We start from the raw sequence: 57671 nt of genomic DNA, 5'->3' as shown, positions 1-57671 counted from the left end.
CGAGACTGGCGTCAAGGAAGTCGTTGCGACGATGTGGTTCGACGACGGCGCCGAGACCCCGTTTGAATCCGCGTGGCTGGGCCTGCAGACGTTTGTCGAATACGCGTATCACGAAACGGTGAGCGACGCGGATCTGGCGCGCCAGTTCAAGCTGATGCAAGGCGAGGACATGGCCAGCTACATGCTGTTGGATGAGTTTGACCACATCGAGCCCAATCCGGACAACCTCAGCGCGGAGAACCCAAGCAAGATCGTTTTATATGAAGACTTGTTCCTGCAGCGCTACCAGGTGAACCTCAAGCCGTTTGATCTGGTGGGCCATTACAGCAAGCTCGCCCTGGCGCTGGCCACCACGCCAACGTCGCCAGCCAGCCAACCGCTTTTTGCCTACTTCAAGGCCTTGGCCACCGCCGATGCGGCGAAGGCCCGGGCGCTGCAAGCCGTCGCCAGCCTGGATCTTGCAGGTGAAAATCGTGACGCGGATCCCGCCATCGCGGCGATCGCCGGCTTCAAGCAGGCGCTGGACATGCTTCAGCCGCTCGCCCGCATTGTCTGGCACAATGAGCGCCGCGGCCAAGGCTACGAGATCCTGGACATCCGCCTCGGCGGCCAGGCCTCCCGCGCGGACACGGTCATCTGGCGCCTGCAGCAGTGGGAACTTGGTCAAGATGACCTGGCGGAGCTCGCCGAGCCAAAACTGCCGATGGACAAGTGGACGAGCGGCCCGATCGGACATGGACTGTACAAGCAGATCGTCAGTGCGGATATGATCTCGTTTTAGTCTGTTGTGACCGTGTTTCCTGAGGACGTGCAATTGCCGCGCTGCGAATCGGTTTCTGACTGAACGCAAAAAGGTCTGGACAAAAATTCTTGTCCAGGCCTTTTTGGTGGTTCTCGATGATTTAACAGCTTGTGCACAGGTGCCACCGTTTCGAGGGCACAGCAAACAGGCCGAAGTCTCCTCCGACCTGCCAAATTTTAGGTTGGATCCCTTTCCCTCTTCATTTTCGAGATTCCTCCCGTCGGTGTTAGGGAACTTATTCAGTTAGAAATGCGGTGGTACATTTTTCCGGTGCCTTTCAGCACTGGGTCCGTTTAGCCCTTTGGGTTACCCCCTTACTGCAGGTAACCGTCATTGCGTCGCTCGGGGTGGGTCGCGGGTTGTCTCCCGCCGGACTGACCGACGCTGGGAGAGAACTCGTGGCCAGCTCCTCCACGCCTCTCAGTGTCGAGATTATAATAACCCCGGTAAGCGGATACGTCAATCGGATTTTAAAGGGAATTTCTGTCAACATTCGTAAGAATTATTTGAAATTCCGATCTCGACGGTTGACGTTTATACATGATTTGTTCAGTATTTTTGCGATAATGAACAGTTTTCCTGATTTTGACCATTAACCCGTCGTGAAATGAATTTTCCACCATCGCATTTGGCTAAATAAAAACAAAATATACATGGTGGGACAGGATGCGGCTGTTGGCGGCACGCTGCCTCGAAATTGGCACCGGCCATTTTTGTGCGCGACGCGTGACGCCTTGCAACGCGGGAATCTGTCTCTCAGGCTTTGGACCGATTTGGCGGGGTCGCCGCATTTTTTTCGCTCGGGGACTTGAAAGGCTGTGCTACACTGGAAAGGCAAATCGAAATAAAGGATGGTGCCGCTCGTGATCGGGAAGGCCTCACAAAATATTTTTATTAAAGTCTATGTCCTGCTGATGCTCAGCTTCTTCTTCTGGGTCTTCACCTTGTGCGGGGTGGTCGTGCTCGGCATCGGGCCGGCGTATCGCACGATCGCAGAGGTGTTCGACCAGAACCAGTGGGAATACCGGCAATATCATTTCAAAGATGTCTGGGCCGTTTATAAAAAAGTGTTCAAGCAAGCCAACTTGGAATTCTGGGGTTTTGCGGCGGTCAGCGCGATTTTGGGGTATAACCTCTATCTCGCCTTGCAACTTAAAGTGATCTGGATGCTGGTCATTACCTTCATTCTCATTTTCGCACTGCTTCTGGTGGCCAGTCTCTGGCTGTTCCTGAACGGGGTGCACAGTCATTATGATGTAAGCTTTAAACCGGCGCTGCGTCTGGCAGCGGGCCAATTTTTCGCCAGTTTCCCGCGGCTCTTGCTGTTTTGGGCAGGGCTGATCATCATCATTGTGGTCAGTGCCAAATGGCCGGGCCTGATTCTGTTTCTCAGTGTGCCAGGCGTATTGGTCTGGACCTCGTACATGTCGACCAAGTGGTACAAGTTTGTCGATAAACAAGTCAAGTAAGTCACCGAAACGGGCCGCGATGCCCGTTTTTTTGTTGCCCGAATGCGGCTGCCGAAGCCCTGTGTTTCCGGGTTGCGACACTTTTGAAACTTCCGAGACTTTAATTTGGACACTAATCTCTTAAATATGTATATTGGCATCGGAACAACCGTTTTCTACAATGTAACCGTTATCAGTTAAGTAAGGGGGAGGGTCAACGTGGAAAATAGTGCCGCTATTGAACAAGCACCGGTACGGACCAAGAAAAAGAAGAAGAACTTTTTCCAAAAGGTCAACGAAAACAAGACCTATCTGTTGTTCGTTTTGCCTGGGACATTGTTCCTGATCATCTTTTTCTACATTCCAGTGTTTGCCAACGTCGTCGCATTCCAGAACTTCCAATATTCGGAAAAAGGGTTCCTCTGGAGCCTGCTCACCAGTCCGTTTGTCGGGTTCAAGAACTTTGAATTTTTCTTCAAGTCAGCGGATTTCATGCTGGTCTTGCGTAACACCGTCGGGTACAGTCTGACATTCCTGCTATTAAATTTCTTCTTCGCGATCTTCTTTGGGATCGTCATGAGTCAGTTGCGTAACCACCGGGCGCTGCGCGTTTATCAAACATCGATGCTGTTCCCGTACTTCTTGTCTTGGGCCATCCTGGCATACTTCGTTTATGCCTTCCTGAGCACGGACAAAGGGATCATCAACCACTGGATCACTGGTGGCGGTGGGACCGCGATCGACTTCTACAACGCGCCGCAGTTCTGGCCTTTCATTATCATCTTTATGGGTGTTTGGAAGGGCATCGGCTACAACAGTATTCTCTACTTCGCCACTGCCAGCGGGATCGACCCGTCATACTATGACGCCGCGATGATCGATGGTGCCAACAAGTGGCAACAGATCCGCAATGTCACACTGCCACATATCATGCCAGTTGCGACATTGATGCTGATCTTGAACATCGGCGGGATCTTCCGTTCCGACTTCGGGCTGTTCTACTTGCTACCACGAACATCCGGGACGCTGATCAACGTCACGCAGACGTTTGATACTTACATCTATCGTGCGTTGACCACCACCAATGATATCGGCATGTCGACCGCCGCAGGGCTGGTTCAGTCCGTTGTCGGGGCCGCGCTGATCATCATCACCAACTTGATCGTTCGCAAGCGTCAGCCAGACGCCGCATTGTTCTAGAGGGGAGGGACACGTTTTGCGGAAAAAAAGGCACATTACTTCAGAAGAGATTCGCAAATTTAGCTACGGAACCAACGTGTTCTTCAACATTTTCTTAGCCCTCTTTGCGATCAGCTGTGTGGCACCATTCCTGTTCATCGTTGTTTTGTCACTGACCAAGGAAAGCGACATCACCTTGTATGGCTACCAATTCTGGCCAAAACACTGGTCGTTTGGCGCTTATGAATACCTCGGCAGCATGGGCGGTCAGCTCATGACGTCCCTGGGTGTCACCTTGTTTGTCACCATCGTCGGGACCATCATCAACTCCACGTTCGTTTCGACCTACGCGTATGCGATCTCCCGGCCGAACTTCCACTTTGCTCGGTTCTTTACCGTTTTTGCCCTGATCTCCATGCTGTTCACACCTGGCATGGTGCCGACTTACTTGGTTGTCACCAAGATGTTGAACCTGTCAGATAATATCTGGGCCTTGATCTTGCCGATGAGCTTCTCAGTCTGGAACGTTTTGATCATGCGGACGTTCTTCAAGACCAGCGTTCCTGAGGCGATCATCGAAAGTGCCCGGATGGATGGGGCATCCGAGTTCCGCACCTTCCGCAGCATTGTTGTGCCGCTTGCGGTACCTGGCATCGCGACCATTTCCTTGTTCACGACGCTCAGCTACTGGAACGATTGGTTCAACGCCCTGTTGTATACGAGTTCCAGCAACATCATTCCGTTGCAGTACTTGCTGGTCAAAATTCAAAACAACATTCAGATCTTGTCGCAGCAAGCCGCTCAGGGCGGCGCTGCCCAGATCGCATCCCAGCTCCCAACGGAATCCATGCAGTTCGCGGTCGTAGTTGTGGCGACCTTGCCAATTGCATTGACCTACCCATTCTTCCAGAAGTACTTCGTCAAGGGTATGACCATTGGCGGGGTCAAGGGCTGATCCGTTTTACCTAATCTTGTGTTCCAGGCGTTATGAAAAGTTTGTCCAGTTTTAAATAAATCCACGGAGGGGTTCATTCATGCATTATTCTAAGCGTGTTTTGATGATCGCCGCCGCTTCGGCCAGTGCCATTTTGCTGGCAGCTTGCGGTAGCAACGGTAGCAGTAGCAGCAACGGGGGAAGCAGCAGCAAGACCGTTGTGACGATGATCCAACCAGGCAGTGGCATTCAGAACGAAACAAAGCTGATGGCCGCCGCGAACAAGGAACTTCAAAAGAAGTATCCGAACATCGAACTGAAGATCAAGCAGATCGACTGGGGCGATTATGGCCAGAAGTTCAACGTTATGGTCACTTCTGGTGAGTCCTATGACTTGGCCTTTTCTCAGGACTACGCAGCCAATGCGTCCAAAGGTGTTTTCCAGGACTTGACCTCATTGATCAAGGACAACGCCAAGGAAGCTTATGACGCGATCGATCCTGCGTACTGGCAAGGTGTCAAAGTCGATGGCAAGATCTATGGTTTCCCAACCAACGCCAACGTCTTTTCTCAGCAGGCTTTCGTCTTTAACCCGACCTTCACCAAGAAGTACGGCATCGACGTCTCCAAAGTTGATTCGTATCAGTCACTCGAGCCAGTTTTGAAGGAATTCCACGAAAAGAACCCGAACGTCGTGGCCTTCCCACTGGTCAAGGGTGCACGTATCTCCCTGAAGGCAATGTCTTATCCGCTGGGGAACAACTTCCCATTTGCGATCGACGCTTCGGGCAAGTCCACCAAGGTCGTCAACCAGTATGACACCAAGGAAATGATGGACGACATGAAGACGCTGCACAAGTATTACCAAGCCGGCTACCTGCCAAAGGATGCCGCGACCTCATCCACCACATACAATGCGGCGGATGACACTTGGTTCGTTCAGAACCAGACGGTCGGCCCATTCGACTATGGTAACAATGCGTTGAAGACGGCGGCGAATGGCAAGGACATCATTGTCAACAAGTTCACCGATGCCTACAAGCAGACTTCTGATGCACAGATGGCCGTTTATGTCATGAGCAAGACTTCCAACCACAAGAAGGAAGCCATGCAGGTCATGAACGCGATCAACACTGATAAGAAGCTTGAAAACATCCTGGTATGGGGTGTTGAAGGCCAGCAGTGGAAGTTCACGAACAAGGACAACGGCCAGATCGAAACGCTTAAAGGCTACGATGCAACCAAGGCGCTTGGCGCATGGCTGACTGGTAACAACCGTCTGCTTTACACCAAGTCCAACATCACACCTGACGATATTGCGACCCGCGACAGCTCCATCAAGTCTGCCAAGGACTCCGCAACGCTGGGCTTCAACCCGACAACGGATGATGTGAAGACCGAGCTGACCAACGTTTCGAACGTCATGAGCAAGTACGCTGACATTCTGAACACCGGGACTGCCGATCCGACAACGACCGTTAAACAGATGGACAAGGAACTCAAGGCTGCCGGCTGGGATAAAGTGCAAAAGTCCCTGCAAAAGCAGTATGACGCCTTCCTTGCAAGCAAGTAACTAAGTGCCTCCCTAATCAAAAGGTATCGATGGCTGACATCGGTGCCTTTTTTTGAGGGTGCGGAGCCGAGCGCTTAGGTCTGAGCGGCTAGTCTGGCGTGGGCGCTTGAGGCGCACTTCGCCTCGAGTGCCCACGCCAGCTAGACGTCTCAGACCTGCTCGGCGGAGCCCGACTAAGAAAAGGGTGCGGAGGCTCGCGGGATGGTCGGTCGGCTAGACGATCCGGCCCTGAAACCGTCCCGCATACCGCACTTTCCAAACCTATAACCACTACCCACACATCACACACATCTCAATTTTCCATATTCCTGGAGGCAATGTATGAACGAAGCGAGTTTTAAACGAATCTCCCGCATCGCGGAAGCGTTGAAGGACAACATTCAGCGCGCACATTATCCTTTTTCCAAGGCAACGGTTGGCGGCGATATGCCCACCCGCGACTATCATGCCGGGGACTATTTTGGCAAGGCCGATGGTAATTACGATATGACCGCCACGGTGCCGCTGCCCGATTACGATGCAAGCCGCCATTATGCGCTGTCGATCGCGACGCGCGGGTACAACGATGACAATAGTCGTAATCCGCAGATGAAATTATTTATCGGCGATGAGTTGGTCCAAGGCTTGGACGTCAATCACCGCACCACGCGCGTTGAGCCGAGCTGGGTGGTCAACGATCAGATCAACCTGCGCCTGCAGATCTATGCTGGGCGCGACGACAAGCAGTTCCCCGTCGACATCGAGGCGTTTTGGCTGGATGAACAGAGCTGGACGACCTATTTTGACTTCATGACGTATCTGGGCTGCTGGCAAAATGTCGACAGCGACGATAATTTGGACAATCGCTACCACCGCGCGCTGGAGGCGGCGGCCAATCTTGTCGACCTGCGCGCGCCGTATTCGGATGACTACGAGCAGAGCTTGCGCCAGGCGTCTGACCTCCTGCACAGCCAACTCGACGAGGCGCCGGATGCGAAAAACGGGACGATCTACGCCATCGGGCACACGCATATCGATATGGCGTGGCTGTGGCCGATTCGCCAGACCGTTGAAAAGGCCAACCGCAGCTGGGCGACCGTGCTGAATCTGATGAAGCAGTATCCCGATTTTCAGTTCATGCACAGCTCACCGCAGCTCTACAAGTGGATCAAGGAAAAATACCCCGAGGAGTATGCCCAGATCAAGCAGGCGGTCAAGGACGGCCGCTGGGAGCCAGAGGGGGCCATGTGGGTCGAGCCTGACACCAACCTGCCATCCGGGGAGTCGCTGGTCCGCCAGATCTTGTACGGCAAGCGGTTCTTCAAGAAGGAATTTGACCTCGACTCGCGCGTGCTCTGGCTGCCGGATGCGTTTGGCTATACCGGCGCCTTGCCGCAGATCATGAAAAAGGCCGGCGTGGATTATTTCATGACCACCAAGCTCGCCTGGAACGATACGAATATCTGGCCGGACACCAGTTTTTACTGGCAAGGCATCGATGGATCCAAAGTCGTTGCCCACATCATCAACACCATCTCCGAATTCTGGAGCCTCAACGAGTGGTACTCCACCTATTCCGGCCTCGTCACCCCGAACGTCCTCAAGAAGACCTGGGACAAGTACCGGCAAAAAGACGTCTCCGACTCCGTTTTGGTCGCATACGGCTGGGGCGATGGCGGGGGTGGCCCGACTGCCGAGATGATGGAATACCTCAAGCGGTTCAAGCAGGGCATTGCCGGCATGCCGCGCATCAAAAACGCCGGCGCGGCCGAATACTTTGACCACCTGGCCGCGCAGCTCGCCGAACATCCCGGCGAAGTGCCGACCTGGATGGGGGAAATGTATTTCGAGTTCCACCGCGGCGTCTTCACAAGCCTTGCGAAAAATAAACACAACAACCGGGCCATTGAGGCGCTTTTGTCCGCCACCGAGAAGCTGTTGGCCACGGTGCCGGGAGCGGCCGCCCATCACGAAACGCTCGATGACATTTGGGAGCGCACCATGATGAACCAGTTCCACGACGTTTTGCCTGGCAGTTCGATCAAAGAAGTCTACGATCAAACGGACAAGGATTACGCCAAGGGCTTTGCTGAGCTGGACAAGATCCTGGCCGCTGTTGCGACGGATCACCTGACCGCCCAGACGGATGCCATCACGCTGTACAACCCACTGGGCGAGACGCGCGACATGGATGTGGTCTTACCGCTGAGCCTGACGCAAACGGCCAGCGTGGCGGGCAAGCCGCTGCCGGTGCAGCATCTGGCCGACGCAAGGGCGCTGGTGCGGGTACCAGCCGCCGCCCCATTTTCCATGACGACGATCACGACTGGCACTGAAGCGGCCGCGGCCCTGCCAGCAGAAGAGCCTCTTGGGACGTCGTTTGAGACCGCGGATCTAGCGGTCACGTTCGATGCGAATTTTGCCATCACCAGCCTGATCGACAAACACGCCGGGCGCGAGGTCGTGCCGGCGGGCGGCAAGCTCAATGAACTCGTCGTCTACCAGGATCTGCCGACGGAATACGACGCCTGGAATATCGACAGCACGTATCACGCGAAGTCCTGGCCGGTCAGCGAGGTCGTCAGCGCAACGATCGAAAGCCGCGGCCCGCTGGAGGATATCCTGCACATCGTTCGTCGCTTCGGCCAGTCGCTGATCGACCAGCGCTGGCACTTCACGCATGGCACCACGCAGATTGCGGTTGAAACGGACCTCGACTGGCACGACGACCACATGCTGTTGCGCAGCGAAAATGCGGTGGATGTGAACGCCGACAATGCGACGTATGACATTCAGTTCGGGACCCTCAAACGGCCGGTCAACAAGAATACATCCTGGGAACAGGCCAAATTCGAGGTACCGGCCCAGCTGTGGGCGGATCTCTCCGATCGCGGCTATGGCCTGAGTATTTTGACCGACGCGAAGTACGGCTATGATGCCGCCTATCAGCATCTCGGCCTGTCGCTGCACCGCTGCCCGACGATGCCGGATCCGGAAGCCGACACAGGCGCGGATCATTTCACCTACACCTTGATGCCGCATGCCGGCGACTGGGTCCAAGCGGGCACGATGCAGGCTGCGCTGGCGCTGAACAACCAGCCGATCGTTTGGCCTGGCTATGCGGCCAGCGAGACCGCACCGTTTGTCACCTGCGACAAGGATGACGTCCTGATCGATACCATCAAAGTCGCCGAGGACAGCGATGCCACCATCCTGCGCGGCTATGAGTTCGCAGACGCCGCAAGCCAGGCGACCTGGACCTTTGCCAAACCGCTGGCCAGCGCCGCCATCTGCGACCTGCTGGAAAATGAGCAGACCCCACTGACCATCAGCGAAGACGGTCGGTCGGTGACCGTGCCGTTTAAGCCATTTGAAATACAGACAGTCAAAGTTACTTTCAAGTAAGGATGCGGAGGCCCGCGGGATGGTGGGGCGGGTAACTTGGCTCGAGGGTCAGATGGCGTACTCAGCCATCTGGCACACGAGACAGCTAGGTGCCTCACCCCTGCGCTGCATCCCAATTTAAATAGAAGAAACACGTTTTGACTGCACGCTCAAAAGACGGGCTCCGCCGCGAAATCTCGCGGCGAGGCTCGTCTTTTGGTGTGGTAAACTGAGGGGACAGGAGGCGACCGAGATGAAACTCAATTTTCGACGATTGATGCAGATCTATACCGTGGTGCTGCTCGTTTTGGGCTTAGGCATCACCGGCGTTGGCATCGTCAGCTCGGTCAGCAGCTACCAATCGTCGCTGGAACAAGCGGAAAACATGGCGACCCAGCGCGCGACCGAAACGGTGACCCGCTACCAAACGATCGCCGATGACTACGCCGCAAATATCACCTCAGATGGCCGCCGGTTGACGAATATCGCGCAGTATTTTGCCCTTTCGCCGGCCGCCTACGCGCAATACGCGATCACCCAGAGTCAAGGCGAGGGCCAGTATTACAATTGGTCCAACGAATCCTCGACGTTCATGATGCAGCATCCCGAGGTCAAGCGGCTGACGCTGACGCTGAATGTGACGAAGGCCAAAGCGGGTCAGGTGTTTGTGGCCACCCAGAAGAAAAAAGAGGGCCAGCTGCTCACGAACCAGAATATCAGTCCCGATTTTTCCACGAGCCTGATCAATCCGACCGACGCGACGATCGATGGGACCCTGGGCATCGATTATGATCGGAGCACGCTGGATCAGCAGCTCGCCGCGATCGACGCCCGGGCGCATTTGCAGGTGCTGGTCCTCAATAATAGCGGCGTGTTGGTCAACCATTTTAGCGACAGCTCAGTGGACAAAAATGAGCGCGCGCTGGCGACCAAGGCCGCCAAACTTGACGACTTCAGCAAGCTCCACGACTTCACCGTCGAGAAAAAGGAGCTGCCCAATGAGTTTACCTTGATCTTCGTTGTCAGCCGCAGTGGCATGCGCGCCCTCATGTTCTGGCGGGTCGCGTCGGTCGCTTTGCTCGGGCTGTTCGTGCTGGCGCTGCTCAGTGCGCTGTTGTGGGTCACGTTTGGCCGGTATCGGGTCCAGCTCAACACGATCTTGGCCACGGTAAAAACGGTGGGCAATGGCGATCTCAAGGCGCGGGTGCCGGTCACGGTGGATCAATCCGACCTCAGCGAGCTCGGGGATGGCATCAACCGGATGCTCGGCGATATCGATCAATATATTTATACGATCTACCAGTTGCGCATCGCCCAGCAAGAGGCCAACATCAAGGCGCTACAGGCGCAGATCAATCCGCATTTCATGTCCAACACCTTGGAATACATCCGCATGGCCGCGCTGGATGCCGATCAGCCGGAGCTGGCCAATGTCGTGTATAATTTTGCCGCCCTGCTGCGGAACAACACCGATTTTTCGCCGCTGACGACGATTCAGCACGAATTGGATTTCATCGACAAGTATGTGTTCCTGTATCAGGTGCGTTTTCCAGACCGCTTGGCCTACCAGATCACGGTGGACCCGACGATCGCGGCGCTGAGCATCCCGAAGTTCAGCTTCCAGCCGTTAGTTGAAAATTACTTCGTGCATGGCGTCGACTTCTCGCGCGGCGACAACGTGATTCGCATCAAGTCCTGGCGAGAAGGTGACCTGATCACCATCAGCATCGCCAATAACGGCAAACCGCTCGCGCTGGATGAGGTCCAGACCCTGAACAAACGGATGAAGGAGCCGCTGGCCGGGGACCAGAGCACGTCGATCGGTATTCAAAATGTTTATTCACGACTCGCCGATTATTTCGGTGATAGCTTTAATATGTTTATGACCAGCGACGGGTTGAGCGGGGTCCAGACCACGATTCAATTCCGCGACCCCGCTGCCGACAAAGGAGACCACGATGAAAAAAGTAATGATCGTTGATGACGAATACATGTTATTGCGCGGTCTGCCGAAATTGATCGACTGGGCGCGCCTCGGCCTGACCATCGTGAAGACCGAGCAAAATCCGCTCAAGGCGCTCGACTGGTTGGCTGAGAATCCGGTGGATATCTTGCTGTCAGACATGAACATGCCTGAGCTGGACGGTCCGACCTTTGTGGCCAAGGCAAAAAAATTGCAGCCGGACATGGAACTGATCGTGATCTCCGGTTACGCCGACTTTGATTACGTGCGCGCGGGCCTGCAGCAGCACGCGGTCAATTACCTCAGCAAGCCCGTCGACACCGAGGAATTGGTGACGGCGCTCGAGGCGGCACTCAAGCGCATCGACGAGCGGCAGGCCAGCGATCACAACGCAACGCTGGCGGCTCAGGCCGAAATGCGCGCGCTGGTGGCCGGCACCGACCCCGGCAGTGCGCACGACCTGTTGAAAAGACTTGAGATCGTCTTCACCAATCCCGCGGCGCCGGTGCGCTTGATCGCGGTCCTGAATCCACTGCCGCCGACGGACCTGGTAGATTTTTTGCAGGAACAGGCGGCGGTCCCTGGCTTTTTCCGTGAGGGCCAGGACTTCATCATCCTGTTTCAAGGGGATGACAATCAGCTCAATGCCTTCATCAATGAAGCGCCGCAGCCGATCTCCTCGACGCGCCGGCCGGAATTGATCGGGCCAACGGTGTCGAATATGACCACCTTGACCGAGGCCTATCACACCATGCGCGGGGAGATCGCCCGGCAGTATTTCTTCGAGACCAATGCGGGCCTGCGCCGGCTGCCGAGGCCCGAGGAAACCGAGACGATGCCGACACTGCCCGGTTTTTCCGAGCTGCGCGAAACGCTTGGCCCGCTGGATCCGGTGGCCTTCAAGAAATGGCTCGTTGAGCAGCTCGAAACACTCAAGGAACTCAACGCCACCGTAGCCTTCACCCGCCAATTCGCGATGATCGTCCTGCTGGTGATCAGCGAAAAAGGCACAGCCAGCGAGCGCAAACCCGCGGCGATCAACGCCATCAACCAGGCGCAGACGGTGACCAAGCTGACCGAGATTCTGGCCGACATCGCCCAGCGCGCCGCTCAGGAAAGCGATCGCCGTTACTCGCGCAATGTGCTGGCCATGCGCCGGCTGATCCAGGAACGCTACGGCGAACCGCTGACCTTGGCGGAGGTCGCGGATGAGCTCCATTTGAACGCGGTTTACCTAGGCCAATTGTTCAAACAGGAGGTCGGCCGTAGCTTTTCTCAGTATCTGAATGACTGGCGGATGAGCATCGCCATCGACCTATTGCGCAACTCGGGCGAGGACGTCAATCAGATCGCAGAACGCGTCGGCTACCAGACGCCAAGCTATTTCTACAAACTTTTCAAACAACAGACCGGCATGTCGCCTCGCGAATATCGGGCGGCCGCAGACAACGGCACAGCCGACTGACACCCCGAATATGAGAAACAAAGCAGTGTATACCAATGTATACGCTGTTTTTTAATTACAGATTTATTCGTTAATGGTTAAGGGCTTATGAAAATTAGGCCACGATGTGAAAATGGTGAAGAATGTGGCCGGTTCGTGGCGTTTCGAGTCCAATCACTTGACGAAACCGCTTTCATGGCGCATATTAATAATTGTTTGGAGGGTCTACACCAAATTTGTTTTTTAGGGGGAAATTGTTATGAGTATGTGGCGTAAAGGTTTGGCTTTGAGTGCGGCGGCTGTCTGTGCCGTCACACTGGCAGCATGCGGCAACAACAGTTCTTCAGGCAGCGGGTCTTCGTCCAAGAAGGTCGTTGTCACGATGTATCGTCCTGGCGATCCGCTGACGAACTCCACCGAAATGATGAAGATCGTCAACAAGGAGATTCAAAAGCAATATCCGAATGTCGAATTACAGATCAAGCCGATCTCTTGGGGGGATTATGGCCAAAAGTTCTCAGTAATGCTGACATCCGGTGATGGTTTTGACCTTGCGTTTGCGAACAGCTACTCCGCAAATGCGCAAAAAGGCGGCTTTGCCGATATGACTGAATTGATCAAGAAATATGCGTCCAAGGCATATGACGAGATCGACCCGGCGTATTGGAAAGGCGTGACCCTGGACGGCAAGATCTATGGTTTCCCGACCAACGCCAACGTCTTTTCACAGGAGAAGTTGGTCTTCAACGGCACGTTCACGGATAAGTACAACATCAACGTGGACAATGTTGACTCGCTGCAGACCGCGACCGACGCAATGGCCGCGTTCAAGAAGGCTGATCCAAGCATCAACCCGATGGCGATCGTGAAGGGCTACCACGCACCGACACCAGGCTGGTCCTACCCACTTTCCAACGGCTATCCATTCGTCGTTGACCAAAGCGGCAAGGACACCAAGGTTCAAAATCCTTACAACCTGGATATCATGCGCAAGAACCTGGCGACCCTGCACGAATGGTACCAAAAGGGCTATGTCCCACGGGATGCCGCAACATCGACCACACAGTACTCGCTGGCTGACGACACCTGGTTCGGCCGCATCGAGACCACCGGCCCATTCGATTATGGCGATACGGCGATCTTGAACGCCCGCGGTGGCAAGCCAGTTGTCACCAAGCAGATCTCCCAGCCGTACAAGAGCACGGCTGACGCACAAATGGCGCTGTACGTGATCTCCAAGTCTTCCAAGCACAAGAAGGAAGCGGTCGAGGTCCTCAACGCGATCAACACCAACAAGAAGATCATCAACACGATGGTCTGGGGCATTGAAGGCAAGCAGTGGGAGTTCACTGACAAGGCCAAGGGCAAGATCAAGACCCTGCCTGGCTACAAGCAAAACACCTACTACGGCGCTTGGATGACCGGTAACAACCGCAACCTCTACACGCTTGACAGTGTCACTGACAAGCAGATCGAGGAACGCGATCAAAGCATCAAGGATACCTCAGAAGCCGCTGACTTGGGCTTCATGCCGAACCTTGATAAGTACAAGACGGAACTGACCAACATCGCGAACGTCATGAGCAAGTACTCGGATATCATCAACACCGGTACCGCGGATCCTGTTCCGACGATCAACAAGATGAACGCTGAGCTGAAGACAGCTGGCTGGGATACCGTTGCCAAGGAATTGCAGAGCCAATACGACAAATTCCTCGCAGCCAAATAATCGCTGACTGGTAACAGCGAAACGAGCACGCCTCTGGATGGACCCCCAAGAGGCGTGCTTTTTGTTGCAGGATGCGGAGCGGGGCGGGAGGGGTGGGCAGCCAACTTGGCTCGGGCGCTTGAGGCGGTTTTCGCCTCGAGTGCACGAGACAGTTGGATGTTCCACCCCTGCGCGGCGAAGCTCAACTAAGCAGGATGCGGAGCGGGGCGTTCAGGTCTGAGTGGGTAGCTTGGACAGACGAGACATCCGCAAAAATCGTCGCCAGCTGTGCCAAATTTTTCTATTTCACTTTGACTGAGCGGCAGATCCGTGCAAAATAGAAGCGCAAGACGATTCGTAACTCGTTCTTAGACAGTGATGGCAAAGAAAGGAAATCGACTCATGCAGACACATTTTTTCCTATTAGCGGATACGCATCTGACAACGGATCCGGCCAATCAGGCGGCGCTGCGACGCGGCCTGGAGACGATCAGCAAGCAAGCGGACCGGCCGCTGGTGGTGATCAACGGGGATCTGACGAACACCGGGGACCCAGCGGAGTATCAGGCGTTTGCGGAGGTGCTCGGCGATTTTTCCGACCGGCTGGATTTCGCGCTGACCCTGGGCAACCATGATGTGCGCGGCCCGCGCAATTTCGAGTGGACGAACATGCAAGAGGAGGATCCGCAGCATTTTCATCAAGTAGCGGCCCCATTTTTCCTGCGGTTTCTGGCGAATGCGCCCATCCGCGAGCGGCAGGGCCTGTCATACACGCTGCGCGCCGGGTCCGCGCGACTGATCTTCCTGAATACGGAAAAAGGGTTGAAGGATGCCGTTTACTTGCCCGCGACCACTCTCAATTGGCTGGACCGGCAGCTGACAGAAGACGCCGGCCCGCACCTCGTGTTTTTGCATGAACCGCTGAATGATACGCATCGCCTGTCGGATCTATACGGTGGGACGGGCCAGCAGGATGCCCTGCTCAAGGACGTGTTGCGGCGGCACCCGGACACGTTTTTCCTCAGCGGGCACATCCACAATGCGTTTGGCGTGGCCGAGGCCATTCCGCGCGCCTATGCGACGTGCATCGACACGCCGGCGTACGGTCGCGCCAAGGCCGGCCTGCACAGCGCGGGGTGCGGCTACGAGGTGACGCTCGATGACGCGCACTTGACGCTTGCCGCCTGGGATCTTGCCAACGACCAGCGGCTGCCGGAATTCGATGTGGCCCTGCCGGCGCGGACGTTGGGCAGTGTGTGGGCCGATGCGCTGAGCCAAAAAATGCCGGATACCGCCTGGCTCGACCGCGCACTGCCGCTTTTGACAGCGACGTATTCGCAAAGTGCGCAGGACGTGGATGCCGACGAGGAGGCGCTCGAGGCGCCGCTATTTGGCGCAGCCGCCCAGACGACGATGCGCGAACTGATCGAAACGGCGCCAGGCGGAAAGCGCGAGACGCCGGCGCCGTGGTCAGCCGCCCATGATGGGGTCGTATTTGCGACACGCGATTTGTATCTCGATCAGCTGATCGAAGCGGGGAAAAAAGTGACCGCGCTGACCCCGCACACGCCGGCCGCCAAAACCGCCCGTTTTGAGGCGCTCGACCGACTCGCGCGGATGCGGGGCCAACTTGCGCGGTACAGTGATGCGGCGCTCCAGGAGGCTCTGGACGCGCTGGCGTGGGTGCTATCGACCAGTTATCCGATCGATCAGCGGCCCCAGCTTCAGCAGACCGTCAGCCAGGCTCAGACGCTCACACAAACACCGCAACTGACGCGCGCGTTGATGCCGGCCCGCCTGGCTCTTGCGGATGCGACCACCACGCCGGGGCAATTGGCGACGGTACTGAAAGACTTACTGGCAGCGATGGGGCACTAATGCGCTTTGATACGAAAGGAGCCTGTACGTGAAATTAGCGCTGCGTTTCCTGCAATTTGGCTTTGGCCTCGCCGCAGAATTTTTGATCGCGGCCAACCTGCTGGCTGCTGTCACGGAAGCCTCATATGTCGGCGCAACCGGGAAACTGACGATCGAGATCGTGCTGTTGGTCCTGTTGATGCTCAGTATCGCTGGGGGCGCCGCGCTCGCGTTTGGCCGTTACGGACACACGTTACTCATCATGGCCAGACTGGTGCTGGTCGCGGCGCTGGTGCTTTGGCTTGTATGGCCGGCGAGCACTGCACTTGCTTTATGCTGTGTCGTGGTTGCTGGCTTGATCGGGGCTGAGGGCTGGCTAGCGCGCTCCGGGAGGGCTATCTGAGACACATTGGTCATACAAAAGCCAAATTGGGCTGGCGATTCGCCAATAAATTGAACGATTGACCAAACTGGGACGCGTGACCGTCTGTAGGCGGCCTGGAACCGCGTTATGGCGCGGTTCTTGTGGCGCTTGCAATTTTGAGGCAAGCGGTTCAGATTGTTGACAAGAAACCGCTTACTATCTAAAATAAAGTAGAATTCTCGATTGCAGGTGTAGGCCTTGCTAACCTACTGCTCTCCTGTACAATTTTTCGGAGATCCACCCGGTGCGCCGGGTTCCGAGCATCATCAGCTTTTCCCGGGGCCACTTGGGCGAGGTCCGCTGACTTAGTTCAAGTGGTATAAAGCCACGACGGTCACCATTACTACTATAGTGACTAGAGGTAGCGACAGTTTCATCGCCGTTACCCGCCAAGGTGAAAAGGGTCCCGCCAGTTTGGTCGCATGCTGGCGGTCACATAGGGCACTGCAGTCACGTAATCGAATAAAGTTAAAAATGGGGCCTTTCGGGGCCTCTTTGTCGTGGCCGGCCCTGATTTTTGGGGGGCTGCGCACGGATGAACCAAATGAAATAGGCGTCTCTCACAGATCGCAGCCCATGGCGTTGCGATCCTACTGAGAGACGACTATTTTTTTTATGCCGGCCGCAGCCCTTGCACGAGCACAGCGGTTGCTTCGTCTGCCGCCCGCTCTAGGTCAAACTTATTACTCGGCATCAAGATCAGCGGCACCGCATGGCCGGCCATTACCCCGAGAAACGTCCAAAACACTTCGCTGACCGGCCACTCGACGACTTCTCCCGTCGCCTGATAGTGCTGGAAGATCGCGGTCAACGGGCCTTGTGCGACTTGTTGGAAGTCCTTGAGAAGCATATCCAGCATGGCCTGGTCATGCATCAGCTCACCGAGAAAAATTTTGGCCTCGGCCCGATTTTCCTGGGCAAATTGCAGACGGTCTTTGATCACATAATGCAAGAAGGTCCCAAAGTCTGGCGCCGCCTGGCCTTGAATGCGGGCAATGAAGTCCCCTGCGACGCGCGGGACCACTTGTCGCACGAAGGGGCGCATGACGGCCGCCAGCAACTGGTCCTTGGTCTTGAAGTGTTTATAGACGGTGCCTTCTGAAACATGGGCCGCGGCCGCGATGTCCGCAGTCGAGGTATTGTCGAATCCCTTGGCGGCAAACAATTGCAGGCTTGCCTTCAGGACCGCTTTTTGTTTGTCAGACAGATCAGTTGCGGCGACGGTTTCATCAAATAGCTTTGCTAGTTCACTCATTGTGCGTTCACTCCTTTGTCAGACTTGCCGATAACGTTTCATCGTTTGGCCGTTCAGCACCAGGAAAACGAGGGCAAAGCCAAACAAGATCAGTAGGCTCGGGCCAACCGTCGTCAGGGTCGCGCCTTTTTCGATCACCGCAGTCATGCTTTGGGCGCCATAGTACAGCGGAAAAATGTGAGCGACGACCTGGAGCCAGCCGGGCATGGTGGCGACGGGGATGATGCCGGAGAAAAAGATCTGCGGCAGGGCAACGATGGGGATGAACTGAATCATTTGGAATTCTGAGTCGGCAAAAGTCGAAATGAAGAGCCCCATTGTCAGCGCGACCGCCGCCATTAACAAATTGATCAGCAGAACCAGCCACAGACTCCCGATGATCTGCACTTTGAACACCCCAATTGTGTACAGCACGATCAAAAGCGTTTGGACCACTGCGAATAGGCCATAGCCGGCCAGGTATCCGGCGATGATCTCGCCGCGTCGCACCGGCGTTGCCAACAGGCGATACAAGGTGCCAGTCGTGCGCTCGCGAAGCAGTGCGATGCCGGAGATCAGGAAGACAAAGAAGAACACAATGAAGCCCAGCAGAATTGGCAGGAGCGTTTCAAAATAGGTCGCGTCTGCGCCGCCATAGAGGTAATGCGTTTTGATCGTGACAGCCTTTTCGGTGGTCGCCGGTTGCGAGGCGCCTTTGATACCAGCCTGGCCCGTTGCCTTGGCGAGGGCTATTTGAAGTTGCTTGAGGGCAGCTGCCTGGGTCTTGATCGTCGCGGCCGCTGTCTGCATTTTCAGCTTGACCTGCGCCTGTTGGAGACTCTGCTTGATGATGGTGCTTTGGCTCTGGTCACTGTTGGCCAAGGTCAACGTGAGCTTGTCGCCATTTTGCACCAGCATGCCTGCCGCATCCCGTCGACGAATCTGCGTCTTCGCGGTACTTGATGCACGCGTGGCCTTTATCTCGAGGTGATCGTTTTTCAGCGCCGTGATCAGTGACTGATCGACATTTTTCACCAGCAAGGTCGCGGTCTGCGTGCCGTTTCCCTGGAAGAGAAAATAGACCAGCGTCAAGATCAAAAGGGGGCCGAGGAACATCAGCGCGAGCGTTCGTTTGTCCCGAAGCATCTCGGTGAAAATACGGTGAATCATGCCTTTAACGCGCATCCTGATCCCTCCCTGCCTGCAAAAAGACTTGTTCGATCGAGTCGACATGGTATTGCGCCGTCAAAGCGGCCGGCGTGCCTTGGGCGATCGCGGCGCCTTGCCGGATCATCATCACCTGATCAGCTTCTTCGGCGTCTTCCATCACGTGAGTTGTTAATAAAATCGTGATGCCGCGCTTAGCCATGCGGTGCAGCTCCGCCCAGATCTGTTGGCGAAGCTCCGGGTCGATGCCAACAGTCGGCTCATCGAGAATCAGTAAGGGTGGATCAGCCAACAGCGCGATGGCCAAGGACAACCGTCGCCGCATTCCGCCTGAATAATCTTTGAGCGGCTTGTCCAGATCACCTTGAAGATCTACGACTGCGGCCGCGCGGGGGATGCGCTGCTTCAATTCGATCTTCAACACGCCTTGCATCGTGCCGAAAAAGGCGAGATTCTCGCGGCCAGTCAGCTCGTCATATAAGGCGTCAGTCTGTGCCATGTACCCGATCTTTGCCAAAAGTGCGCGATCGGGCATCGGCGTGTCCAAGACCTCGACTGTGCCTGATTTTGGCCGCAGCATGCCCATGATCGCGCTGACCAGGGTCGTCTTGCCCGCCCCGCTTGGACCGATCAAGGCGAGAATCTGCCCGGGCGCCACTTGCAGCGAAATGTCATGAAGTACGATCGTCTTGCCATAGCCTTGCGTGAGATGCGACACGTTGATCACAGTTGCCATGGACGTTGCCTCCTTCATGCGGCGAGCAGGCGCTCACCGCGTTGAAAATAATAAGATGCGCTCAGATTTGACGGTTAAGCCGCGTGGGTGAGCGTTCACTCACTTATTATAGCCACCGACAGCGAGTATGCAACCTCAAATGATGCGGCGCGCAAACCGCTTCGCAGCACCAGCGTTTTCGTGTCATTGCTGGACATGACAGGGACTTCGAAAATAGGGCATGACTTGCGACCTATTCTTGGGCGCTTGTTATAGGCACTTAGCTCCACTTTTTCCACAATTAGACAACGCTTCCACCGAGCGTGCTGTGGGTGTGCTATAGTCAGCCCGAACAGGAAACAAATCGACTTATCGGAGGGCAGCATGCAACTGTTATGGCAAAAGTTTCCGGCGCGTGAGCTCGATCTTGCCCCACAGGAATGCGGCTGGCAGCGGTGCACGCCACTGGATCGCTATGCGTATCGCATTCAGTGCGATCACATCATTCATTTTGTGTTACGGGGTCGCGGCTATCTCAAGGTGGCGGGGCAGACACATGAGCTCCGCGCCGGCCAATGTTTTTTGCTAAAAAGTGGCACAGAGGTCAGCTACTGGCCGGCCTTTGATGAGCCTTGGGAGTATTGCTGGCTGGGGTTTGGCGGGCAATTGGCGGGGCGCTACCTGGATTCAGTGTTACCGGCGGGGTGGTGGCTCGGCGAGATGCCCCAAGCGGCGGGAAAACTGTTGGTGGCATTCAATGAACAGCGGATGCCCGCGGCTGGTCAGTCAGATGATAGTCTGCGGCGGCTGCGGGATCTCACGGCATTTTTCTCGGCATTTTGCGAGGCAGAGGGGTTGACGGAGCCTGAACAGCCGCCGCATCCGCAGCTGGTGATGCGGGCGTTGACCTATCTGAATGCCTCGTTTGAGCAACCGATCACGGTGCAGGATGTGGCGGATGAGGTCCATATCACGCGGAGTTATCTCTACAAATTGTTCATGAAGGAGCTGCGCTTGTCTCCGCAACAATATCTTCAGCGATTGCGCCTCGGGCATGCCCAACAGCTCCTTGAGACCACCCAGTTGTCGATCGAAACGGTCGCCAGCCGATCGGGGTACCGAGATGCGCTGCATTTCACGAAACAATTCAAGGCCCATTACCAACTCGCGCCACGGGACTATCGAAAACAGGGTGCAAAGCGGGGCGTTTAGGTCTGAACAGATAGTTCGGCCTAGACGCATGCTGGCGCACTTGGCCAGCAAGTGGCTGGGCCGACTATCTGTCTCAGGCCTGCCGCGCGGCGCCCAGCTAAACAGGGTGCAAAGCGGGGCGTTTAGGTCTGAACAGATAGTTCGGCCTAGACGCATGCTGGCGCACTTGGCCAGCGAGTGGCTGGGCCGATTATCTGTCTCAGACCTGGCCCGCGGCGCCCAACTCAACAGGGTGCAAAGCGGGGCGGATAGGGCTGACAGCTCATTCGGTCGTGCCGAAAACTAGGCAAAAAGGTGACCGCCCGTTTATGACCGCACCCGGCAGGCAACATAATGCCTGATATGGGCGTGTTTTACAGATGGAAGCGGTCTCGAGCGCCCGCTATACTGATGGGGATCGACTAGCGCAGATAGCTCAGGAGGTAGTGAAGATGACGATTTTGAATTTGGCAGAAGATCCAACCACGTTGACGGTGAATACTTGCCCACCGCGTGCCTATTACATTCCATATGAGTCGGCGGAAACGGCCTCGACCGGCGATCGCACCGCGTCAGCCCAGGTCACCTTGCTCGATGGCCAGTGGGCGTTTGGCTATTTTCCAAATGCCGCCGTGCTTCCGGCCACCTTCTGGGAAAATGGCGACGCGCTTCTCACGGCCACGGCGCCGGTGCCAAGCGACTGGCAGAATCAGGGCTACGATCGGCATCAGTACACAAATGTGAATTATCCGATTCCTTATGATCCGCCATTTGTCCCGGACGAAAACCCGATCGGTGTGTATGAGCGCCAGTTTACGTACACACCAACTGCGGGGCATCGCACCTATTTGAACGTCGAAGGCAAGGACAGCTGTCTGTATGTCTTCGTCAATCATCAGTTCGTTGGCTACGACACGGTCTCCCATGCCAACAGTGAGTTTGATCTGACCGATCATCTGGTGGACGGAACTAACCTGCTCACCATCGCGGTGTTGAAATGGTCCGTTGGTACGTATTTTGAGGATCAGGACAAGTTCCGCGTGAGTGGGCTGTTCCGATCGATCTATCTGCTGACCCGGCCGGAGACGCATCTGGGTGATCTCGACTGGACGATCACAACGGATCCCTCGACACAAACGGGCCGGTTGGTCATGACGCGCTTTGAGTTTGCCGGGCCGGCTTCGTATCAGCTCACGGATGATCACGACCAGGTGGTGGCGGCGGGGCCGCTTGATGCCAGCACTCAAATTGAGGTGACTGGCTGCCGGTTTTGGAATGCGGAAGACCCGGTGTTGTATCACCTGACGATCACGGCGGGTGCGGAAGTGATTCCGTTTGCAGTCGGTTTTCGCCAGTGGGTCCATCAAGACGGCCAATTTGTACTTAATGGCACGCCGGTCAAGCTCTATGGCGTCAATTATCATGACAGCGATCCGCGGCTAGGGGCGGCGATCGGTGAAAACGAAATGCGCCGCGATTTGCAGTTGATGAAGGCCCATCATGTCAACGCGATTCGTACCTCACATTATCCGAAGGCGCCACGGTTCTATGAGCTTTGCGATGAAATGGGCTTTTATGTGCTGAGCGAGGCGGATATTGAGACTCATGGCACGGGCGCGTTGGTCGGCGCAGGCGCAGATGGCGATAAGCTCGCCGACGATTCCACGTATCAGCCGATTTTTGTCGACCGCGTGAAACGCATGGTCAAAGCGGATCACTTGTTTACGTCGATCTTTGGCTGGTCGATGGGCAACGAGTCCGGTTGGGGGCAGAATTTTGCCGCCGCCCTTGACTGGACGAAGCAAGCGGACCCGAGCCGCATCCGCCACTACGAACAATTTTCCAGCCGGTTTGAAAAGGATCCAGCGCAGACGTTGCCGCTGGTGGATTGCTACAGCCGGATGTATCTGAGCCCCGAAGACTGCGAGGCCTTCTTGAAGGAACACCCGAAGATTCCGCTGCTTCAATGCGAATATGCGCATGCGATGGGCAATGGCCCGGGCGGCGTCAAACACTACGATGAGTTGATGCAGCAATATGACAATTTCGTCGGGGCCTTCGTGTGGGAATGGTGCGATCACGCCATGCTGATGAATCCTGAGGCAGTCGATGAGGCGCCAGTCTATGGGTACGGCGGTGAGTTTGGCGACGAGCCGAATGACGGCAATTTCTGCATGGATGGGTTGGTCTATCCCGACCGTACGCCGCACACCGGGCTGAAAGAATATCAGGCGGTCCATTTGCCGGTGCAACTGACGGCTTGGCAAAATGACCAACTGACTGCGTTCAACCGGCTTGCGTTCACAACGGCGGCTGCGCGCTATTGTGGCTTTGCGCGGGTGACCACTGATGGCGTCGCCGGTGCGTGGCAGGTGGTCAACTTGGCAGGCTTGGCGCCGCTAACGGCTGCGACATACGAGTTGCCGGTCCAGATTCCCGCCGGTGTGCCGGTCACGCTGGAATGGGCGCTTGGCGCACCAGACGCGACAACGCCAAATGAAGCACTAGGTTTGCAGCAGATCATCTTGCGGGATGCGGCTCCGACGCTTTCGGCGGCGCCGGCTTCGACTGGCAAGCTGACCGTCAGCGAAACGCCACTTGCGATCACGGTCAGCGGCCCGAATTTTGCCTATCGCTTTGATCGGCATTTCGGCACGCCGACTTCGTTGGTGCGCTACGGCCGTGAAACATTGGCCGGGCCGAGCCACTGGACGATCTGGCGGGCGCCGACGGACAATGATCGCAATATCAAAAACGAGTGGCAGGACAACGGCTTTGACCGCGTCGTGTTCAAAGGTGACGCGTTGACTGCCAACACGCGCGATGGCCAGGTGACCGTCACCGCGATCGTTGGGCTGACCGCGGTGTCCAAGCAGCGAATCGCGACGGTCGAAACCGAGTGGACGATCGATGCGGCCGGCACGCTCGGGGCAACGGTGCATGTGGCCCGCAATGGCGAAATGGCAGAGTGGCCGCGGTTTGGGCTGGTGATGCCGCTGGGCGGCGGGGCCAAGCCGGTGCACTATTTTGGCAAAGGCCCGCGCGAAAGTTATATCGACAAGCAGGAAGGCAGCGTGTTGGGCTGGTTTGAGACCGATGCCCAGCAAAATTATGAGCCGTATGTCCGCCCTCAGGAAAATGGCAGTCACATTCATACCTGGTGCGTCCAGATCGAGCTTGGCACGGAGGTGATGACGGCGGAATTCGCACAGCCATCCTCATTCAGCGTGTTGCCGTACACGGCGGAAACCCTGACTCGGGCGGAAAACCGGCGCGACCTGCCTGTTTCGGATCAAACGGTTCTCACCCTTGATTTTGCCCAGGCCGGCATCGGTTCAAACAGCTGTGGCCCGTGGCTTCCGGCACAGTATCGACTGACGCCGGAAACCATCGATTGGCAATGGACGCTGCGCTTTGAGGCGGCCGGACAATGATCGGCGGCCAAGGCGCGCGGGGCGGCATTGCGTTGAGATAGACAAAAACGGCGAGGGCCGCATGGACCGTCGCCGTTTTTCGTTGGCCTTTAACATTTGCCTGCTTCAATTGAGCTGGGCGAGCGCATCCGCGAGCTGGCGGCCGATCAGGCGATGGCCCCAATCGGTCGGGTGAAACAAGAAACCGGTCTGCGCCACGTCATCGGCGAAAAATCGTGTGACGTCCGCCTTGACGTCCAGCGCCCATAAGTCACACACCGGCCGGTCGAATTCCCGCCCCAGGGCTAGGATTCGCTCACGATAGGCGCCGGCGCTCCAACCTTTTTCCCGTTTATAAACGGGATATGGGGCTACCAGCAAGACGGGCATGCTTGGGTGCGTCTGTGCGAGCTGGGTGAGGCAGTGTCTGGTGGCGCCGGTAAAGGTCTCGGGCGCCAGCGTGCTTGGCGAGCCGATCTGGCTGAGCGCCTCCTTGTTGAAGTTGTTGATGCCGCCGAACAGCACCAGCACGTCCCCAGGGCGAAAGGCAAAAGTGGCCACACGCTGGACGATCTGCTGGAGCGTTTCGCCGGAGACACCTTCATTGCGGACGGGCACGCCGAATGTCGCCCGCAACACCTGTTGGTAGCCGACACAGTGCTGCCCCGGGGTATGCGTGGTGGCTAAATAGCGCTGGCGATCGTACCACGTCACCGAATCGCCGAATGTGATCAGTCGTTTCATTTTAAGTCCTCCTGTGGCCATGATACGAGGCCAGAAGGAAAACACAATGGCGACGTAGCTCGTGAATATGGACTTTTGACGCGACTATGCGTAAAGGAGAAACAAATGGCCCTTTTTGAACCAGAGACAAATGGCATCGCCACCTACCGGATTCCAAATTTGCTGACCACGGCGGCCGGCACGGTGCTGGCGTTTGCGGATGGGCGCGTGGCGTCCTCAAATGACAGTCCCAATGAGATTCATTGTGTGCTGCGGCGTAGCACGGATGGCGGCGCGACGTTTGGCCCGATGCAAACGGTCGTCGCCTATCCTGGACGCGGATTGAATGGCGCCTCGGCGATCGACTCGAGCAGCCTGCAGGATCCTGCCACTGGGCGCATCTGGGTCCTGTTTTCCCATTCGCCCAGTGGTGTCGGGCTGTTCAATTCCGTCGTCGGGACGGGGTTTGGCCCGTTTGGCCGGCGACTGAGCGACGAAGCCGGCCACTTGTTTTCAGTCGACGGGGCAGGGGTCGTGCGCGATGCAGCCGGGACGCCGACTGGCCAGCAGGCGGACGGGACGATGATCGATGGGCATCACTGGTATCACGCCCGCGACAACGCGCAGGACTTGATGGAACAGCCCACTGTGTTTTTGCAGACGGTCTTCAGTGATGATGACGGCGTGACTTGGTCGGCGCCCATTGATCTCAATCCGCAGGTCAAACAGCCCTGGATGTCTTTTCTCGGGGCGGGGCCAGGCATCGGAACGGTGATCGAGGCCGGTGCGCATCAAGGTCGCCTGCTGTTTCCGGTGTATTTTGCCAATGCGGCGCACTTCATGTCGGCGGCGCTGATCTATAGCGATGACCATGGCGCGACCTGGCAGCTGGGTGAAACGCCGAATGCGGGCCGCGTGGTAGCTGGCCAGGCGATCGACCCGGCGACAAGTGATGTGGGCGCGGCCAACTTGACCGAGGCGCAGGCCGTCGTGGCGCAAGATGGGACCGTTCAGCTGTTCATGCGCAATCATCTGCCGGCGCCGTATGCGCTGGTGGCGACAAGCCGCGATGGCGGGGCTCATTTTGGCGCACTGCGCCCCGTCACCGGGTTCCACACACCGATCAATCAGGCGAGTTATCTCTATGATCGGGGCAAAACAGTTCTGTTGGCGAGTCATGCGGAGAGCGCCACCGAAACACGGCAAAATGGGCAGATTCACCTCTCCCGCGACGGCGGCCAGACCTGGTCGCAAGTTCTGCAAGTCGAACCGCCCACGATGGGGTTTGGCTATTCTTGCCTGACGCAGCTGGATGATCAGCGGTTTGCGGTGCTGTACGAGCGCATTGCCGATCAAACTGATTGGGCGCATATGCGCTTATGTTTGAAAATTTTTACGTTAGCGGATTTTTCACAAATGGAGGAAACAAATGACTGAGCCAATGTGGCAACTGAATGCAGAAACGCGCTTGAGCGGGGCGGAGACACCGGCGATCGCAGACCTGGTCGCGATCGTTGCCGATGAATTAGCGACAAGCGGCTGGGGCCTGACGCTGCCGGCATCGGGCGGGACAGGCAAGCAGGTCTTGCGGCTGGCGCTGGCTGACGACATGGCCAGTGGGGATGGATTCGCGATCGAAGCGACTGAAGCATGCCTGACCATTTCGGCTGCGACCACGCGGGGTTTGCTGTACGGCTTGCGGACTGTGATTGCGCGCCTGCATGTGGCCGGCGGTTGGCCGCTGGGCAGTGTGCATGAACAGCCTGCATTAGGCGAGCGCCGGCTATTTGTCGATGCCGGCCGCAAATATTTTTCCAAGGCTTGGTTCATGGACCTCATTCACTGGCTCTCATACCTGCGCATCAATACCTTGCAGTTCCATTTTTCGGAAAATCGTGGGTTTCGGATCGACTGTGATACGGACCCGGCGATCGTGTCGACGCATCATCTGAGCAAGGCGTATGTTCGCGAGATCTTGGCCGAGGCGCGGCGGTATCAGGTCGATGTGATTCCGTCTTTTGATACGCCAGGGCACGTTGAACATATTTTGAAGGTGCATCCGGAGTTTGGCCAGCGCGGGGTGGATGGCACCCGTTCGACGACTGGATTGGATATTACCGACCCGGCAGCCAAGGCGTACTTCCGCAGCCTGTATGAGGAGTATTTTACCCTGTTTGCCGGGTGTCATGACTTTCACATTGGCGGCGATGAATACATGGAACTGGACCGCGAGCCGTTTTTGACCACTTACCAGCCGGTGTTGGACGCCTATGCCAAGGCCCGGTATGGCAAGGAGGCGACGTTCAAAGACGCACTGGCCGGTTATGTCGCCGATCTCGCGGACTTGGCTGAAGAACACGGCTTCCACGCGCGCGTCTGGAATGACGGCCTGTATTATAGCGAAAATGGGGAGCAGGGTGCCCCTCAGCGGATCCAGATCGATCCGGCGCTTGGCATCGACTACTGGTGTCCGATGAATTGGAACAAGGCGGTGGCCGAATTGCCGGTCTTTCTGGCACGTGGCCAGCGCCGGCTATTCAACGTCAATTCGACGTTCTTCTATTATGTCCTGCGCACCGAGATGCCGGAAGACGGGCGCGCTCAGCACAGTTTCGACGTCCCAGATCAAGACCGAAACATCTACGAGAATTGGCGTCCGGGGCTGTTCGCCGGCACCGAGCTGCCAGACGACGACCCGCGCATCTGCGGGGCGGCCATGGCAATCTGGTGCGATGAACCTGATCTGACGGATGAAAAGACGATCAGGCGGGAGATCAGCTCGGCGCTTCAGGCGTTTGCGGCAAAAACATGGACACCGGCGATCAACGAGGCGCGTTCGTGGACTGAGCAACAGCGGTTGATGGCGGCATTGAAGCCACTGGCAGGGCAAGACTGACCAAGTGTCGCGGTGAGGACCCGGTCGCAAAAAAGAAGCATCGAGACGCCAAAGTGTCGGGCGGCTCGATGCTTTTTTTGCACAAAAATAGCGGCTGTGCAACGCACTGCCGCCTAGGCGTTAGAGAAAGTCTTTAGAGGATGCTACGCCTTCAAGCGGATGGGGAGGTCCCCTTGAAGACATGATTACTATCTCATCGCAGCGCCTCTGCCTCAATAGCCAAAATCAATAAAAGTCTACACAAATTAAAGGTAAGATTGCCCCTTGACATTTTTAATAAAACGGTTACATAAATGGCGAATAGATGAGAAATGCCGGTGAGACGGCAATGTGACTTCGGGTGCCAACACAAGCGGGAGGCTGTGGTCGACTAAAAATCTGTACAAAAAAAGTGAGCCCCTTCGACCTTCTGAACGCTTGCGCGCCGATCGTCCTGACTCACAGTATGGTTTGGCACCATGCCCTGTATTATGACGGGTCATGGCGCAGTTGTCAAATGAGACAAATGGAAAGGCGCGCCGGCTTGCGAGCCGGCGCACCCTTTTCCAGTTGGGCTCCGCACCCTTCCTTAATTATTCATTCCACTTTCATAGAGGGCGAGTTTGCCTTCGACGATGCTTTCGACGAGGTCTGGGTAGGCCACGCCTTCCGCTTCGGCTTCTTGTGGCAGAAGGGAGAGTGGGGTCATGCCTGGCAGGTTATTGGCTTCGATGACCCAAACGCCGCCGTCGTTGGCAAAAAAGTCGATACGGCCGTAGTTTTGCATGCCGAGGACCTTCATTGTTTGAACCGCAACGTCTTTCATTTCCTGGTGAACGTCGTCGTCAAGGTCATGCGGCGGGGTCACGAAGTCGGTGTGACCCGGTTGGAATTTATGTTCGAAATCGTACCAGCCATCATGGACTTGAATCTCGATCGCTGGAAAAGCGTGGCCGTTGACAACGCCCAGCGAGAACTCGCGCCCAGGGGTGAATTCCTCCACGATGGCCGAGTTGTCAAAACGGAAGACATCGTTCAAACTGTTTTCCAGTTCGTCTGCATCGTGCACGATATGGGTGCCGACAGAGGAACCACCGGAAGTTGGCTTGACCACAACTGGGTAGGCAAATGGCAAGACGTGGCCAGTGGCGCCTTGATCGCGGGTGTACTCGATGAAGGCTGCGGTCTGAATGCCGTGATACAGCATGATCTCTTTGCTGTAGACCTTGTTCATCGTGATGCCGGATGCGGTCGAGCTGGATCCGGTGTATTTGATATTGTTCAGGTCAAGGACGGCCTGCACCTTGCCGTTTTCGCCGTCGCCGCCGTGCAGGGCGAGGAAAACGATGTCGGCTTCTTTGCAAATGGCAAGGACGTTTGGGCCAAAAAGCTCAGTTGAGCCGTCGCTGCGCAGCGCGTTGATGTCGGCGTCGGTCAAGATCGCATCGGAGATCTTCAGATCTTTGGACGTGTTCGCGTCATCAAAGGCTGAGACTGGCGCTTTGCCAGCCAAGTCGTAGCCGAGAAACAGGTCGATGAATGTCGCTTCGTGCCCTTTTTCGCGAAGGGCGTTGGTGATGCGGTAGCCGCTGGAGAACGAGACGTTGCGCTCGGTACTGCGCCCGCCGGCTAATACGGCAATTTTCATAAGGGTAGAACCTCCTGATTTTTCCCGCGCGGCGTGAACCGCGCAGCCGATAGTTTTAGAACCTTAAGCATAGCACAAACGAACCAGTCAATGGAACGAATGAAGCGCTTTCACTAAAAATTAAGGAGTCGAGTGGCTTCGTTGTTTTTGGTTGAACGCTTCGCGGCTGCCTGATGTCGCTCGTTATTTTCCCCGCGGTTCGACTAGCCAACTGGGTCGTTCTTCCCGTATACTGAAAATATCTGAAAAAGGGAGTGGCGAACTTGAAAATCATTGCCTATGGGGCGCGCGTCGACGAGATTCCATATATGAAGCAATGGGCACAAGAAACAGGCAACGAACTGACGATCAAAGAAGAACTGCTTGAAGCCGACACGGTCGAATGGGCAAAGGGGTACGATGGCATCAACTGCCTGCAGACGACCCCATATTCGGCGGCTGTCTTCGATAAAATGGGCGACTACGGGATCCACTATTTGACGTTGCGCAACGTCGGCACGGACAATGTCGATTTTGCGGCCGCAGCGAAAAATGGGGTGACGCTGGCCAACACGCCGGCGTATTCCCCGGAAGCCATCGCGGAGTTTGCGGTGACGATGACGCTGAACCTGTTGCGACGGGTGGGCGAAGTCGAGCACGCTCTGCGCCATGGCGATTATGCGGGGTCGACGCAATTGATCGGCCGCGAGCTACGCAGCCAGACGGTCGGCATCATCGGCGCGGGGCGCATTGGGCGTGCGGCCATCCAGATGTTTTCGGGATTTGGCGCCAAGGTGATCACGTATGATCCGCATCCTTCCAAGGACGACACACTGGCCTGCCGCTATGCCGATATGGATGAATTGCTGGCGGCCAGCGATGTGGTCGACTTGCATATTCCAGGCGTCCCAGCGAATGATCACATCATCGATGCGCGGGCGCTCGCGCAAATGAAGCCTGGGGCGGTGCTGATCAATACTGCGCGTGGCAATTTAGTCGATACCGCCGCCATGATCGCGGCGCTGGAAAGTGGCCACTTAGCAGGGGCCGGCATCGACACTTACGAGCATGAAACGGCGGCGCTGCTGGATATGGCGCACACCGGCCGGTTTTCCGATCCGCAATGGGACCAGCTGCAGAAAATGCCGAACGTGCTTCTAACACCGCATGTCGCCTATTACACCGAGACGGCGGTCCACAACATGGTGACGTTCTCGCTGACTTACCTGACAGAGTTGTTGACCACAGGCACCACGGAAACGATCGTCCATCCAAAATAAGAATCAGCTGACTGAGGGCCTCGCAGTAAACAAACGCGGGGCCTTTTTGCTTGTCCAAAAACACGAACGAGGAAAAAGCAAAGATTGCCGGCTAGTTATCGTTGATCAGCAAGAATCGGCATGATGTTGGCTGCCTCACGACGCAGCACGTACATTGTTCGTTATAAACCGAACGTTAAATCTAAAAAACTAAAAATAAGACGTGTTTCCGCTTGACTGTCGCCTATTTTTTGGTATATTGGGTTTATCATCAAATACGAACAAAGAGGTGCATCATGGATCGCTTTTTCCAATTAAAAGCGAACGGTACAACGACCGGTCGTGAAATTCTTGCGGGCCTTACTACATTCTTTGCCATGTCTTATATTTTATTCGTCAACCCGCAAGTCCTGTCGTTGGCTGGCATGCCATCGCAGGCTGTTTTCCTCGCAACGATCATTGCAAGTGCAGTTGGGACACTGTTTATGGGGCTGTTCGCGAACGTTCCCTACGCGCTGGCGCCGGGGATGGGCCTGAACGCATTTTTCACCTACACCGTTGTCTTCGCCCTCGGCTATTCTTGGCAACAGGCCCTTGCGATGGTCTTCATCTGCGGGCTTATCAACATCCTGATCACCGTGACGAAAGTGCGTAAGCTGATCATCACCGCCATTCCAGAAAGCTTACAGCACGCGATCGGCGGCGGGATCGGCGTCTTCGTTGCTTACATCGGCTTGAAAAATGCCGGCTTCCTGCAATTCACATCGGATAGTTCGAACATCTTGAGCATCAACAATGCCGCCTACAACGCCGGCACCACTTCCTATAAAGATGGCGTCACTGGTGTTGTCACAGGCGGCGGCATCGTGCCGGCGCTGGTCAACTTCACGCAGTCCGGCGCGTTGCTTGCGCTGATCGGCCTGTTCGTGATGGCGATCCTGGTCATCAAAAAAGTGCCAGGCGCGGTTCTGCTGGGCATCGTCATCACGACCATCATCGGGATTCCGATGGGGGTCACCAGTCTTGACTTTTCCGCGAACAATTCGCTCGGCCACGCGATCGGCCAGCTCAGCACCACATTTGGCGCAGCCTTTTCCGCCAAGGGGATGGGCAGTCTGTTCACCTCGCCGGATAAGATCGTGATCAGCTTGATGACGATCTTCGCCTTCAGTTTCTCCGATACCTTTGACACGCTGGGCACCTTCATCGGCACGGGCCGGCGCACCGGGATCTTCTCCGATGCCGACGAAATTGCAATGGAGACCGGCCACGGTTTCTCCTCGAAAATGGATAAGGCGCTGTTCGCCGATTCCATCGCCACGTCGATCGGGGCGATCTTCGGGACATCCAACACGACGACTTATGTTGAAAGTGCCGCTGGGATCGGCGCTGGTGGGCGCACTGGGCTGACATCCGTGACCACTGCGGCTTGCTTCCTGCTCTCAGCCGTTTTTGCCCCACTGATCAGCATCGTGCCGACTCAAGCTGTTGCGCCGGCGCTCATTCTCGTCGGGGTCATGATGGTCTCCAGTCTCAAGGAGATCGATTGGAGCAGCATGGAAGAGGCGCTGCCGGCATTCATGGCGTCCGTTGTGATGGGCCTCATCTACAACATCTCATACGGGATCGCCGCCGGGTTCATCTTCTACTGCTTGGTCAAGATTCTGACCGGCAAGATTCGCGACATTCATCCGGTCTTAGGCATTGCGACGATCGGCTTCATCTTGAACTTCATTGTGCTGGCTGTCTTGTAAAAAATCGGCACAAAAAAATGGCGTCTTCACTGGGTGGAGGCGCCATTTTTGTGGCTGAACTAGAATTGATACCGCGGGTCATTTTTGACCGTATCTGCGGCCAATGTCAATTTGAGCAGCGGCACGCTTTGCCCGTCTGGCATTGTGCGCGTCCGGCCGGTCGAGGTTGCCGTGAAGTGGTTTGCCTTCAGCAGGGCCACATCCGCTGTGGCGGTTTCCGGCAACAGGGCATAGACCTGAGTGACCCCGAGCTCGAAAAAGGCGAAGCCCAGCATCCGCGGCAGCACTTCAGCCATCACAGGGCGACTCGCTTGGGCGGCGAGGACCTCGAAGCGAATCTGCGCCTGCGTCTTGTTTTCGCTGAAATTCCACAGGCAAAAACTGCCGCAGAAACTGCGGTCATCGCGCGCAGTCACGCCATAGAGCAACGCGCGGTCCGCCATGACGAGCCGCATCGACTGATTGACGTAATGGGCGGTGGCCTCGATGCTACTGTCGCGCTCGCGGCCCGAAATGGCGGCGACCAGCGGATCATTGCGCAGGGCAAACACATCCTTGAGCTTGGCCATTGTCAGCCAGTCCATGGTGTAGTGGGCGGATAAAAGCGGGTGGTATTTTTCAAAACGAGTCATGGGACGCCTCAGATCATGCCATGGTCGTCTTTGTCGACGATCGGCGCGTTGAAATTTTTGTTATAGTATTCTTCGGAGATCACTTTATACTTGCCGTTGATAAAATGGGCGATGATGTCGCCAGGGTGTGCGATCTGGACTTTGGTGTCGGGCAAATGGAGTTCGACCGTCGGCATCGGAGTCAGCGCCACGAATTTTGCGTCCTCGCCGAAGAATTGTTCGATCTCACTGCGGGTCATGTCCGCACGCATGGGCAAAAAATACGACATCTTTGCGGTGGAAAACGCCGCGAACTCGCCGCTTGGAAAACTTGCCAGTACTTTTGTATCAGTCATCCTTGCACCTCATTTCGCTTTTCTTAAGTGTAGCATACCCCCGCCAACAAGGAGTTGTCATGGTATTATGAAGAAAAGGATGCGCAGGCCCGCGGGATGGTGGGTCAGCTAACTTGGCTCTTGCGCTTGAGGCGCACTAGGCCTCGAGTGCAAGAGCCAGTTAGATGGACCCACTATGCGGGCCGGAGCTCAACTAAAAGGATGCGCAGGCCCGCGGGATAGCAGGCCCGCAACAAAGGAAGTGAGCGGCATGGCCTCTTTATTTGATCAGCCCGGCCAGTTTCAGCCACTGGCAGACCGGATGCGGCCACAAACGTTGGAAGAATTTGTCGGCCAAAGTCATTTGCTGGGGCCGGGCAAAGTGTTGACCAGCGTGATCGAAAATGACGAGGTGCCTTCGATGATCTTTTGGGGGCCGCCTGGTGTTGGAAAGACCACACTCGCGCAGATCATCGCGCGCCGCACCCGGGCGCAATTCGTCACATTTTCGGCGGTCACCGCCGGCATCAAGGAGATCAAGGTGGTGATGGAAGAAGCCGCCTCCAACCGCGAGCTCGGGCAAAAAACCATCGTCTTTGTCGACGAGATTCATCGCTTCAATAAGGCTCAGCAGGATGCCTTTCTGCCGTATGTGGAGCGCGGGGCGATCATCTTGATCGGGGCGACGACGGAAAATCCTTCATTTGAGGTGAACGCCGCGCTGCTGTCGCGGACGCGGGTGTTCGTGCTTCAGCCCCTGACGACGCAAGACCTCGTGCGGGTGTTGCACCAGACCCTTAGCGACCCCCGCGGTTATGGCTCGCAAACGATCCAGGTCAGCGAGGCGCTGCTTGAACGCATGACCGATTTTGCCAACGGGGATGCCCGCATCGCGCTGAACACGCTGGAAATGGCGGTAACGAACGCCGATCAAAGCGACGGTGAGCCGATCACGCTAACGGCTGCGGTCGTGGGCCAGTTGCTCACGAAAAAGGCGCTGCTGTACGACAAAAACGGTGAGGAGCACTACAATCTGATCTCTGCGTTGCACAAATCGATGCGCAATTCAGACGTCGACGCGGCCATATACTGGCTGGCGCGGATGCTGGAAACAGGGGAAGACCCGCTGTATATCGCACGGCGGCTTGTGCGTTTTGCCTCGGAAGACATCGGCATGGCCGACAGCCGCGCCTTGGAGATCGCGATCGCCGTTTTTCAGGCCTGCCAGTTCATCGGGATGCCCGAGTGCAGTGTGCACCTGACGCATGCGGTGACCTATTTGAGTATGGCGCCGAAATCGAATACCTTGTATACCGCCTACGAATCGGCAAAAAAAGATGCGACGGAAACGCTCGCGGAGCCGGTGCCCCTGCAGATCAGAAACGGTGTGACGGGGCTGATGAAGGACCTCGGCTATGGCAAGGATTATCAGTATGCACATAACAGCGCCGATAAGCTGACTAATATGCAGACCATGCCGGACAATTTGCAAGGTCGCACCTATTATCACCCCACGGATCAGGGCAGTGAGGCACGCGTGAAGGCCCGGCTGGACCAGATCAAGGCCTGGCATGCCGAACATGACAACCAGTAAGCCGCAAAGCAAGCAATACAAAAGTCCGCAGAAAGCCAATTTTGGCCAACTGCGGACTTTTTTGATAGGGACGCGCGGTCGGAGTAAGACCTCAGTCTGTTGTCCGAGCAAGGCGTCGTCTTTGTCTAGTTAGATCAAATGCTTGCCGCGAAGATCGTTGCGCGGGTCACGGTCGATCAAGATCGCGCCCACCATTAGTAGGGCGACGACGATGGCGCTAATATAGGCGCCGATCGCGATCAGCGCGATCAACGCGATAAGTGCAAATGCAGCGATCAACCATTCGAAAAATGTTAGTCTCATGGATCTCCACTCCTTTGCGAACTGAAACTATGGCTGGGCCGGTCGGCGATCGTCATGAATCACCACGACTTGGTCGAGCCAAGACTGAACGAGTAGCGTGGCGCACACCCCGATCAAGATGCCGCCGAGTGCTGTCAATCGTTGACTTTTCGTCATGTCGCCGCCTCCTTATGAACCGGGGTCGAACCCCTTGTGATTATTTTAACACCGTGAAGGGGCGCGGCGGGTCAACTTTTACAAAAATCTGATTGCTCGAGACACATTGTTTGGGTCGGCGCGGCCGAGTTGCTAGACTAAGGGTGACCAACAAATCGCAATAAGTTGTTGTAAGTATTGTTAAGCAGACTTGCTTATTTTGTGCTACACTGAAGTCAACAATTAAGAAAGCAGGGATTACGTCATGGCAGCTATCAAAGATTTTGATTCCACAGCCTACTTTGCCAAACTGAACGCATACTGGCGCGCGGCGAACTATATCTCCGTTGGCCAACTTTACTTGCGTGATAACCCGCTGTTGAAGCGGCCACTTCAATCAAGCGATGTGAAATTCAATCCGCTGGGCCACTGGGGCACCATTGCCGGCCAAAACTTCATCTACGCGCATCTCAACCGCGTGATCAACAAGTACGACCTGGATATGTTTTATATTGAAGGCCCGGGTCACGGTGGTCAGGTCATGATCTCCAATGCTTATTTGGATGGCACGTACTCTGAGGCCTATCCGGAAATGCCGCAAAACGAGACGGGTATGAGGTTGCTGTTCAAGCGCTTCAGTTTTCCAGGTGGTGCGGCGTCTCATGCCAATGCGCAGATTCCTGGCTCCATTCATGAAGGCGGCGAGCTGGGTTATGCGCTGAGCCATGCGACCGGCGCAATCTTGGACAACCCTGAGGTCATTGCGGCCACGGTGATCGGGGATGGCGAAAGTGAAACGGGGCCGCTGGCGACCAGCTGGTTCTCCAACACGTTCATCAATCCCATCACGGATGGCGCTGTGTTGCCGATCGTGCACATGAACGGGTTCAAGATCTCAAATCCGACGATCTTGTCGCGCAAATCCGATGCGGATCTGACTAAGTATTATGAAGGCATGGGCTGGCATCCGTATTTTGTCGAAGGCGACGATCCGGAGAAACTTAGTCCGGAAATGGCCAAGACGCTCGATACGATCATCGAAGAGATCAAGTCGATTCAAAAGCATGCCCGCGAGACACATGATGCGACCATGCCGCATTGGCCGGTGTTGATCGTGCGCACACCTAAGGGCTGGACGGGCCCGAAGGAATTCAACGGCGAGAAGATCGAAGGTTCGTTCCGCGCGCATCAGGTGCCAATTCCGGTCAAGCGCGACGATATGACCCATGCGGATGAGCTGGTCGCTTGGCTCAAGTCCTACAAGCCAGAAGAGTTGTTTGATGAAAATGGTGTGCTGAAGCCGGAACTGAAGGCGTTGACGCCAAAAGGGGCCAAGCGGATGACCGCCAACCCGATCACCAACATGGGCTTGAACGCGAAGCCGCTGGTGTTGCCGGACTATAAGCAATACGCGCTGGACAACACGGAGCATGGGAAAAACGTCAAGCAGGATATGATCATTTGGTCGGATTACCTGCGTGACCTGATCAAGCTCAACGCGCATAACTTTCGCGTGTTCGGGCCGGATGAGACCATGTCCAACCGCCTGTATGGCTTGTTCGAGACCACTGACCGTCAGTGGTTAGAAGGCATTTCAACGAATGGCTCCGATGAAGACATGGCGGCAAGTGGCCGAATCATCGACTCGCAGCTGTCCGAACATCAGGCGGAAGGCTTTCTTGAAGGCTACACGCTGACGGGCCGCCACGGCGTCTTCACGTCCTATGAAGCCTTCCTGCGCGTGGTCGATTCGATGCTCACCCAGCATTTCAAGTGGCTGCGTGAAGCACATGAGCAGAAGTGGCACAAGCCGTATCCATCGCTGAACGTCGTGTCGACGTCGACCTCCTTCCAGCAGGATCACAATGGTTACACCCATATGGATCCGGGTGTCCTCACCCATTTGGCGGAAAAGAAGGGCGAATACATTCGCGAATATCTCCCAGCGGATGCGAACTCCCTGTTGGCGATCTCGCCGAAAGTCTTTTCCAGTGAAAATACGATCAACCTTCTGATCACATCAAAGCAACCGCGGCCGCAGTTCTATTCCATCGAAGAGGCGACGGTCCTGGCCAATAACGGCCTGAAGCGCATCGACTGGGCATCGACGGATGATGGGGTTGAACCAGACGTTGTTTTGGCGGCAGCCGGCACCGAGCCAAACCTCGAAAGCCTCGCCGCGATCGACATCCTCCATGACAACTTCCCAGAGCTGAAGATTCGCTTTGTCAACGTCTTGGACCTGTTGAAACTGAAGAAGAGTGATCCGCGTGGGCTGAGCGATGAGGTCTTTGACCAGTACTTCACCGCGGACAAGCCAGTCTTCTTCGCCTTCCATGGCTTCGAGGACCTGATTCGCGATATCTTCTTTGACCGCCACAACCGCGACGTCTATGTCCATGGGTTCCGCGAAGAAGGCGCGATCACCACGCCGTTTGACATGCGGGTGCTCAACGAGCTCGACCGCTTCCACTTGGCCAAGGACATTATCTTGCATGTCCCAAGTTTCGCGCAGAAGGCCGCGGGCTTTGTGCAGAAAATGGATGACACGCTTCAATATCACTACGATTATATTCGCGAGACCGGCGAAGATATTCCTGAAGTCCTGAACTGGACCTGGAAGCCAATCAAGTAACTCGCGTGCAAAAGGCGCCACATTCCCTTGATTGAGGGAGTGCGGCGCCTTTTTGCGTTCAGCTAGGTCAGTCGTCCGCGCGCATGTTGTCGGGGATGCGCGGCAGGGGCACCCCGCGGCGAATGAAGACCGGTTGGCCGTGCTCCGTCATCAGCACGTTGAGCCGGAAGACTTTTGGAAAATAGGTCTCATACCCGATCGTCCAGGCGATCAGCACGATGAGCCAGCACCCGAGCCACACCCAGATCCGGGCGCTGCCGGCGGGGAAAAAATGATTGAATAGCGCGGTGGTGGCCCAGGTCACGCCGCTCTCCATCAGGATGAAGCCAGTCTGATAAAGCAGCTGGTGCCCTTTTGCCCGCTGATGATAGATGTGTTTGAAATGGGTGCTGCTCCGCTGAAAATCTGGTAGTGAGACGCTCGGGCGACTGGACGCGCTGCCGCCAATGTCGTCGAGCGCCGCCGCCGCGTGATAGCCCAGCAGGTGAATGAGGCCATAGTTGAGTGTCCGCCCGGTCAGGTAAAACAGCAAAAAGGTGCTGACCATCGCAGGGTTCAGGAATTCTGTGGTCATAATTCCGGCGGTCTGGGCGGCAATAGCTGCGATAAAAATATTTGTTCCTTGCAGTAGACACCACAGCAAGGTGATCAAGCCGCTGTGATTGCGTGGAGGCGTGGGTCTTGGCATTGGGATTCCTCTTTTCTGCTTTGAGCTTAGCAGAGAAAAGGGGGGGTAGGGGGTCAGAATTGAGAAAACTGGCGCGCGGAAATTGTGCGGGGGAACGTGCTGCCCAGGCCGAACTCTCTGCCCACCCCTAAACGCTCGGCTCTGCCCCCTCAGTTGGGCTTCGGCCCGCATGGCGGGGACATCTAACTGTCTTGTGTACTCGAGGCGAAGAGCGCCTCAAGCATCCAAGCCAAGTTAGCTGCCCCACCATCTCGCGGGCCTCCGCACCCTCAGTTGGGCTTCGCCGAGCAGGGGTGGGACAGATAGTCGTCCCAGTCGTTCGATGGCTAAGAACGCCATCAACCGCCCAGGCCGAACTATCTGCCCACCCCTAAACGCTCGGCTCCGCACCCTACAAAAAAGATCCCGTCCTTGGGGGGAAGGCGGGATCATGCCGGCTGGTACCGGCCACACTTTGGAGGAGTGTTGAATGAAAAAGGGTTTGGGGTAATGAAACAAGTGACTGGCTCGCTTCTATGTTGATCAGAATACCGGCCAGCTGTGAAGATTTTGTGAGCAGAAAGTTATGATTTTCAAAAGAAACCAGATGGGGCACGGTGCAAGCGCTTTTTTGCCTTAACGCGGGGGTTCTTGCTATACTTAAATAGTAGTGCCACTACAGAAAGGGGACGATTGTTCATGGCTACGATGACCTATACCACGCTCCAAGATCTATTGACCGAGGCAAGCAGCGGTCCGTTCGTTTCGCTTTACATGCCCCTCGAGGCAAATCAAAGTGCGGATAAATCCAAACTGAAGATGCGCCACCTGCTCACTCACGCCAAAGAGGTGATGGCTTCCGCTTGGCCTGAGGTTGATTGGGCGCCGTTTGCCGACTTGTTGCAGCCGTTGGTCGACGATCCAAGCCAGATCGCCAGTCTCTCCGGTCAAGGGATGGGGGTCCTTGCGAACAGCGATGCGATCTACATCCGTGATCTGGAATATCCGGTCTCAGAAATGGCGATGGTCACGGCAATGCCGCAGATCTTGCCACTATTGTTGGATGATCAACGCCATTTGGATTTTGACCTGCTGACGCTGCAAGGCGATCAGATCGGGTTGTATCACAATGCAGGGGACGTTCTGACGCCGGTTGCCCTTGGTGCCGATGCCCCATTGACGCTGAAGGGGACGTTGGGCACTGAGCTGCGCGGCGGGTCCCTCAATTCGGTGCGCCAAGGCGGACCAGGCGCCACGTATCATGGCCACAATGCGAAGTCCGAAGAAGACGAGATCGACCGCCGTCGCTATTATCAGGCGGTGGATAGCTATGTCGCAGATCATTTTTCCAAGCCCAATGCGCGTCGCCTGGTCGTGATGGGGCTACCGCAAAATATTGCCATGTTCTGCGAAGTATCACGCAACACGCATCTGTCCGGGTCGATGCAGGTGGAAGCAAGCCCGGCTAACATGACGCTGAGTCAATTGGACGAAGCGGTCGACCCAGTGCGGCTCGAACACGTTCGCCAGCGCCAAGAGGCCATTTCTGCTCAGCTGGATGGTGCGCGCAGCAAAGGCCGCTATCTCGAAGATGTCGGTGGCATTATCGATGCGTTGCATCATCGGGCAATCGCGCAGTTGGTGATTCGCCAAGGCGCGCGCATCAATGGGCGTCTGCATGGGCAAAAGATCGATACCGAAAGTGAAATGGCGAAGCACAACAATCTACTCAATGACCTGGCCGACCTGACGATCGCGCAGGGCGGCACGGTGAATGTGTTGCCAAGTGATCTGATGGAACCGGCAGCCGCAGCCATTCGTCGTTACAGCGAAGAATAAGCGCGCGGGGGCAAAAAAAGGAGCGTCTGACGTTACGTCGGCGCTCCTTTTTGATTCGACGGATCTAAATCGATGCTTGTCTTCACATTGACGGGACGCAAGAGTCGTTGATCACCGGTTCAAAGCGCCCCAGCCGCATCATGGTGCGCCGCTGCCCGGGCGATGAAGTCCTGATAGATCGACAGCTCCGCCGGGTCATCTTGCCAAAGATTTTCCGGGTGCCATTGCAGGCCGAAGATCAGGTCGTCGGCTGTGCTTTCAAAGCCTTCGACGGTGCCGTCTGGGGCGGTGGCAATCGCCTTCAAGCCGTGCCCCAGGTTGCGGACGGCCTGATGGTGGCGGGAGTTGACGTATGCTTTTTCCCCGATCAGCGAATAGAGTCGCGAGTCGTGTGCGATCGTGACGTGGTGTGTTGGGTATTCGCCTGAGGTGCGCTGCAGATGGCGCAGACTGTCCTGTTTTTGGCTGGCGAGGTCCTGATATAAGCTCCCGCCGCATGCGACGTTGAGAATATGGCTGCCTCGGCAAAGGCCAAACATGGGCTTACGTGCGGCGCGCGTCGCCTTGATCAGCGCGAGCTCAAAGGCATCGCGGCGCGGCATGGCGGCACCGATGAAGGGCCCGGGCTGCTCGCCATAGCGCGTGGGGTCCACATCTGGGCCGCCGGGGATGATCAGGCCGTCAAACAGGCTCACGAAGCGCTCGATCAGCCCCGGAGCCTCGCGCATGTGCGAGGGGAACGGAATGATCACCGGAACCCCGCCGGCTTCGATCACGGTGTCTTTGAACATGGTTGGGGCGATGTCGACAGTATTGGGCTTGGTGAAAACGCTGGTGTCTTCGATCACATCAGCGGCAATGGCGATCAGCGGTCGCATGAGCTCACTCCTTTTTTATTGGGCATGCGCGATGGCGCGGGCGACAAGGTCGGCAAATAGATCTAGCTGGCTGGGCTGCGTTTCCCACAGATTTTCCGGATGCCATTGCACGCCGACCAATTGATGTGAATCGCGGCTCTCCACGCCTTCGACCACGCCATCTTCGGCAACGGCGGTGACTTTTAGGCTCGGGGCCACACGCCTGATTGCCTGGTGATGGCGCGAATTGACATAGACGCGCTCGCCCAGCAACATTTTCAGCCGGCTATCAGCCATTGTTTTGATATGATGCGTCGGATATTGGCCGGATGCTGCTTGGGCGTGGCGGATTCGCGAATCCGGATCTTCTGTGACCAGATCCTGATATAAGTCGCCGCCCAGCGCCACATTCAACACTTGCATCCCACGACAGATGGCAAAAAGCGGCTTGCCGGCTGCGATCGCCTTGCGCACGAGGGCGACTTCAAAGCGATCCTCTGGATAAATGACTGCGCCTAATTCTGGGATGGGCTTCTCGCCGTACAGGGTCGGATCGATATCTGGGCCGCCTGGCAGCAGGAGCCCATCGAACAGGCCGATGTAATGATCGACAAGCGGCGTCACGGCATCATCGACTTCTGGAAATGGCAGGACGATCGGGACCGCTTTGCAAGCGATCAGCGCGTTTTTGATCATGTGCGGTGAGTAATCCGCCTGATTGAGATTAATGGCGGCGCTGGGCGTGGTGAGGCTATCGGCAGGAATCGCGATGACTGGGTGCATAGGTAGCCCTCCTAGTGAACTGGCTTTACTTTAATCATACGAGGCTGAGGCCGATCGGCGCAATTCGAAGGCCTTTTGCGAAACGGAAAATAGGTGGTGGCGCGCTCGGCTTTGCCATTCCAAAGGCGACGATCGCGGGGCTGGCTCACAGACGATCGCAGGGCTGATCACCAGACACAAAAAAACGGCGGCCCCAGAAGAGGTCGCCGTTTCGTTTACTTCTTATTGTTCGACTGCGCGCTGGCGTCAGTCGGCTTTTTTTTCGTGTGCTTGCGGGTCATCATGTAGAACCCGACGAGCACAAACGCGATGCCCAAGGTCACAAGGCCGGGATCCGCACGGGTCGCACCAGGCACAGTCGGGCTGATCATAATGATGAAAAACCCGATGGCAAGTGGCAGCAACCCTGGCGTGTAGTCCTTTTTCGGCTTGGACTCAGGCGTTGGCGCGTCAGCTTTTTTGGTCACTTTTCGACGCCGACTTGGAAGTAGAGCACAGACGCCCAGCGCTGCGCCTTGATCGTCGACTTAGCGAGTTTGGCCGCTGCGTCGAGGTCTTCCATGTTCGTGGAGAAGGTGAGCTTCATACCTGCCTTTTTTTCGAGCTTGAAGGTCACACCGTTTTCGTTGTAGCTTTCAAGTGTTTCGATCATCTTGTCTTGTTCTAGTGGTGCATTGATGAAGATCATCGTTGTCACTCCTTTATCGATGCCGAGCAAGTCGGCGAATTTTTTTGCAATGGGCAAAAGCCCTCGCCGTAATAATAAGCCACCCGCTGCGACGAGGCAACCGGTGGCTTACTTTATTGACGCCTAGGCGATGCGATCAAGCATTCGCGGATTCATCAACTGTGTCCTGTTGAACACGGCTAGAAGCCATGACAAACGGTACCCAGATAAAGAACGCGATGACCATGTTGACGATCGCAAGAACCGCAGCACGCCAGTCAAACCCAGTAGCCATCAAGGCATTGAGAACTGGCGGGGTGATCCAAGGAACAGCGATCTTAACAGGGCCGACCCAGCCAGCCATCGTTACAAAGTAAGCGATAGCGGTGTTCAGAACTGGCGCTACGATGAACGGGATGAAGTAGATCGCGTTCAAAACGATTGGCAGACCGAACATAACTGGCTCGTTGATGTTGAAGAGACCTGGGGCAAAAGCAAGTTTTGCGACTGTCTTTTCATCAGCACGCTTGGAGAACAGCAGGATGGCGATCAACAGAACGATCGTACCACCTGAACCGCCGAACCATACGTAGGCATCGAAGGAACCACGAACCCACTTGAATGGAAGCGGATCGCCGTTTTGGAAAGCCTGAACGTTCGCGATCTGGGAAGTGCCCCAGATGGATTCGAGGATAGGTGCCAAAACGTTAGGACCATGAATACCGAAGAACCAGAAGATCTGAACGAGCAGGGCAACCAGGATAACCATGCCTGCGCCTTGGCCGGCGTGCAGCAGTGGTGCCTGGATGGTTGCGCTCAGCCAGTCGCCGAAGTTCTTGCCAGTGAAGTGCGAGAACAGGTAACCGATGATCGCAACTGCGTACAAGGCAGCGATCCCAGGAATCAGGGAAACGAATGCCTTGGAAACTGCAGGCGGAACCGTATCTGGCATCTTGATGGAGATATCCTTCTTCATCAAGAAGATATAAACGACCAGCGCAATTGCGCCGAAGATCATGGCAGTAAATAGAGATGCGGAACCCATGTTACCAATCGCAAATGCGCTTGGTACGGTGACAGTGCCGCCAGTTACGGTTGCACCAGCATCGGTGAAGAGCTTGGAAACGCTCTTGGACAGGTTCTTTGCAACTGTGACGGTTGCGTTGCTGTTGATACCCATGAAGAAGGCGGACAGAGAAACCAAAGCCCCTGCGACACCGTCAACGTCATAAGCGTTAGACAGATGGTAACCCCACATAGCGGCAAAGAATACCGCAAAGATAGACAAAGATCCGGTGCCGACGATGCCGTCGATGGCAATGACTGGTGCCATTGCATTGACAAAGCCCGTCCAGCCCCATTGTGCTGGATATGTCGAAAGCAGCGCGTTCAGCAGCGTTGCAAGAGATCCGGCCATGGTGATCGGCAATGTTGCGATGAATGAATCACGCAGCGCGACCAGCCAAGGGATCGAACCGATCTTGGCAGCCACTGGCACGACATACTTCTCGAGCCAGTTCATAATGACTTGCATGTACTTACCTCCCCTAAGTTATATGCAAACTTCCGCTTTTCCGAGTCGGCGAATATGTGATCATGGCTGTCGGAAGCCCGTCGCAGTGGCAGTTGCGGCGTGTTTCCTCCGAAATGAATGACCGCCTCGGAGATGCGGCGTAATGAAACGGCTTTCATTACTTGAACAGTGTAGCATATTTAGATAACGGTAGGGCAATTAGTTTTGAAATATAACGAAAATAGATTCACGGTTCCGATTAACACGCTTTGCTATAATTGACCATTCATGAAAATCATACGCAAAAAGAAACAAGAAAAGTGTAGCGTTTATCTTTTGAAACGTGTGAACATCTTCCTTTGAGTGCCCGTGTTTGACGCATTTTCCCGGTATACCATTGACCGGCCGTTTGTCAAACGTAACACGCGTTTGGTGGAAACCACGGCGCCGGGCGGGATTATAAAACAGCGATACCAGTCACTTTCCGCAAAAAAGAATCGGCGCGGAGCCGCTTCCAATGGACGAAAATTAGTGTATACAAAAACACCGGTCCGGGGACCGATGTTGATAGACCGGGATTCTTGTTGGTTGAGAGAAACGCGATGGGGTCGCGGTTTAAACGGCATGGACCGGTTCTGGGAACGGCCGACTGGTCCACCTTGTGCCGACACCTTATGCGGGATCTTGCCCCCAGATCACCGAGGCGATGCTGGCGGCTTCTCGCAGCGCGACGTCATTGACATACGGTCTTGGGCTTGCCGTGGTCAACCAATGATACCCCTCGGTCGGCACGCCCCAGAAAAAGAGCAGCCCCTGGGTGTCTCGAGCGCTGTTGAGGAGTTGCAGTGTGCGGCGATCGTTGACGACCGCCCCAGATTGGAAACGTCTATCACCTGCAAGCTGGAGTTCATAAAGCGTTGCCATGTCATCGTGCAGTAATTGCTGCATCAGCGGGTTTTGGGCAGTCGGCGCATTGGCGGCGGGCACGCGGGCCTCGATCAGGACGGTGCCACGCGCGCGAAAGTCCGGGAAGAGCCCGGATGTGACTTCAAACCGGCCTTTTTTTCCGGCGACCTGCATCTGTGGCGGCAGTAAGGTGACAATGCCGGCATCGCGCAGGGCCTTGAGTTCCGCGATGCGCACCACTGGCGGGCCGATGGTCAGAAAATCGTTGAGTCCGTTGAACCAGCGCAAAAATTGATCCAGGTACTGGTCATCCGTCAGCATCCCGCCACTTGCGACGGTCCGCACCACATCCCGCAGATCCCGCCAGACTTCCAGCGCAGCCGTTAACGGGCCATGCTTGCTTCCTGCCTTGGCCGCTTCAATGTCCGCAGGCAGCTGGGCATCCAGCAAACGCTGAAACGCCGCATTGTCGGCTGGCTTAGGTGGTGTCATCAGCGTTGCCCAGTCCAGACGGTCTGCTTCCTTGATAGCCAGCGCGGCCACGGTCTTCTCGGGGTCCGCCAGCATGCGCAGCTGAAAATCGATGACGGACTGGTCGGGATAGTCTGCCTTTAATAGAAGCGAATAATAAATGAACTCGGCTTCGTGCTGCAGGCCTTCCCAAAACCAGCTGCTACTGGCGGGCTTTTGCGCACGCATTTTGGCCAGATAGGCAGGGGTCAAGAAATGCGCAGGCACCAGTTCGCTCGGGCCTTTTTCATTCCGCGCCTTCGCGTGATATGGGAGGCCGCGCCGCGATCCCGCCAACAGATGCGGTTCGTTGCCGCTGGGCAGGTAGGCGAGCTGACCGTCTTTTTCAACAAAGCGGCCGCCGCGCCCCTCCGTCAGCCGCGCGGTGAAGTCAAAGAAACTCAGGCCCAGCCCGCGCAAAATGACGGTGTCCTCAGTGGTGATGGCGGACAGATCGGGTTCGCTCGGCCAGTTCGGCGGCCAATATTGGAGGTTGTTGGCGGTTGAAAATTGGGCCAGGGTCTCTTGCTCCCGGGTCAGCGTATTCGCACTATTGCCCAGCGCCATGACGACCGCATCAAAGTCGCCGCCATGATGCGCCGCCACTGTGAACCGCTGACCATTTTTGCGAACGGCTATCACGGTCTCTTTCTGGAGGTCGACATAGGACTGCTTGGGTAAGTCGGCGGTCAGCTTGGCGAAAAACCACTGCTGATAGGCGCCATACAGCGCACGACTGGCATACCCATTTGGCCCAAGCGTTACCGCCTCGGCTGCCAGTGTGTTGGCTTGCCCGAGGTCAGTGCGCCCGGCGAGATAAGCACCTGCCTCATCGCGCGCCCATTCATATAGACTGGGGCCCGGGGTGAACGGCGCAGGATGGGCGACGGTCTGGTCGTAAAATAGGGTGATCTGTTGGGCGGCGGTGTTCATGATCAGCTCATGGGGCTGGTCACTTTGCCAGACGCGCCCACCGATGCCATATGGATCAAACAGGGTGATGCTCAGCGTCGGCTGGGGTGCGACGCGCTGCAGAGCGACCAGCCGCTCAAGTACGAGCAGGCCCCGGGGACCAGCGCCAATCAATGCGATCTGCATGCAATGATGCCTCCTTCTATTTAAGACGTGAGACTTGGCGGCGACGTGTATCAGTGCCGAAAGCTACCTCTGGCGCCAGTATAGCTGGAAAGAAGAGGGTTTGGAAAGCAAAAAGACTTGGGAAAAATCAGAAGATGCTCAGTGCATTGATGTCGAGGCCTCACGCGAGCTGCTCACCATTCCGCGGGCATCCGCACCCTCAGTTAGGTTGCGGCCCGCATGGTCGAGGTATCTGGTTGTCTCGTGCACTTGATGGCCAAGTGCGCCATCAAACGCTCAGGCCGCAGTAGCTCCTCAGACCTAAATGCCGCGTCCTTCGCACCCCTTATTTTTGCGTTGCCTGTGTCTGTGCGCTAAGATAATGGTAGAGTACCCTTTTTATCGACTTGGGTTGCGGCTGAGGCCGCCAGTAAAGTGAGGACGACGAATTATGAAGATCGCAGTGATCGGCTGTACACATGCCGGGACCGCCGCCGTTCAGGAAATTATGCGGACTCATCCAGACGCCGCAGTCGATGTTTTCGAGCGGCGTGGCGATATCTCGTTTTTATCCTGCGGCATCTATCTTTATCTTGAAGGCGTTGTTGAAGATCCAACGACGCTGTTTTACGCGGACGCACCTGGGTTGGCGGCGCTTGGCCCGAATGTGCGTCTGTTCATGCGCCATGATGTCCTCAGCATCGATGCAGCGACGCATACGCTTCAGGTGCAAAACATGCAGACGCAGACGACTTTTGCGGAAAACTACGACAAGTTGATCTTCTGCACTGGCAGTTATCCCGTCGTGCCGCCGGTCCAGGGGGTCAGCCTGCCGCGCGTATTGATGTGCAAAAATTATGACGATGCGATCGCCATCAAGGAAAGCGCGAAGGATGCGGAGACGATCGCGGTGATCGGCGGGGGCTACATTGGCGTGGAGCTCGCGGAGGCGTACAGCCATACTGGCCACAAGGTGATCTTGATCAATGGTGTCCACGGCTTGCTTAGCCATTACGTCGATGACGAGCTGGCCGGCGTGATCGCCGCGGATCTCAAGGCGCATCAAGTCGAGGTTGTCCTCGATGAGGTCGCGCTGAAGTTTGACAGCGATGAGACTCACGTTTATGTGCGGACCGACAAAGGCGAGCATCAGGCGGATCTGGCGGTCGTTTGCACCGGTTTTCAGCCGATGACTGAACTGCTGGACGACCAGGTGAAAATGAATCCGGACCGCTCGATTCATGTGAACGACTATATGCAGACCAGCGACCCTGATATTTATGCGGCAGGGGATACCGTGGCCGTCCACTACAATCCAACGGGCCGTGATGCCTACGCGCCGCTTGCCACAAATGCCGTGCGCCAAGGAAAGTTGGCGGGGATCAATGTTTTTGGCAATAAAGTCAAATACATGGGGACCCAGGCGACCAGTGCGCTTCGGCTGTATGACAAAACAATGGCGTGCACGGGGATGACGCTGAAGCGCGCCCGCAATCACGGCTTTGAGGCGGATACGGTGACGCTGACTGATAATTATCGGCCGGAGTTCATGCCAACCACCGCGCCGGTGACGATGGCGCTTGTGTGGGACAAAGAAAGCCGCCAGATTCTTGGCGCGCAACTTTATTCTTCCTATGATATCGCGCAGTCGGCGAACCTTTTGTCGGTGATGATTCAAAATCGCAACACGATCGATGACCTGGCCTATGTCGACATGTTGTTCAATCCGAATTATGATAAGCCATGGAACTACCTCAATTTGCTCGGACAAGCGGCGGTCGCGGAAGCGGATCGTCAGAATAAAAGGTGACTGTAATGAACGCATGGAACTTGATCGGCCTTGGCGCTTGGGTGCTACTGGCGATCTACTTGATCTTCGTGATCTTTAACATCCGCAACCGCCACATTAAAATGGTGATCACACGCCAAACAGAATGGCGGCACCGCAACCATCTCCTTGATACGCTCGAAGTGATCGTGTTGCTGGCCGCTATCGTCGGGATGGGCTGGGTCTCATTTTTCCGCCAGGTCGATTATGCAGACAAGGCGACGGTCAGCCGTAGTTACAGCTACGCCCCGCTCGTCCTGCAGGTCAACACGAATCGCTCCTACTATGTGACGGCGCGGTCAGGCAATGGCAATCACCCGGTCAAGTATTTTTCCTATTGGCGCGAAGGCGCAAAATACGCCATCACAAGCCGAAACGCGACCATCAGCGATGGAACGGATCCGCTAAATGTACAGGCGGCGGGCTATCCGTGGTCGCTGAAAAAGCTCAAGAAGCTGGATAAGACTGAGGAAAAAGCCTGGATCGCCACATTCACGGCGACCTACAAGCCGACATTCCTCAACGGCCTCGGGATGCACGTGGGCCACGTTGCCCAACGCTACTCGATCATCCGCATTCCAAACGACACCTTCCTGCGCGTGCTGCCGCGAGGAGAATAAGGGTGCGAAGCGGGGCGGTTAGGTCTGAGCAGGCAGTGCGGCCTGGGCGTTTGATGGCGTCCTTGGCCATCGGGCGACCAGGACGACTACCTGCCTCAGATCTGCCCCGCGTAGCCTGACTAATAAGGGTGCGCGGGTGCGTGGGATGGGTGAGCAGATAGCTGGCCATCTTTCAAACCAAATAAGCACACAGACTCAAAACGGCCCCTCTCATGTCGAGACGGGCCGTTTATTTTACTTGCCGTTTGGTTTGTGTTCCATGTAATCGCGAAGGCTGGCCACAATGGTCGGGTCCGGCGCTTCTCGCATGGCCTTGATGTTGTGAATGTGCTCCACTGAGACATGGCTGTTCAGCGCCATTTCCGCATCCGTCAGGTCGTTTTTGCGTTGAAAGTCGATGATCTCACGCGCGAACTCGCTTAGTTGGTCTTTTTCAGTCAAGATCTATCCCTCCTCGATAAGCTACTCTCTTAGTATACCGAATTTTGGCGCAAGCGCGCACTTAAAGTCTCATGACTTGCAAAATCGAACGTGCGTTTGTATAATAAAGGTATGAGAGACGTGGGTCATGACGAAAGGACTGTGATCTGCATGGACCGATTTGCCTATCTGAAAGACTTGGCCGCCGCCCAGACCACCCCGCTGCAGGTGCGGGTCTGGGAAAATAAAAATGTGATCATCCACCGCAATCTGCAAAATAAACGCGGACTGATCACCGAGGTGTGGGACGCCTGGCTTCACCAAGTGCTCCGTCCTTTTGGTGGCTTTGAGACGGTCATTGAGATCGACCGGCTCGATGCACAGGCGGATATTCGCTTTTTCTCGGAGAATGATCTGGCTGCGGCCATTCATTACCTCTTACATGTTGACGAAACGTTGACGGTCAGTTGATCGCCCTGACACGATCAGTGATGCGGCTTGCCCTATAGGCGGCCGCTTTTTGTTTTTCTGCGGAAAAGTAAGCGAAAATCCTTTAACTTCTTTTTAGTAAGTGATATGGTTAAGACAATCATTGTTGTAGGAGGCAATCATCATGACAATTGTGAATGGCTATGAACAAAGCGATAACGAAAAGAAACTTGATATCTTGAACCTGCCAAGTCTTGAGGCAGAGGCGAAGAAGATCATTCCGGCGGGCGGCTTCGGCTACATTGTCGGCGGTTCCGAAGATGAATGGACGTTGGCGGAAAACACCAAGGCGTTCAGTCACGCGCAGATCGTCCCGAAAGTCCTGTCAAATATCGAGCAGCCTGATCTATCCACCAGTATTTTTGGCATCGCCCTCAAGACGCCTGTGATGATGGCCCCAACCGCAGCCCAGGGCCTCGCCCACAGCCAAGGCGAAAAAGACACTGCGCGCGGCGTGGCGGCAGTCGGCGGCTTGATGGCGCAGAGTACTTACAGCTCGACCTCGATCGCAGACACCGCGGCGGCGGGCGAAGGCGCGCCTCAGTTCTTCCAGCTGTATATGAGCAAGGATTGGACGTTCAATGAGAGCTTGCTGGATGAAGCGAAAAAAGCCGGCGCGAAAGCGATTCTTTTGACATCCGATGCGACTGTTGATGGCTATCGTGAAGAGGATATCGTCAACAACTTCCAGTTCCCGATTCCGATGGCTAACCTCACCAAGTTTTCCGAAGGTGATGGCAAAGGCAAGGGTATTGGCGAGATCTACGCTTCTGCAGCACAGAAGATCAGCGAGGATGATGTTCGCCGTATCGCGGCTTACACAGATCTGCCAGTGATCGTCAAAGGGGTGCAGTCGCCTGAAGATGCGCTGCGGGCGATCGGCGCCGGTGCGGCTGGCATTTACGTTTCCAACCATGGCGGGCGTCAGCTAAACGGTGGCCCGGCCTCGTTTGACGTTTTGCCAGCGATCGCCAAGGCGGTCAACCATCAAGTGCCGATCATCTTCGACTCCGGTGTGCGGCGCGGCTCCCACGTCTTCAAGGCGCTGGCAGCGGGCGCCGACCTGGTCGCGATCGGCCGGCCTGCGATCTACGGCCTGGCCCTCGGTGGTGCGCTTGGCGTCCAAAGCGTCTTCGAGCAACTTGACCATGAACTGACGATCACCATGCAGCTCGCAGGCACCAGGACGATCGAAGACGTGAAGCACGCCCCACTGACCCACTTTAATTACGCGGATTAGTAAAAGGGTGTGGAAGCCCGCGGGTATGGTCGGGCGGGTAGCTTGGCTCGTACGCGTGACCTGCTACGGCGTTTGCGTCCCAGCCCCCGATTTTTCCACCCATCAGTTCTGAAAGCTTTTACACCCATGCCTGACAAGGTATACTTGAAGTAAAGGGGTGAGCGCAATGAAAGTCTTGATTCTATACGCATCGATCACAGGGAACGCCAAGGGGATGGCCCGGCTACTCGAACAATTTTTCAAACACGCAGGCGCTGAAGTCGACGTTGGCACCATGCAACAGACCGCCGCGGAAAAATTGAAAGCGTACGACGGCATCATCATCTCGACGTATACCTGGTCCGGCGGCACGATTCCCGAGGAGTCCGAGGATTTCTTCGCGGATCTGGCCCAAACGGATTACAGTCAAAAGCCTTTGGTGTTCGGTATTGCCGGCACTGGCGACCTGTTTTACGGCAAGGATTACAACACCGCACCGGATCTGTTTTCCGGCGCGTTGCGCGGTAGCGGGGCGATTCGCGGGGCAAAGACGATCAAGATCGAGCAAGGCGTAGACGAAGAAGACGTGCCGTTGTTTGCAACACTCACCAAAGATGTTGTGGCCAAGATCAAAGAGGTCACAGCGTAGCCCAGTTGCGCAAGTCAATTTGAAAGGCAGGGACAAGACATGGATGAGATCGTATTTTTCAATCCGGGTGACGCGGTTGCCCGTGACCATGATTTTCAAGCCGCCCGCCGCAGTGCCGAGGTCTTCAAGGTCGATCACCCGACCGACCAAGGCCTGGTCGTTGGCAAAGATGATAGCGGCGAGTTCGCCGTCTTCTATGAGGCGGCAGGCATGTTGAATGCAAATGATTACGGCGACGTGCCGGCAAGTAAATACACGATTTTGGCCCATCTATGAGTGGGGCAAAACGGCGATGGCTCACGGTGGGGTTAGTGGCTCTGCTGGCAGGATTGGTGGCGCTGATCGCCTGGCTGTTGGCTGAGCCGCTGCCGAATCCGTTTGCTGTCGGTTTTGCCGGGTTATCCGGCGGGGCGCTGATCGCCATTTTGATCGCACTCTGGTGGCCATCGCATTCCTGAAAAAACTGTCAAGACACATCTGATTTTGATGAAGGGATCTGAGTGACATGGCAACATTGACACAAGAGATGAAAGACATGATCGGCGCCCAGCTCAACTTTTTGGCGACTGCCGATGAAGATGGCAACCCGCAAGTCGGCCCTAAAGGCACATTGCGTGTATTCTCCGATCATCAATTGATCTATAACGAGGAGACTGGTCGTCATGCTTGGCACAATCTGCAGGCCTCAGGCAAAGTCGCCGTTGCGACAGTCGATCGGCCGGCGCTGAAGGGTTTCCGTTTCGAAGGCACGGTCGAGATTCATAAGGATGGCAAGATCTTCGACGACGCTCAGGCGTTTGCGCAGGCCCGTCATCTGCCAGCAGCGATCGCGGCCGTTGTGATCGATGTGCATCGCATCATCAAGCTCGATGCTGGCCCGAATGCTGGGACGGTCATCGTCGAAGATTAACCGAATCAAAAAATCCTGTCTGCAGCTGGTCAATACCAGCGTGCAGACAGGATTTTTTGTGCGCGCGAGATGGGCTAGGCCGTTGCTTGGCCGACCCGTTCGTCGTGGCTTTTGATGATCATTTCGGTGATTGCTTTGGCGATGTTTTCGTTTCGCAAAATTGGCCCATGGGCGTAGCTACCGATCGTATTTTTGTAGCGCATGCCTTCAACGCCGTCTTCGGGGTTGTTGCCATAACCCTCGACCATTTTGCCCAGGGGCTGCAATTTTTCCTTGTCGTCAAAATAGGTGCGGCCGCTGTGATTTTCAAATGCGCGGACTAGGCCGAATTCCGTTTGAAATTCGGTGTCGCCGATCATGCGGCTGTCCGCCTTGAAGATCGTGTGCAGTGGCAGGATGCCGAGGCCCTTGATAACGGTGCCATCAGACGTTTCATAATAGTCGCCCAGCAGCTGATAGCCCCCACAGATCGCCAGCATCGGTTTGCCGGCATCGATGAATTTCGCCAGCTCATTTTTATGCCGAAACAGGTCTTTGGCAACGACGGTCTGTTCATAATCCTGGCCGCCGCCGAAAAAGACAAAGTCGTAGTCGCTGGCGTTGAACTCGTGATCCAGTGAGACATCGTCGACTTGCACGTCATAGCCGGCCTGATTCAGCCAGTAGCGCAAGATCTTCACGTCACCGCTGTCGCCATAGGTGTTCATCAGGTCTTCATATAGATAGGCGATTCGAATCGTTGCCATCTGCGTCGCTCCCTTTTAGGTTTGACGCAATGATACCACAGGAAGGCGAATGGGTCGACGCCGGCGCCTTCGCTTTAATGAAAATACAACCCGCGTGTTTTTCCCGGCAGCGTGTTTTATACTGAAGCCAGACAAGAATATGGAGGGATGCGCCGTGCTTGACCTGACACCGACCACACATTTTGACCTGCCGCTGACCAAAACGGAGCTGCGGTGGGTCTGCACCGCGGAAAAATTCAATGAACGCCTGATGCAGCCAGGCGTGGTTGGGCTCAATGTGCAGCGAGATGGCGAGTTGGTCGGGTTTGCGCTGCTGGCGCCTTGGCAGGAGACGCTGTTTCTCTGGGAGCTGGTGATCCGGCACGATCAGCAGGGCCAAGGCTTGGGCGGCGAGGTGCTCGAAGCGCTGAAGGCATACGGGCGCACACTGCCCGGGGCAAAAGTGATGACCGTGACGTATACGCGTGGTAATCAGCGCGCCGAGGTGCTGTATCGACATCATGGGTTCACCCAGACGGATGTGGTCGACACGCCGACCGTCCATGAGGTGAATATGCGCTGTGCGCTGGCGTGAAAAAGTGGCCCGGGGGCAATGCGCTGCGTGCGCTGGCCTGCCAGTAGGGTGATCCGCGCCGGCGTTCTTGACGCCACCGTGGTTGACCAGTAGTATAAGACTATTGACTAAATGGCTATTTTCCCATCGATCATCGGGTCGGTGGGTCAGGCATTCGCATGCGCGCAGATACGGGGGTCTCCCATAAGCGCATGGCGGATGCTATTTTTTTGAATTTGGGGAGGCAACATGGCAGGGGTCTATTTACGGGGAATGCTCGTCAGCTTTGCATTGGTCAGCTCGATCGGGATGCAAAATATATTCATGTTCAATCAGGCAATGAGTCAGCGATTGCGCCGCGCGTTTCTGATCGCGTTTTTCGTTTGGGTCGCCGATACGGCACTGACTGCTGTGGCGTTCTTGGGCCTCGGGTCGATCATCGCCAGTAACGCGGTGCTCAAGGTGACGATCATGCTGATCGGCGGGGCGGTCGTGGTCTGGATGGGCTGGGGCATCTTGCGGAGCGCGCACAGCGCCCAATTTGGTAACGACAGCCAGGTGTTGACCTTGCGAGAGGCGTTTGGCGAAGCCTGGATCGTCGCGTTTGCCAATCCCCAGGCGTTGGTCGATACTAGCGTGACCCTCGGCGCCTTGCGCAGCACGCTGACTGCCGCACAGGCGATTCCGTTTCTGCTCGGCATTATCACATCGACGGCGATCTGGTTCGTCGCCATCACGACCTTGATCGGCCTATTGAAAAATCGATTGCCGCGGCGGCTACTGATGTGGGTCAATATTATTTCGGGGTTCATCGTCATGGGCTATGGGGTCGTTTTGATTTTCCACGCTGGCCAGGCAATCGTCGGCGCATTGTTCTAGGAGGCAAGCTGATGAAGCAACAGATCATGAAAGATCCAACTTTTTTGAGTCAACCGGCTCCGGCGACTGGGCTGCCGGATGACCAATTGGCACAAAATTTGGTGGACACATTGCTTGCGCATCAAGACCATTGCGTCGGCATGGCCGCGAATATGATCGGCGTCAATAAAGCGATGATCGTGCTGTTTATTGGCGTCTTGCCAGTGGTGATGGTCGCTCCGCAGATCATCAAACAAAGCGGGCGTTACGAGACAAAAGAAGGCTGCCTATCCTTGCTCGGCGAGCGACCCGCGACCCGGTATCAGGCGATCACGGTCACGTTCAAAGATCGTGGTGGCGTCGCCCGTACGCAGGCGTTCTCCGGATTTGTCGCGCAAGTGATCCAGCATGAATGCGATCATCTCGCTGGCAAGTTGATTTGACGAAAAAAACGGTTCGGCGCAACTCGCACGGAATGTGAACGAGTTGCGCTGGACCGTTTTTGTGTCGGATGACGCGTGTGAAATTTCTGCGGTGAGAACTGCTCACCCCTAAACGCGCCCCTCCACACCCTTTTGTCGGGTTCCAGCCCGCATGGTCGAGGCAGATAGGTACGCCCGTCACTCGGGGCTAAGTGCGCCCCAAGCGCCAGGCTAGCCTATCTGCTCGACCATCCCGCGGGCTTTCACACCCTATAGTCGGGTTCCAGCCCGCATGGTCGGATCGTCTAGCTGACTCGTGCACTCGAGGCGAAGAGCGCCTCAAGCACCCGAGCCAAGCTACCCGACCGACCATCCCGCGGGCTTTCACACCCTTTCTTTTACCACGGGTCTTTTTCTATTAGTTGCTGGGCTTGGCGCAAGAAGTCGTTTGCCAGGTTATCTGCGGCGACGGCCGGGCGATTGTAGGTGAAGCCGCCTGTTTGAATCAGCTTGAGATACAGATCGGCGTATGGCAGGTCACTGGTTTTAGCCCATTCGATTTCCTGGGCGAGGTCGTAAGGGACGTTGCGCTGCTCCCACCCGGCGAAGTGGCCGTCATCGATGCGCAGGAGCCCGTACTCGGCCTTTGCGCCAGCCAACCGTAGATTAATGGTGACCGCCTGGCCGATACTGCCTGGATTCAACACGAGTTGGCCATGGGTCGTCGGTCGCAAAAGTGGCTGGTGGGTGTGCCCGTACAAGGCGATCAGGGCATTAGAGCCGTCAAATAGGCTATCAAAATGATCCTGCGGCGCATCTGGAGCCGTATATGAGCCGCGGCAGCTGGTTGGAGTCGCGTGAAAAACAGACAGAAGCAAGCCATCAATATCGACGTCTTGTTGCAGCGGCCGGCTGGCGTAAAAGCGAAATTCATCGGCGGACAGTTGGCTTCGGTCATACCCGGAGGTCACCACGGCCATGATCGCCTTGGCGTTGTCTTCAAATCCCTTGAACTGGTGCGCGAGCAGGCTTTGATAGACTTCCTCGTGATTGCCGATCACCCAGGCGAGGGGATGTAGCGCCTGCAGCGCCGCCGTGACCTCATGGGGCCGCGGCCCGCGGTTGACCATGTCGCCAACCACCAAATAATCGGTCGCGCCTTGGTTTTTGGCATCTGCTAACACAGCCTGTAGCGCGCTGTAATTGCCATGCGAATCAGATAAAACTGCGATCGTTCTCATTTTTTCACATTCCTTCATTGAATTCGATTTTCATCAAAGACCCAGTGCCTGCAAGATCGGCACGACCACCAGCGGCACCGCCAGCGCAGGCAGGAGATTCATGGGATGACAGTCTTTGATCTTCAGCAGGCCGAGGCCGGACGCCAAGATCAGCGCGCCGCCGGTGATCGTTAGTTCCGTGATCATGGCGCTGGAGATCGCGTCACTGGCCAGCAGCGTTACCCCGAAGATCGCGCCTTGCCAGCAAAAAAGGACTGGCGCGGCGGCGATCATGCCGATGCCAAACGTCGAGGCGAGGACCATCGCGGTGATGCCGTCCAGCATGCCGTTGGTGAATAAAAACGTCTGGTCGCCTTTGAGCGCGGCCTGCATTGGCCCGACGATCGACAGCGTCCCGATGCAGTAGAGCAAAATGCCAGTCGCCAGCCCCTGTGCCAAAGACGGCCCGCCAGCCTCGTGGTCAAACCGCGCCAACAGGTGATCGAAGCGGTCCTCTAAGCGAAGCGCGCTCCCAATCACCGCGCCGATCGCAAGACTGGCGATGAAGAGGACGGGATAATGGCTGGCGCCCATGTGGCTGATCGTCGTGTTCAGCCCGAGACACACGACCGCCAAGCCCAGTCCGGTCATC

Annotated in this window: 51 protein-coding genes (2 of these 51 only partly in view); 31 read left to right on the top strand and 20 right to left on the bottom strand. The window is 56.1% G+C overall.

Annotation, left to right across the window (positions count from 1 at the left end):
- The 11 genes from JUE67_RS03315 to JUE67_RS03265 all read left to right on the top strand — a co-directional run.
- Window positions 1-781, top strand: the 3' portion of a protein-coding gene (locus tag JUE67_RS03315) for a family 20 glycosylhydrolase (RefSeq protein ID WP_203628457.1). It extends 1076 nt beyond the left edge of the window; 781 of the gene's 1857 nt are visible here — the last part of the coding sequence; the start codon falls outside the window, past its left edge; its stop codon occupies window positions 779-781.
- A gap of 884 nt (window positions 782-1665) precedes the next feature.
- Window positions 1666-2271, top strand: a complete 606-nt coding sequence (locus JUE67_RS03310) for a YesL family protein (protein WP_203628456.1) — start codon at window positions 1666-1668, stop codon at window positions 2269-2271.
- Window positions 2272-2469: 198 nt separating this feature from the next.
- On the top strand, window positions 2470-3450 hold the full coding sequence (locus JUE67_RS03305; protein ID WP_225877956.1) for an ABC transporter permease: 981 nt from the start codon (window positions 2470-2472) through the stop codon (window positions 3448-3450).
- 16 nt (window positions 3451-3466) lie between these two features.
- A complete protein-coding gene (locus JUE67_RS03300) occupies window positions 3467-4384 on the top strand; it encodes a carbohydrate ABC transporter permease (protein ID WP_203628455.1) in 918 nt (305 codons plus the stop codon).
- 79 nt (window positions 4385-4463) lie between these two features.
- Window positions 4464-5936, top strand: a complete 1473-nt coding sequence (locus JUE67_RS03295; RefSeq protein WP_203628454.1) for an ABC transporter substrate-binding protein — start codon at window positions 4464-4466, stop codon at window positions 5934-5936.
- A 321-nt stretch (window positions 5937-6257) separates the two neighbouring features.
- Entirely contained in the window at window positions 6258-9320 is a 3063-nt protein-coding gene (locus tag JUE67_RS03290) for an alpha-mannosidase (protein WP_203628453.1), read from the top strand.
- A gap of 232 nt (window positions 9321-9552) precedes the next feature.
- On the top strand, window positions 9553-11280 hold the full coding sequence (locus JUE67_RS03285) for a sensor histidine kinase (protein WP_203636970.1): 1728 nt from the start codon (window positions 9553-9555) through the stop codon (window positions 11278-11280).
- Entirely contained in the window at window positions 11258-12727 is a 1470-nt protein-coding gene (locus JUE67_RS03280; protein WP_203628451.1) for a response regulator transcription factor, read from the top strand. Before JUE67_RS03285 ends, JUE67_RS03280 begins: the two co-directional genes overlap by 23 nt.
- A 238-nt stretch (window positions 12728-12965) precedes the next feature.
- Window positions 12966-14435, top strand: a complete 1470-nt coding sequence (locus JUE67_RS03275; RefSeq protein ID WP_203628450.1) for an ABC transporter substrate-binding protein — start codon at window positions 12966-12968, stop codon at window positions 14433-14435.
- A gap of 381 nt (window positions 14436-14816) precedes the next feature.
- Complete coding sequence (locus JUE67_RS03270) at window positions 14817-16292, top strand: metallophosphoesterase family protein (protein WP_203628449.1); 1476 nt, start codon at window positions 14817-14819, stop codon at window positions 16290-16292.
- A gap of 28 nt (window positions 16293-16320) precedes the next feature.
- Entirely contained in the window at window positions 16321-16674 is a 354-nt protein-coding gene (locus tag JUE67_RS03265; protein WP_203628448.1) for a hypothetical protein, read from the top strand.
- Window positions 16675-17308: 634 nt separating this feature from the next.
- Here the strand turns inward: JUE67_RS03265 and JUE67_RS03260 are convergent.
- Genes JUE67_RS03260 through JUE67_RS03250 form a run of 3 tightly spaced genes read right to left on the bottom strand, consistent with a single transcriptional unit; the run spans window position 17309 to window position 19832 of the window.
- Window positions 17309-17950 carry a TetR/AcrR family transcriptional regulator gene (locus JUE67_RS03260; protein WP_203636969.1) on the bottom strand — a complete coding sequence of 214 codons (642 nt, stop codon included), beginning with the start codon at window positions 17948-17950 and terminating at the stop codon, window positions 17309-17311.
- An 18-nt stretch (window positions 17951-17968) separates the two neighbouring features.
- Window positions 17969-19114 (bottom strand): ABC transporter permease, encoded by a 1146-nt coding sequence (locus JUE67_RS03255; RefSeq protein WP_203626087.1) that lies wholly within the window; start codon window positions 19112-19114, stop codon window positions 17969-17971.
- The gene (locus JUE67_RS03250; RefSeq protein WP_203626088.1) at window positions 19104-19832 is read right to left on the bottom strand and encodes an ABC transporter ATP-binding protein; all 729 of its coding nucleotides are present in this window, start codon (window positions 19830-19832) and stop codon (window positions 19104-19106) included. Before JUE67_RS03250 ends, JUE67_RS03255 begins: the two co-directional genes overlap by 11 nt.
- A 363-nt stretch (window positions 19833-20195) precedes the next feature.
- On the opposite strand from JUE67_RS03250, the gene JUE67_RS03245 reads away from it, so the two are divergent.
- Both JUE67_RS03245 and JUE67_RS03240 read left to right on the top strand, forming a co-directional pair.
- Window positions 20196-21023 (top strand): AraC family transcriptional regulator, encoded by an 828-nt coding sequence (locus JUE67_RS03245; RefSeq protein WP_203626089.1) that lies wholly within the window; start codon window positions 20196-20198, stop codon window positions 21021-21023.
- A gap of 431 nt (window positions 21024-21454) precedes the next feature.
- Window positions 21455-24436, top strand: a complete 2982-nt coding sequence (locus tag JUE67_RS03240; RefSeq protein WP_203626090.1) for a glycoside hydrolase family 2 TIM barrel-domain containing protein — start codon at window positions 21455-21457, stop codon at window positions 24434-24436.
- Window positions 24437-24541: 105 nt separating this feature from the next.
- On the opposite strand, the gene JUE67_RS03235 is transcribed toward JUE67_RS03240, so the two are convergent.
- Window positions 24542-25159 carry an SGNH/GDSL hydrolase family protein gene (locus JUE67_RS03235; RefSeq protein ID WP_203626091.1) on the bottom strand — a complete coding sequence of 206 codons (618 nt, stop codon included), beginning with the start codon at window positions 25157-25159 and terminating at the stop codon, window positions 24542-24544.
- 105 nt (window positions 25160-25264) lie between these two features.
- On the opposite strand from JUE67_RS03235, the gene JUE67_RS03230 reads away from it, so the two are divergent.
- Both JUE67_RS03230 and JUE67_RS03225 read left to right on the top strand, forming a co-directional pair.
- Window positions 25265-26575 (top strand): sialidase family protein, encoded by a 1311-nt coding sequence (locus JUE67_RS03230; protein WP_203626092.1) that lies wholly within the window; start codon window positions 25265-25267, stop codon window positions 26573-26575.
- On the top strand, window positions 26568-28034 hold the full coding sequence (locus JUE67_RS03225) for a family 20 glycosylhydrolase (RefSeq protein WP_203626093.1): 1467 nt from the start codon (window positions 26568-26570) through the stop codon (window positions 28032-28034). Before JUE67_RS03230 ends, JUE67_RS03225 begins: the two co-directional genes overlap by 8 nt.
- A gap of 568 nt (window positions 28035-28602) precedes the next feature.
- Here JUE67_RS03225 and JUE67_RS03220 read toward each other — a convergent pair.
- Complete coding sequence (locus JUE67_RS03220; protein ID WP_203626094.1) at window positions 28603-29661, bottom strand: D-alanine--D-alanine ligase family protein; 1059 nt, start codon at window positions 29659-29661, stop codon at window positions 28603-28605.
- 263 nt (window positions 29662-29924) lie between these two features.
- On the opposite strand from JUE67_RS03220, the gene JUE67_RS03215 reads away from it, so the two are divergent.
- Entirely contained in the window at window positions 29925-30920 is a 996-nt protein-coding gene (locus tag JUE67_RS03215; protein WP_203626095.1) for a D-2-hydroxyacid dehydrogenase, read from the top strand.
- A 275-nt stretch (window positions 30921-31195) separates the two neighbouring features.
- Window positions 31196-32653, top strand: a complete 1458-nt coding sequence (locus JUE67_RS03210; protein ID WP_203626096.1) for an NCS2 family permease — start codon at window positions 31196-31198, stop codon at window positions 32651-32653.
- A 59-nt stretch (window positions 32654-32712) separates the two neighbouring features.
- On the opposite strand, the gene JUE67_RS03205 is transcribed toward JUE67_RS03210, so the two are convergent.
- The gene (locus JUE67_RS03205; protein WP_203626097.1) at window positions 32713-33285 is read right to left on the bottom strand and encodes a GNAT family N-acetyltransferase; all 573 of its coding nucleotides are present in this window, start codon (window positions 33283-33285) and stop codon (window positions 32713-32715) included.
- 8 nt (window positions 33286-33293) lie between these two features.
- Complete coding sequence (locus JUE67_RS03200; protein WP_125696119.1) at window positions 33294-33620, bottom strand: hypothetical protein; 327 nt, start codon at window positions 33618-33620, stop codon at window positions 33294-33296.
- Between the two features lie 250 nt (window positions 33621-33870).
- On the opposite strand from JUE67_RS03200, the gene JUE67_RS03195 reads away from it, so the two are divergent.
- Window positions 33871-35193, top strand: coding sequence for a replication-associated recombination protein A (locus JUE67_RS03195; RefSeq protein WP_203626098.1), 1323 nt, complete (start codon window positions 33871-33873; stop codon window positions 35191-35193).
- 129 nt (window positions 35194-35322) lie between these two features.
- On the opposite strand, the gene JUE67_RS03190 is transcribed toward JUE67_RS03195, so the two are convergent.
- Both JUE67_RS03190 and JUE67_RS12805 read right to left on the bottom strand, forming a co-directional pair.
- Window positions 35323-35496: a hypothetical protein gene (locus tag JUE67_RS03190; RefSeq protein ID WP_203626099.1), complete on the bottom strand. Its 174-nt coding sequence runs from the start codon at window positions 35494-35496 to the stop codon at window positions 35323-35325.
- Window positions 35497-35523: 27 nt separating this feature from the next.
- Complete coding sequence (locus JUE67_RS12805; protein WP_263852813.1) at window positions 35524-35652, bottom strand: hypothetical protein; 129 nt, start codon at window positions 35650-35652, stop codon at window positions 35524-35526.
- A 244-nt stretch (window positions 35653-35896) separates the two neighbouring features.
- Between JUE67_RS12805 and JUE67_RS03185 the strand changes: the two genes are divergently transcribed.
- Complete coding sequence (locus JUE67_RS03185; RefSeq protein WP_203626100.1) at window positions 35897-38266, top strand: phosphoketolase family protein; 2370 nt, start codon at window positions 35897-35899, stop codon at window positions 38264-38266.
- 67 nt (window positions 38267-38333) lie between these two features.
- Here JUE67_RS03185 and JUE67_RS03180 read toward each other — a convergent pair whose 3' ends face one another.
- The gene (locus JUE67_RS03180; RefSeq protein ID WP_203636968.1) at window positions 38334-38840 is read right to left on the bottom strand and encodes a hypothetical protein; all 507 of its coding nucleotides are present in this window, start codon (window positions 38838-38840) and stop codon (window positions 38334-38336) included.
- A 792-nt stretch (window positions 38841-39632) separates the two neighbouring features.
- Between JUE67_RS03180 and JUE67_RS03175 the strand changes: the two genes are divergently transcribed.
- Complete coding sequence (locus JUE67_RS03175) at window positions 39633-40772, top strand: baeRF6 domain-containing protein (RefSeq protein ID WP_203626102.1); 1140 nt, start codon at window positions 39633-39635, stop codon at window positions 40770-40772.
- 119 nt (window positions 40773-40891) lie between these two features.
- On the opposite strand, the gene JUE67_RS03170 is transcribed toward JUE67_RS03175, so the two are convergent.
- From JUE67_RS03170 to JUE67_RS03145, 6 genes are all read right to left on the bottom strand, one after another.
- Window positions 40892-41650, bottom strand: a complete 759-nt coding sequence (locus tag JUE67_RS03170) for a gamma-glutamyl-gamma-aminobutyrate hydrolase family protein (protein WP_203626103.1) — start codon at window positions 41648-41650, stop codon at window positions 40892-40894.
- A 15-nt stretch (window positions 41651-41665) separates the two neighbouring features.
- Window positions 41666-42412, bottom strand: coding sequence for a gamma-glutamyl-gamma-aminobutyrate hydrolase family protein (locus tag JUE67_RS03165; protein ID WP_203626104.1), 747 nt, complete (start codon window positions 42410-42412; stop codon window positions 41666-41668).
- A gap of 215 nt (window positions 42413-42627) precedes the next feature.
- A complete protein-coding gene (locus tag JUE67_RS03160) occupies window positions 42628-42879 on the bottom strand; it encodes a hypothetical protein (protein WP_125696126.1) in 252 nt (83 codons plus the stop codon).
- Window positions 42876-43157: a hypothetical protein gene (locus JUE67_RS03155; protein WP_373301784.1), complete on the bottom strand. Its 282-nt coding sequence runs from the start codon at window positions 43155-43157 to the stop codon at window positions 42876-42878. The genes JUE67_RS03160 and JUE67_RS03155 overlap by 4 nt, the downstream gene beginning before the upstream one ends.
- A 79-nt stretch (window positions 43158-43236) precedes the next feature.
- Complete coding sequence (locus tag JUE67_RS03150; protein WP_203626105.1) at window positions 43237-44613, bottom strand: PTS sugar transporter subunit IIC; 1377 nt, start codon at window positions 44611-44613, stop codon at window positions 43237-43239.
- A 651-nt stretch (window positions 44614-45264) separates the two neighbouring features.
- A complete protein-coding gene (locus tag JUE67_RS03145; protein ID WP_203626106.1) occupies window positions 45265-47106 on the bottom strand; it encodes an FAD/NAD(P)-binding protein in 1842 nt (613 codons plus the stop codon).
- Between the two features lie 430 nt (window positions 47107-47536).
- Here JUE67_RS03145 and JUE67_RS03140 point away from each other — a divergent pair, with 430 nt between their 5' ends.
- Both JUE67_RS03140 and JUE67_RS03135 read left to right on the top strand, forming a co-directional pair.
- On the top strand, window positions 47537-48895 hold the full coding sequence (locus tag JUE67_RS03140) for an FAD-dependent oxidoreductase (RefSeq protein ID WP_203626107.1): 1359 nt from the start codon (window positions 47537-47539) through the stop codon (window positions 48893-48895).
- Between the two features lie 5 nt (window positions 48896-48900).
- Window positions 48901-49533, top strand: a complete 633-nt coding sequence (locus tag JUE67_RS03135) for an LVIS_2131 family protein (protein ID WP_203626108.1) — start codon at window positions 48901-48903, stop codon at window positions 49531-49533.
- Window positions 49534-49767: 234 nt separating this feature from the next.
- Here the strand turns inward: JUE67_RS03135 and JUE67_RS03130 are convergent, their stop codons facing one another.
- Window positions 49768-49974: an LBP_cg2779 family protein gene (locus JUE67_RS03130; protein ID WP_125696133.1), complete on the bottom strand. Its 207-nt coding sequence runs from the start codon at window positions 49972-49974 to the stop codon at window positions 49768-49770.
- Between the two features lie 111 nt (window positions 49975-50085).
- On the opposite strand from JUE67_RS03130, the gene JUE67_RS03125 reads away from it, so the two are divergent.
- The 6 genes from JUE67_RS03125 (at window position 50086) to JUE67_RS03100 (ending at window position 53220) form a co-directional block, all read left to right on the top strand.
- On the top strand, window positions 50086-50424 hold the full coding sequence (locus JUE67_RS03125; protein ID WP_236002620.1) for a hypothetical protein: 339 nt from the start codon (window positions 50086-50088) through the stop codon (window positions 50422-50424).
- Between the two features lie 142 nt (window positions 50425-50566).
- A complete protein-coding gene (locus JUE67_RS03120) occupies window positions 50567-51682 on the top strand; it encodes a lactate oxidase (protein ID WP_203626110.1) in 1116 nt (371 codons plus the stop codon).
- A 166-nt stretch (window positions 51683-51848) separates the two neighbouring features.
- Entirely contained in the window at window positions 51849-52310 is a 462-nt protein-coding gene (locus JUE67_RS03115) for a flavodoxin domain-containing protein (RefSeq protein WP_125696135.1), read from the top strand.
- A 39-nt stretch (window positions 52311-52349) separates the two neighbouring features.
- A complete protein-coding gene (locus tag JUE67_RS03110; protein ID WP_125696136.1) occupies window positions 52350-52586 on the top strand; it encodes a hypothetical protein in 237 nt (78 codons plus the stop codon).
- Window positions 52583-52768: a hypothetical protein gene (locus tag JUE67_RS03105; RefSeq protein WP_203636967.1), complete on the top strand. Its 186-nt coding sequence runs from the start codon at window positions 52583-52585 to the stop codon at window positions 52766-52768. The genes JUE67_RS03110 and JUE67_RS03105 overlap by 4 nt, the downstream gene beginning before the upstream one ends.
- Window positions 52769-52815: 47 nt before the next feature.
- Window positions 52816-53220: a pyridoxamine 5'-phosphate oxidase family protein gene (locus tag JUE67_RS03100; RefSeq protein ID WP_203626112.1), complete on the top strand. Its 405-nt coding sequence runs from the start codon at window positions 52816-52818 to the stop codon at window positions 53218-53220.
- A gap of 74 nt (window positions 53221-53294) precedes the next feature.
- Here the strand turns inward: JUE67_RS03100 and JUE67_RS03095 are convergent, their stop codons facing one another.
- Window positions 53295-53966: a type 1 glutamine amidotransferase gene (locus tag JUE67_RS03095; RefSeq protein WP_203626113.1), complete on the bottom strand. Its 672-nt coding sequence runs from the start codon at window positions 53964-53966 to the stop codon at window positions 53295-53297.
- A gap of 154 nt (window positions 53967-54120) precedes the next feature.
- On the opposite strand from JUE67_RS03095, the gene JUE67_RS03090 reads away from it, so the two are divergent.
- From JUE67_RS03090 to JUE67_RS03080, 3 genes are all read left to right on the top strand, one after another.
- Window positions 54121-54540, top strand: a complete 420-nt coding sequence (locus JUE67_RS03090; protein ID WP_203626114.1) for a GNAT family N-acetyltransferase — start codon at window positions 54121-54123, stop codon at window positions 54538-54540.
- 228 nt (window positions 54541-54768) lie between these two features.
- A complete protein-coding gene (locus JUE67_RS03085; protein WP_203626115.1) occupies window positions 54769-55398 on the top strand; it encodes a LysE/ArgO family amino acid transporter in 630 nt (209 codons plus the stop codon).
- An 11-nt stretch (window positions 55399-55409) separates the two neighbouring features.
- The gene (locus JUE67_RS03080) at window positions 55410-55820 is read left to right on the top strand and encodes a peptide deformylase (RefSeq protein ID WP_203626116.1); all 411 of its coding nucleotides are present in this window, start codon (window positions 55410-55412) and stop codon (window positions 55818-55820) included.
- A 377-nt stretch (window positions 55821-56197) separates the two neighbouring features.
- On the opposite strand, the gene JUE67_RS03075 is transcribed toward JUE67_RS03080, so the two are convergent.
- On the bottom strand, window positions 56198-57040 hold the full coding sequence (locus JUE67_RS03075) for a metallophosphoesterase family protein (RefSeq protein WP_203636966.1): 843 nt from the start codon (window positions 57038-57040) through the stop codon (window positions 56198-56200).
- A gap of 33 nt (window positions 57041-57073) precedes the next feature.
- Window positions 57074-57671, bottom strand: the 3' portion of a protein-coding gene (locus JUE67_RS03070; RefSeq protein ID WP_203626118.1) for a DUF554 domain-containing protein. The gene runs 98 nt beyond the window's last position; 598 of the gene's 696 nt are visible here — the last part of the coding sequence; its start codon lies off the right edge, out of view — the gene reads right to left on this strand; its stop codon occupies window positions 57074-57076.

The organism is Lacticaseibacillus mingshuiensis, from assembly GCF_016861785.1.
Lineage (GTDB): Bacteria > Bacillota > Bacilli > Lactobacillales > Lactobacillaceae > Lacticaseibacillus > Lacticaseibacillus mingshuiensis.
This window is presented reverse-complemented; position numbering and strand designations above follow the sequence as displayed.

Coding starts and splice junctions, on each gene's coding strand:
- JUE67_RS03170 (WP_203626103.1), bottom strand. CDS start 41,650: ATGCGACCGCTGATCGCCATTGCCGCTGATGTGATCGAAGACACCAGC.
- JUE67_RS03140 (WP_203626107.1), top strand. CDS start 47,537: ATGAAGATCGCAGTGATCGGCTGTACACATGCCGGGACCGCCGCCGTT.
- JUE67_RS03240 (WP_203626090.1), top strand. CDS start 21,455: ATGACGATTTTGAATTTGGCAGAAGATCCAACCACGTTGACGGTGAAT.
- JUE67_RS03150 (WP_203626105.1), bottom strand. CDS start 44,613: ATGCAAGTCATTATGAACTGGCTCGAGAAGTATGTCGTGCCAGTGGCT.
- JUE67_RS03195 (WP_203626098.1), top strand. CDS start 33,871: ATGGCCTCTTTATTTGATCAGCCCGGCCAGTTTCAGCCACTGGCAGAC.
- JUE67_RS03120 (WP_203626110.1), top strand. CDS start 50,567: ATGACAATTGTGAATGGCTATGAACAAAGCGATAACGAAAAGAAACTT.
- JUE67_RS03100 (WP_203626112.1), top strand. CDS start 52,816: ATGGCAACATTGACACAAGAGATGAAAGACATGATCGGCGCCCAGCTC.
- JUE67_RS03270 (WP_203628449.1), top strand. CDS start 14,817: ATGCAGACACATTTTTTCCTATTAGCGGATACGCATCTGACAACGGAT.
- JUE67_RS03110 (WP_125696136.1), top strand. CDS start 52,350: ATGGATGAGATCGTATTTTTCAATCCGGGTGACGCGGTTGCCCGTGAC.
- JUE67_RS03210 (WP_203626096.1), top strand. CDS start 31,196: ATGGATCGCTTTTTCCAATTAAAAGCGAACGGTACAACGACCGGTCGT.
- JUE67_RS03080 (WP_203626116.1), top strand. CDS start 55,410: ATGAAGCAACAGATCATGAAAGATCCAACTTTTTTGAGTCAACCGGCT.
- JUE67_RS03075 (WP_203636966.1), bottom strand. CDS start 57,040: ATGAGAACGATCGCAGTTTTATCTGATTCGCATGGCAATTACAGCGCG.
- JUE67_RS03185 (WP_203626100.1), top strand. CDS start 35,897: ATGGCAGCTATCAAAGATTTTGATTCCACAGCCTACTTTGCCAAACTG.
- JUE67_RS03285 (WP_203636970.1), top strand. CDS start 9,553: ATGAAACTCAATTTTCGACGATTGATGCAGATCTATACCGTGGTGCTG.
- JUE67_RS03255 (WP_203626087.1), bottom strand. CDS start 19,114: ATGCGCGTTAAAGGCATGATTCACCGTATTTTCACCGAGATGCTTCGG.
- JUE67_RS03260 (WP_203636969.1), bottom strand. CDS start 17,950: ATGAGTGAACTAGCAAAGCTATTTGATGAAACCGTCGCCGCAACTGAT.
- JUE67_RS03190 (WP_203626099.1), bottom strand. CDS start 35,496: ATGAGACTAACATTTTTCGAATGGTTGATCGCTGCATTTGCACTTATC.
- JUE67_RS03115 (WP_125696135.1), top strand. CDS start 51,849: ATGAAAGTCTTGATTCTATACGCATCGATCACAGGGAACGCCAAGGGG.
- JUE67_RS03225 (WP_203626093.1), top strand. CDS start 26,568: ATGACTGAGCCAATGTGGCAACTGAATGCAGAAACGCGCTTGAGCGGG.
- JUE67_RS03105 (WP_203636967.1), top strand. CDS start 52,583: ATGAGTGGGGCAAAACGGCGATGGCTCACGGTGGGGTTAGTGGCTCTG.
- JUE67_RS03295 (WP_203628454.1), top strand. CDS start 4,464: ATGCATTATTCTAAGCGTGTTTTGATGATCGCCGCCGCTTCGGCCAGT.
- JUE67_RS03275 (WP_203628450.1), top strand. CDS start 12,966: ATGAGTATGTGGCGTAAAGGTTTGGCTTTGAGTGCGGCGGCTGTCTGT.
- JUE67_RS03235 (WP_203626091.1), bottom strand. CDS start 25,159: ATGAAACGACTGATCACATTCGGCGATTCGGTGACGTGGTACGATCGC.
- JUE67_RS12805 (WP_263852813.1), bottom strand. CDS start 35,652: ATGACGAAAAGTCAACGATTGACAGCACTCGGCGGCATCTTGATCGGG.
- JUE67_RS03250 (WP_203626088.1), bottom strand. CDS start 19,832: ATGGCAACTGTGATCAACGTGTCGCATCTCACGCAAGGCTATGGCAAG.
- JUE67_RS03135 (WP_203626108.1), top strand. CDS start 48,901: ATGAACGCATGGAACTTGATCGGCCTTGGCGCTTGGGTGCTACTGGCG.
- JUE67_RS03125 (WP_236002620.1), top strand. CDS start 50,086: ATGAGAGACGTGGGTCATGACGAAAGGACTGTGATCTGCATGGACCGA.
- JUE67_RS03245 (WP_203626089.1), top strand. CDS start 20,196: ATGCAACTGTTATGGCAAAAGTTTCCGGCGCGTGAGCTCGATCTTGCC.
- JUE67_RS03095 (WP_203626113.1), bottom strand. CDS start 53,966: ATGGCAACGATTCGAATCGCCTATCTATATGAAGACCTGATGAACACC.
- JUE67_RS03205 (WP_203626097.1), bottom strand. CDS start 33,285: ATGACTCGTTTTGAAAAATACCACCCGCTTTTATCCGCCCACTACACC.
- JUE67_RS03145 (WP_203626106.1), bottom strand. CDS start 47,106: ATGCAGATCGCATTGATTGGCGCTGGTCCCCGGGGCCTGCTCGTACTT.
- JUE67_RS03165 (WP_203626104.1), bottom strand. CDS start 42,412: ATGCACCCAGTCATCGCGATTCCTGCCGATAGCCTCACCACGCCCAGC.
- JUE67_RS03175 (WP_203626102.1), top strand. CDS start 39,633: ATGGCTACGATGACCTATACCACGCTCCAAGATCTATTGACCGAGGCA.
- JUE67_RS03180 (WP_203636968.1), bottom strand. CDS start 38,840: ATGACCACAGAATTCCTGAACCCTGCGATGGTCAGCACCTTTTTGCTG.
- JUE67_RS03280 (WP_203628451.1), top strand. CDS start 11,258: ATGAAAAAAGTAATGATCGTTGATGACGAATACATGTTATTGCGCGGT.
- JUE67_RS03085 (WP_203626115.1), top strand. CDS start 54,769: ATGGCAGGGGTCTATTTACGGGGAATGCTCGTCAGCTTTGCATTGGTC.
- JUE67_RS03230 (WP_203626092.1), top strand. CDS start 25,265: ATGGCCCTTTTTGAACCAGAGACAAATGGCATCGCCACCTACCGGATT.
- JUE67_RS03200 (WP_125696119.1), bottom strand. CDS start 33,620: ATGACTGATACAAAAGTACTGGCAAGTTTTCCAAGCGGCGAGTTCGCG.
- JUE67_RS03290 (WP_203628453.1), top strand. CDS start 6,258: ATGAACGAAGCGAGTTTTAAACGAATCTCCCGCATCGCGGAAGCGTTG.
- JUE67_RS03220 (WP_203626094.1), bottom strand. CDS start 29,661: ATGAAAATTGCCGTATTAGCCGGCGGGCGCAGTACCGAGCGCAACGTC.